Annotated in this window: 44 protein-coding genes and 4 tRNA genes (1 of these 48 running past the window's edge); 25 read left to right on the top strand and 23 right to left on the bottom strand. The window is 43.7% G+C overall.

Translation table 11 applies throughout. The annotated features are described in order from the left end of the window. Positions 1 to 160: 160 nt before the first annotated feature. The 7 genes from N480_RS05170 to murB all read right to left on the bottom strand — a co-directional run bounded on the left by N480_RS05170 (position 161) and on the right by murB (position 3,400). Positions 161 to 236, bottom strand: a tRNA-Thr gene (locus N480_RS05170). Between the two features lie 12 nt (positions 237 to 248). Next, positions 249 to 323, bottom strand: a tRNA-Gly gene (locus N480_RS05165). A 45-nt stretch (positions 324 to 368) separates the two neighbouring features. Further along, a tRNA-Tyr gene (locus tag N480_RS05160) sits at positions 369 to 453 on the bottom strand. A 42-nt stretch (positions 454 to 495) separates the two neighbouring features. Beyond that, positions 496 to 571: transfer RNA gene (locus N480_RS05155), tRNA-Thr, on the bottom strand. A 117-nt stretch (positions 572 to 688) separates the two neighbouring features. Then, positions 689 to 1,402 (bottom strand): type III pantothenate kinase, encoded by a 714-nt coding sequence (locus tag N480_RS05150; protein WP_063371473.1) that lies wholly within the window; start codon positions 1,400 to 1,402, stop codon positions 689 to 691. After that, on the bottom strand, positions 1,402 to 2,397 hold the full coding sequence (gene birA, locus N480_RS05145; protein ID WP_063371472.1) for a bifunctional biotin--[acetyl-CoA-carboxylase] ligase/biotin operon repressor BirA: 996 nt from the start codon (positions 2,395 to 2,397) through the stop codon (positions 1,402 to 1,404). The genes N480_RS05150 and birA overlap by 1 nt, the downstream gene beginning before the upstream one ends. Then, positions 2,390 to 3,400 carry a UDP-N-acetylmuramate dehydrogenase gene (murB, locus tag N480_RS05140; RefSeq protein WP_063371471.1) on the bottom strand — a complete coding sequence of 337 codons (1,011 nt, stop codon included), beginning with the start codon at positions 3,398 to 3,400 and terminating at the stop codon, positions 2,390 to 2,392. Before murB ends, birA begins: the two co-directional genes overlap by 8 nt. Before the next feature lie 131 nt (positions 3,401 to 3,531). Here murB and N480_RS05135 point away from each other — a divergent pair, with 131 nt between their 5' ends. Next, entirely contained in the window at positions 3,532 to 5,376 is a 1,845-nt protein-coding gene (locus N480_RS05135; RefSeq protein WP_063371470.1) for a M1 family metallopeptidase, read from the top strand. Positions 5,377 to 5,430: 54 nt separating this feature from the next. Here the strand turns inward: N480_RS05135 and N480_RS05130 are convergent, their stop codons facing one another. Continuing rightward, on the bottom strand, positions 5,431 to 6,024 hold the full coding sequence (locus tag N480_RS05130; RefSeq protein WP_063371469.1) for a DUF2057 domain-containing protein: 594 nt from the start codon (positions 6,022 to 6,024) through the stop codon (positions 5,431 to 5,433). A gap of 154 nt (positions 6,025 to 6,178) precedes the next feature. Between N480_RS05130 and N480_RS05125 the strand changes: the two genes are divergently transcribed. The 5 genes from N480_RS05125 (at position 6,179) to N480_RS05105 (ending at position 17,114) form a co-directional block, all read left to right on the top strand. Then, the gene (locus N480_RS05125) at positions 6,179 to 6,550 is read left to right on the top strand and encodes a histidine triad nucleotide-binding protein (RefSeq protein WP_063371468.1); all 372 of its coding nucleotides are present in this window, start codon (positions 6,179 to 6,181) and stop codon (positions 6,548 to 6,550) included. A gap of 227 nt (positions 6,551 to 6,777) precedes the next feature. Next, on the top strand, positions 6,778 to 7,434 hold the full coding sequence (locus N480_RS05120) for a helix-turn-helix transcriptional regulator (protein WP_039611367.1): 657 nt from the start codon (positions 6,778 to 6,780) through the stop codon (positions 7,432 to 7,434). A 177-nt stretch (positions 7,435 to 7,611) separates the two neighbouring features. Beyond that, positions 7,612 to 9,771 (top strand): ATP-binding protein, encoded by a 2,160-nt coding sequence (locus N480_RS05115; protein WP_063371467.1) that lies wholly within the window; start codon positions 7,612 to 7,614, stop codon positions 9,769 to 9,771. Between the two features lie 332 nt (positions 9,772 to 10,103). Continuing rightward, complete coding sequence (locus tag N480_RS05110; protein ID WP_063371466.1) at positions 10,104 to 13,427, top strand: amidohydrolase family protein; 3,324 nt, start codon at positions 10,104 to 10,106, stop codon at positions 13,425 to 13,427. Between the two features lie 372 nt (positions 13,428 to 13,799). Continuing rightward, entirely contained in the window at positions 13,800 to 17,114 is a 3,315-nt protein-coding gene (locus N480_RS05105; RefSeq protein WP_063371465.1) for a methyl-accepting chemotaxis protein, read from the top strand. A 41-nt stretch (positions 17,115 to 17,155) separates the two neighbouring features. Here N480_RS05105 and N480_RS05100 read toward each other — a convergent pair whose 3' ends face one another. Both N480_RS05100 and N480_RS05095 read right to left on the bottom strand, forming a co-directional pair. Then, positions 17,156 to 17,944 (bottom strand): nitrilase-related carbon-nitrogen hydrolase, encoded by a 789-nt coding sequence (locus N480_RS05100; protein WP_063371464.1) that lies wholly within the window; start codon positions 17,942 to 17,944, stop codon positions 17,156 to 17,158. Continuing rightward, positions 17,932 to 19,071 carry a methionine aminotransferase gene (locus N480_RS05095; protein WP_063371463.1) on the bottom strand — a complete coding sequence of 380 codons (1,140 nt, stop codon included), beginning with the start codon at positions 19,069 to 19,071 and terminating at the stop codon, positions 17,932 to 17,934. Before N480_RS05095 ends, N480_RS05100 begins: the two co-directional genes overlap by 13 nt. Positions 19,072 to 19,168: 97 nt before the next feature. Here N480_RS05095 and N480_RS05090 point away from each other — a divergent pair, with 97 nt between their 5' ends. From N480_RS05090 to N480_RS05080, 3 genes are read left to right on the top strand one after another with little or no spacing between them, the layout of a single operon-like run. Then, positions 19,169 to 19,786, top strand: coding sequence for a methylthioribulose 1-phosphate dehydratase (locus N480_RS05090; protein WP_063371462.1), 618 nt, complete (start codon positions 19,169 to 19,171; stop codon positions 19,784 to 19,786). Continuing rightward, positions 19,783 to 20,466, top strand: a complete 684-nt coding sequence (gene mtnC / locus N480_RS05085; RefSeq protein ID WP_063371461.1) for an acireductone synthase — start codon at positions 19,783 to 19,785, stop codon at positions 20,464 to 20,466. Before N480_RS05090 ends, mtnC begins: the two co-directional genes overlap by 4 nt. Beyond that, positions 20,467 to 21,009: a 1,2-dihydroxy-3-keto-5-methylthiopentene dioxygenase gene (locus N480_RS05080; RefSeq protein WP_063371460.1), complete on the top strand. Its 543-nt coding sequence runs from the start codon at positions 20,467 to 20,469 to the stop codon at positions 21,007 to 21,009. It begins immediately after the preceding gene. 70 nt (positions 21,010 to 21,079) lie between these two features. Here the strand turns inward: N480_RS05080 and N480_RS05075 are convergent, their stop codons facing one another. Together N480_RS05075 and mtnA are read right to left on the bottom strand one after the other, a co-directional pair. Continuing rightward, on the bottom strand, positions 21,080 to 23,050 hold the full coding sequence (locus N480_RS05075; protein WP_063371459.1) for an alpha/beta hydrolase family protein: 1,971 nt from the start codon (positions 23,048 to 23,050) through the stop codon (positions 21,080 to 21,082). A 128-nt stretch (positions 23,051 to 23,178) separates the two neighbouring features. Next, positions 23,179 to 24,186: an S-methyl-5-thioribose-1-phosphate isomerase gene (mtnA, locus tag N480_RS05070; RefSeq protein WP_063371458.1), complete on the bottom strand. Its 1,008-nt coding sequence runs from the start codon at positions 24,184 to 24,186 to the stop codon at positions 23,179 to 23,181. Positions 24,187 to 24,318: 132 nt separating this feature from the next. Between mtnA and mtnK the strand changes: the two genes are divergently transcribed. Continuing rightward, complete coding sequence (gene mtnK / locus N480_RS05065; RefSeq protein WP_063371480.1) at positions 24,319 to 25,521, top strand: S-methyl-5-thioribose kinase; 1,203 nt, start codon at positions 24,319 to 24,321, stop codon at positions 25,519 to 25,521. A gap of 81 nt (positions 25,522 to 25,602) precedes the next feature. Here mtnK and N480_RS05060 read toward each other — a convergent pair whose 3' ends face one another. After that, positions 25,603 to 27,387: a DUF885 domain-containing protein gene (locus N480_RS05060; RefSeq protein ID WP_063371457.1), complete on the bottom strand. Its 1,785-nt coding sequence runs from the start codon at positions 27,385 to 27,387 to the stop codon at positions 25,603 to 25,605. 293 nt (positions 27,388 to 27,680) lie between these two features. On the opposite strand from N480_RS05060, the gene N480_RS05055 reads away from it, so the two are divergent. The 11 genes from N480_RS05055 to hemB all read left to right on the top strand — a co-directional run bounded on the left by N480_RS05055 (position 27,681) and on the right by hemB (position 37,394). Beyond that, positions 27,681 to 28,691 (top strand): GGDEF domain-containing protein, encoded by a 1,011-nt coding sequence (locus N480_RS05055; RefSeq protein ID WP_063371456.1) that lies wholly within the window; start codon positions 27,681 to 27,683, stop codon positions 28,689 to 28,691. Positions 28,692 to 28,796: 105 nt separating this feature from the next. Next, positions 28,797 to 29,552: a bifunctional demethylmenaquinone methyltransferase/2-methoxy-6-polyprenyl-1,4-benzoquinol methylase UbiE gene (ubiE, locus tag N480_RS05050; RefSeq protein ID WP_063371455.1), complete on the top strand. Its 756-nt coding sequence runs from the start codon at positions 28,797 to 28,799 to the stop codon at positions 29,550 to 29,552. A gap of 16 nt (positions 29,553 to 29,568) precedes the next feature. Beyond that, positions 29,569 to 30,168: a ubiquinone biosynthesis accessory factor UbiJ gene (locus N480_RS05045; RefSeq protein WP_063371454.1), complete on the top strand. Its 600-nt coding sequence runs from the start codon at positions 29,569 to 29,571 to the stop codon at positions 30,166 to 30,168. Between the two features lie 17 nt (positions 30,169 to 30,185). Beyond that, positions 30,186 to 31,799: a ubiquinone biosynthesis regulatory protein kinase UbiB gene (gene ubiB, locus N480_RS05040; RefSeq protein ID WP_063371453.1), complete on the top strand. Its 1,614-nt coding sequence runs from the start codon at positions 30,186 to 30,188 to the stop codon at positions 31,797 to 31,799. 64 nt (positions 31,800 to 31,863) lie between these two features. Continuing rightward, positions 31,864 to 32,112 carry a Sec-independent protein translocase subunit TatA gene (tatA, locus tag N480_RS05035; RefSeq protein ID WP_063371452.1) on the top strand — a complete coding sequence of 83 codons (249 nt, stop codon included), beginning with the start codon at positions 31,864 to 31,866 and terminating at the stop codon, positions 32,110 to 32,112. Between the two features lie 4 nt (positions 32,113 to 32,116). Continuing rightward, entirely contained in the window at positions 32,117 to 32,431 is a 315-nt protein-coding gene (gene tatB, locus N480_RS05030; protein WP_063371451.1) for a Sec-independent protein translocase protein TatB, read from the top strand. 25 nt (positions 32,432 to 32,456) lie between these two features. After that, positions 32,457 to 33,203 carry a twin-arginine translocase subunit TatC gene (gene tatC, locus N480_RS05025; RefSeq protein ID WP_063371450.1) on the top strand — a complete coding sequence of 249 codons (747 nt, stop codon included), beginning with the start codon at positions 32,457 to 32,459 and terminating at the stop codon, positions 33,201 to 33,203. Next, complete coding sequence (locus N480_RS05020) at positions 33,196 to 33,708, top strand: hypothetical protein (protein ID WP_063371449.1); 513 nt, start codon at positions 33,196 to 33,198, stop codon at positions 33,706 to 33,708. The genes tatC and N480_RS05020 overlap by 8 nt, the downstream gene beginning before the upstream one ends. A gap of 11 nt (positions 33,709 to 33,719) precedes the next feature. Continuing rightward, entirely contained in the window at positions 33,720 to 34,505 is a 786-nt protein-coding gene (locus tag N480_RS05015) for a TatD family hydrolase (protein WP_063371448.1), read from the top strand. After that, a complete protein-coding gene (locus N480_RS05010; protein WP_063371447.1) occupies positions 34,502 to 36,382 on the top strand; it encodes a diguanylate cyclase in 1,881 nt (626 codons plus the stop codon). The genes N480_RS05015 and N480_RS05010 overlap by 4 nt, the downstream gene beginning before the upstream one ends. A 1-nt stretch (position 36,383) precedes the next feature. Continuing rightward, a complete protein-coding gene (gene hemB, locus N480_RS05005) occupies positions 36,384 to 37,394 on the top strand; it encodes a porphobilinogen synthase (RefSeq protein WP_063371446.1) in 1,011 nt (336 codons plus the stop codon). 336 nt (positions 37,395 to 37,730) lie between these two features. On the opposite strand, the gene N480_RS05000 is transcribed toward hemB, so the two are convergent. From N480_RS05000 to N480_RS04985, 4 genes are all read right to left on the bottom strand, one after another. Further along, complete coding sequence (locus tag N480_RS05000; RefSeq protein ID WP_063371445.1) at positions 37,731 to 38,156, bottom strand: hypothetical protein; 426 nt, start codon at positions 38,154 to 38,156, stop codon at positions 37,731 to 37,733. A gap of 555 nt (positions 38,157 to 38,711) precedes the next feature. Then, positions 38,712 to 40,799, bottom strand: a complete 2,088-nt coding sequence (gene fusA, locus N480_RS04995; RefSeq protein WP_063371444.1) for an elongation factor G — start codon at positions 40,797 to 40,799, stop codon at positions 38,712 to 38,714. Positions 40,800 to 40,962: 163 nt separating this feature from the next. Next, entirely contained in the window at positions 40,963 to 41,751 is a 789-nt protein-coding gene (locus tag N480_RS04990; protein WP_063371443.1) for a TIGR00266 family protein, read from the bottom strand. Positions 41,752 to 41,863: 112 nt separating this feature from the next. Beyond that, positions 41,864 to 43,165, bottom strand: coding sequence for a GntP family permease (locus N480_RS04985; RefSeq protein WP_063371442.1), 1,302 nt, complete (start codon positions 43,163 to 43,165; stop codon positions 41,864 to 41,866). Positions 43,166 to 44,456: 1,291 nt separating this feature from the next. On the opposite strand from N480_RS04985, the gene N480_RS04980 reads away from it, so the two are divergent. Continuing rightward, positions 44,457 to 45,878 (top strand): sensor domain-containing diguanylate cyclase, encoded by a 1,422-nt coding sequence (locus N480_RS04980; RefSeq protein ID WP_231102227.1) that lies wholly within the window; start codon positions 44,457 to 44,459, stop codon positions 45,876 to 45,878. Position 45,879: 1 nt separating this feature from the next. On the opposite strand, the gene ylqF is transcribed toward N480_RS04980, so the two are convergent. Continuing rightward, positions 45,880 to 46,824, bottom strand: a complete 945-nt coding sequence (gene ylqF, locus N480_RS04975; RefSeq protein WP_063371441.1) for a ribosome biogenesis GTPase YlqF — start codon at positions 46,822 to 46,824, stop codon at positions 45,880 to 45,882. Between the two features lie 104 nt (positions 46,825 to 46,928). Between ylqF and N480_RS04970 the strand changes: the two genes are divergently transcribed. Both N480_RS04970 and N480_RS04965 read left to right on the top strand, forming a co-directional pair. After that, on the top strand, positions 46,929 to 47,465 hold the full coding sequence (locus tag N480_RS04970) for a YaeQ family protein (protein WP_063371440.1): 537 nt from the start codon (positions 46,929 to 46,931) through the stop codon (positions 47,463 to 47,465). A gap of 8 nt (positions 47,466 to 47,473) precedes the next feature. Then, the gene (locus tag N480_RS04965) at positions 47,474 to 48,079 is read left to right on the top strand and encodes an alpha/beta hydrolase (RefSeq protein WP_063371439.1); all 606 of its coding nucleotides are present in this window, start codon (positions 47,474 to 47,476) and stop codon (positions 48,077 to 48,079) included. A 1-nt stretch (position 48,080) separates the two neighbouring features. Here the strand turns inward: N480_RS04965 and N480_RS04960 are convergent, their stop codons facing one another. Further along, on the bottom strand, positions 48,081 to 48,290 hold the full coding sequence (locus N480_RS04960; RefSeq protein WP_063371438.1) for a hypothetical protein: 210 nt from the start codon (positions 48,288 to 48,290) through the stop codon (positions 48,081 to 48,083). A gap of 369 nt (positions 48,291 to 48,659) precedes the next feature. Between N480_RS04960 and N480_RS04955 the strand changes: the two genes are divergently transcribed. Then, positions 48,660 to 49,127 carry a Dps family protein gene (locus N480_RS04955; RefSeq protein ID WP_063371437.1) on the top strand — a complete coding sequence of 156 codons (468 nt, stop codon included), beginning with the start codon at positions 48,660 to 48,662 and terminating at the stop codon, positions 49,125 to 49,127. Here the strand turns inward: N480_RS04955 and N480_RS24935 are convergent. From N480_RS24935 to N480_RS04935, 4 genes are all read right to left on the bottom strand, one after another. Next, complete coding sequence (locus N480_RS24935) at positions 49,124 to 49,528, bottom strand: hypothetical protein (protein WP_081225502.1); 405 nt, start codon at positions 49,526 to 49,528, stop codon at positions 49,124 to 49,126. The genes N480_RS04955 and N480_RS24935 overlap by 4 nt on opposite strands. 53 nt (positions 49,529 to 49,581) lie before the next feature. After that, entirely contained in the window at positions 49,582 to 51,651 is a 2,070-nt protein-coding gene (locus N480_RS04945; protein WP_063371436.1) for a S9 family peptidase, read from the bottom strand. 314 nt (positions 51,652 to 51,965) lie between these two features. After that, entirely contained in the window at positions 51,966 to 55,109 is a 3,144-nt protein-coding gene (locus N480_RS04940) for an efflux RND transporter permease subunit (protein WP_063371435.1), read from the bottom strand. Positions 55,110 to 55,124: 15 nt separating this feature from the next. Next, positions 55,125 to 55,573: the 3' end of an efflux RND transporter periplasmic adaptor subunit gene (locus N480_RS04935; RefSeq protein ID WP_063371434.1), read on the bottom strand. It continues 718 nt past the right edge of the window; the window shows 449 of its 1,167 coding nt (coding positions 719-1,167); its start codon lies beyond the right edge, outside the window; it ends in the stop codon at positions 55,125 to 55,127.

Genomic DNA, 55,573 nt, shown 5'->3' with positions numbered 1-55,573 from the left:
TTCAAACTTTTCTTTTGCCATGACGGAACCTATAAGTTTTTGTGTATCTAGATTACATATAAAAATAATCCACGCGCGCGCGCGGGGACTATGTTTATTCTTTACAATTATAAATGTTTTTGTGACAAATCAAAGGAAGTATTTGGGAAGATCCGGAGACTGGTGCTGATAGGCAGATTTGAACTGCCGACCTCACCCTTACCAAGGGTGCGCTCTACCAACTGAGCTATATCAGCACACCAGAAATCTGGAGCGGGCAGCGGGAATCGAACCCGCATCATCAGCTTGGAAGGCTGAGGTAATAGCCATTATACGATGCCCGCTTTAGGAACCTGTTCTTAACTACCTCAGAACCGTCAAGAATAAAGTGGTGGAGGGAGCTGGATTCGAACCAGCGAAGGCTGAGCCGTCAGATTTACAGTCTGATCCCTTTGGCCGCTCGGGAACCCCTCCACATAAAAATTCTTTTCTAAAGCGTGTTCTAAATCTTGAAAATGGTGCCGACTATCCGAGTCGAACGGATGACCTACTGATTACAAGTCAGTTGCTCTACCAACTGAGCTAAGTCGGCACTGCTTTAGTACGGGGCGAGATATTAGAGCAACCGCTGGCACTATGCAACAGTTATATTAAAAAAAATCACAATTTATTGTTTAAATGCTCATATTTACAGCAAAGCTTTCATTAATTAAGCGTTTTGTTGGCATTTACGCCAAAAAACCAACCCCTGCATCACTAAGTCATCAAAATAGATGCCCGAAGTATCAAGGTGTTGCTGAATGAGCTCGCCATAACCACCAGCAAAGATAACTTGTATAGGCAGCCCCTCTGTTGCTTCCTCCATTTCATTAATTGCCCGCTGTGCTAGTGCCACAGTCGCACTCAATGCCGCATTTTTTACCGCATTGGGGGTGTTTATGCCCAGCGCAGTATCAAATTTGGTGTCTTCATCACTGAATACCTTTTGCGTGTTTGAGACCAAACTGTCGATCATCATGTCTAAGCCAGGTAAAATCCACCCGCCCTGATGCTGACCTTGTCCATTGAGCACATCCACTTTGGTCGCAGTCCCCGAATCCACAATAATACATACTCTATTAGGAAATAAATGATGACTCGCAACAACAGTCAACCAACGATCAATGCCTAAGTTTTTAAACTCGGGATAAGCGCAGACTAAGTCGCCTAACGTTGCTGTTACGTTGGCAAAGAAGTAAGGTAGGTGATGCGCTTTGGCATGCGCCAATATTGGCTCTAGATCATCGTTTTTGCCGACTTGTGCTATCAGTACTTCCGAGATATTTTGCCAGGGAATAGTCGCTTCAGAAATCACGGATATTTGACCTTGGTGCTCCGTCGCGACTTTGACGGCAGTATTGCCTACATCAATTAGTAAACGCATTACCCGTCCTTACGTAGTGAAATCTCACCACCATAATATGATTTACATTCGCCATCTTGGCGCAGCACAATACCCCCTTGGGCATCAATACCTTCGCAAACGCCCCGCCATTGTCTCTGACCAGTACTCAAACTCACCACTTGGTTACGAAACGCATTGAGTTCATTCCATTGCGCCACCATGCCAGCCAACCCGTTTTTTTGATACATAGATAAGCGCTTTTGCAAACAAAGTGTCAGTACCACGGCCAATTGGTTCTTATCTATATTTGGCACATGCTGACTGAGATCTGTCCAAGCTTGATCTATGTGCTGCGCAGCACCAGCTGGCATCGCAATATTAAGGCCAATACCAATCACCAAATGACAAGGCCCCTCCATTTGCCCATCTAATTCAACAAGGACCCCTGCCAACTTTTGCTCATTAATATAGATATCGTTTGGCCACTTTAATTGTACATTTAAGTCATATAGCGCATGCAACGCGTCGTACACAGCCAAACCTACCGCGATGGAAACCCCCATCGCAGCCTGCATCCCCTCTTCGAACAACCAGTAATAACTGTAATATAGGTTGGCCCCAAAAGGAGACTGCCATTGACGGCCGCGTCTACCTCGCCCTGCTTGCTGCATTTCGGCGACCAATACATGCCCCGACCGCATATCACTGTCGGGCGCTTGAATACGACGCATCAGCTCGCTGTTTGTCGAGTCTATAATCGGTTGCACTTCGATGTTACATACACTTTCGCTCAGCGCTTGCCACACTGGCAAGATTTTACTCTGGTCCAATAAGGGCAAACTATGATTTAACCGATACCCTTTACCCGTCACTTTGAAGATATCAATGCCCATATCTTGCAGTGATTTAATATGTTTAGACACTGCCGCTCGGCTGATCCCCAAGGTTTCTCCTAATGCCTGCCCAGAGATAAAATGATCGCGACTCAACGCGCTTAGTATTGCAAGCTTATTGCCCGCAGGTGCCTTAACCATGCTCGACTCCTTTTGAAAACTCGCCACTGCAACCAATTAGTCGTACTTCCGGTATCAGCTCAACCATAAATTTGTCGAAAACCGTTTTTTGAATGTACGTGATCATCGCCAGTAACTCTTCGCCATCACCTTGCTCGTCATTGACCAATACTAAAGCTTGCTTGTCATAAACTCGAATACCGCCAATGCGATGCCCTTTCAACCCAGCTTGTTCAATCAACCAGCCAGCCGCTAATTTCACCTTTTCATCGTCGACAGGATAAGTCGGCATATTTTGATAGCGCTCACACAAGGTTTTCGCCACCTCGCGGCTCACTACGGGATTTTTAAAAAAGCTACCGGCATTAGCACATAACTCAGGATCCGGTAGCTTGCTGCGACGGATCTGCATTACCCGCTGTGCGACTTGTTTCGCATCGACCTCTGTATTCTGTAAGTCTCGCAGTGGTCCATACTCGAGTACAGGCTGCCACTGTTTTGGTAACTTGAGTACAACCTCAGTGATCACAAAACGGCCCTGCAAAGCCTGCTTAAAAACCGAGTCACGATAACCAAACTGACACGCGCTTTTATCCAAGGTTTCAAATGTCTGCTCATCTATGTTGAACCCCACTAAGTGGGAGAAGACATCTGCCAGCTCAACCCCATAAGCCCCAATATTTTGCACAGGAGCGGCACCTATTGTGCCTGGGATCAACGCCAAGTTTTCAAGTCCAGCTATGCCCATTTCAAGCAGTTTCATCACCAGCTGATGCCAGTTTTCCCCCGCAGCAACGTGAACTAAATAATAGTCATCCAGCTCTTTTACATCGATACCGCGATTTGCCATCTGTATTACTGTGCCCTCAAAATCATTTAGAAAAACACAGTTACTGCCTTCTCCAAGAATGAAAAAAGGTTGGCAAAAATCAACGGTATGTAATTGCTCAGACATTGTAATGCGCACCAATTTTTGACAATTAGCGGGAAGAGCAAAGGTATGTAATGACTGCAATGACTGCACAGGTAGCGCCTATCAAGAATACTGATTATTTGCGGTAGTTTACCTGATTGCGACCGCCAACGCATCTGAGTAGCTTTTGTACACGGAAGTGGTATAACAGAAGCCACTCTCAATCATGAGCAAGGATAAAAATGAAACTCTCAGCCTTAACTTTTGGCCTCGCTATTGCGGGCCTCTCTCACACAGTTATGGCGGCAAAGGCCGTCGACGAACATACTTATTCAAATCTTGAAGATGTAGTAAGTACACACTTGCACTTGGATTTAGATGTCGACTTTGAAGACAAACAACTCGAAGGGTTCGTCGAACATACCTTACAATGGCAAAACAAGCAGGCACGCACACTGGTGTTAGATACACGTGATCTTGAAATCGACCGTGTAATGTATCAAAACCATAAAGGTCAGTGGCAGCGCGCTGATTTTACCTTAGCACCCCGCAGTGGTGTAAAAGGTGCAAAGTTGACGATTAAGTTCAAGCAACAAGCCAAAAAAGCGCGAATTTATTACAACAGCTTGCCACAAGCGTCTGGCTTACAATGGCTTACACCTGTACAGACTGCAAGTAAAACACATCCATTTATGTACAGTCAGTCTCAAGCCATTCATGCCAGAAGCTGGATCCCAGTACAAGACACACCAGCTATGCGCACAACCTATACTGCGCGTATCCAAACCCCAAAAGATGTTCGTGCAGTTATGAGTGCAGACAATTCACAAGCTTTTGTTAAAGACGGTGACTATTGGTTTGATATGCCACAGGCGATCCCGCCCTATTTAATCGCAATTGGCGCAGGCAATTTAGAATATAAAGAAATGTCACATCAAACCGCGATTTTTGCTGAGCCACAAATCCTAGAAGCGTCGGTTGCAGAGTTTAATGACACTCAGGCAATGATCGACAAAACCAATGCCATGTATGGTGAGTATGCTTGGGGTCGATATGACTTACTAATGTTGCCACCTAGCTTCCCATTTGGCGGCATGGAAAACCCACGATTGTCGTTTATAACGCCAACTGTCGTAGCCGGTGACAAGAGCCTAGTTAACCTCATCGCGCACGAATTAGCACATTCATGGTCGGGTAATTTAGTCACCAACGCTACTTGGGAAGATCTCTGGCTGAATGAAGGATTCACGTCGTACGTTGAAAACCGCATTATGGAAGAAGTCTTTGGCCGCGATCGCGCCGTGATGGAACAAGCGCTTGATGCCGCTGGACTGCGCGCACAACTGACTAAGATCCCAGAACCCGATACACGCTTAAACTTGAAGCTCAACGGCCGTGACCCTGATGATGCCTTCAGCAAAGTACCTTACATCAAAGGCCAACTATTTTTGATTTACCTAGAAGAAAAATTTGGTCGTGAAAAGTTTGATATCTTTGTGAAAGGGTATTTTGATGCCTATGCATTTAAATCACTTACAACAGCTGAATTTGTAAAGTACTTAGACAAGCATTTACTACAAAAGCACCCAGGTATTGTGTCACTGGAAAAAGCTAAGGAATGGATCTACCAACCAGGCCTACCTGCTGATGCCCCAACGCCTACATCTGACGCATTTAATCAAGTTGACGCGCATACACAGGCTTGGTTGAGTGGCAGTAAGCAGTTAAGCACCCTACCAACACAGGACTGGACAGTACATGAGTGGCTGCATTTTCTAAACAACTTACCCAGAGATCTGTCGCTTGAAAATATGACTGCGCTAGACAATGCATTTAATCTGACCAACTCATCCAATGCGGAACTGGCATTTGCGTGGTACATGCTTGCAGTCGGCAATGGCTATAAAGAGATATATCCAGCACTTGATAAACATCTATCAGGCATTGGTCGTCGCAAGTTAATTGTACCATTGTACAAGGCACTAGTTGCACATGGTAAACGAGATTGGGCATACCGTATTTACCAAAACGCGCGTCCAGGCTACCACCCACTAGCACAAGGTACCGTTGACGCAATTTTCAACTAACGGTTGCGCATGATCTTGCTTGGGTTACTCATGACCCACGCAAGATCACCTTGCCTATGGCTTATCTTTATTTATGGTCGCCAAAAATGCGGCACGTTGCTCTGGGCTTGCTTGCTGCCACCAAAACTTCAGCATAGCAGCGGCATCTGGCCTGCCAGCTGCAGGAGCCGAACTTTGGCTAGTTGTTGATACCACAGACACAGAGTTTTGTGCTACCGCCACCTTTATTGGCGCAACGGGCTGTGACGATCGCTGAGTTACACTTTTAGCACTGACAGTCTCGCCCTGTTTAGCTTGTAGCCAAATACTTGGGGATTTAGCAAAGCGGCGAGCTTGTTCAACGTCTTCAATGGCCTCAAAACGTACTTGGTAGTCCCCTTCACCGAGCTCTACCTCAACCCAAAACGGTGCCGAGTCCACGACTTCATGTTCATCATAATCCAGCTCAAATAAGTCCGAATATTTCACCTTAATTCGGTGAACCCCTGCCGGTAATTCTAAAGTGCGAACTTTGTTAAAAAAAGAGTGCTCGATTTCAGTGTTGTTTACTTGCAAAGGAAGCAATTCTTCTGGGAAATTAACTTCCCCAGATACAGAAATACCACTAAAAAGTGCTACTAAAACTCCAAATATACTAATTTTCTTCATATTTCCTCTTTATTTGCTTGCTACCTTTGTCAATGCAGGTATTTGTGCCAAATTTAGTTACAATTATGATGAATGCTAATTGTAATTTCCCTTGTATCTTGTTAAGTCCACGCTATGCTGAACAGCTAAACTAACGTATATAAGGAAAAAAGTAATGAGCCAAGAGACGATTTTTACGAAAATAATTAATCGCGAAATACCTGCAGACATAGTGTACGAAGATGAGAAGGCACTTGCTTTTAAAGATATTAATCCACAAGCGCCTTTCCATGTGCTGGTTATTCCAAAACAGCCAATCGCGACAATAAACGATGTAAATGAAGAAAATGCGCACTTAGTTGGGCATTTACACTTGGTTGCAGCTAAACTTGCCAAAGAGCACGGATTTGCTGAAAACGGTTACCGCGTAGTTATGAATTGCAATAATGACGGCGGACAAACTGTGTACCACATTCATTTGCATGTTTTAGCTGGGCTTGAAATGGGCTGGCCTCCGTACCAAAGTAGGAAAAAAGTAGTATCTTAAATTATTCTTTGTTAAAAAATGTAATTGACTAAGCTATTACTCCATATAAATAAATTCTCCTACTAATCAACAAGTTGAGTTTTTCACAACTAGATGCTGTTTACAAATTGGTCAATCGTGCCACACTTTATACCGTAAACTTCATTTTATTGATGAAATTTCTAATACAAAAGGTCTGAATCACGTGTTAGCATTGCGTTATCAGACAGAATGAGAGTGTTTTTCAAATGAGCAGTACTGCATTTTTATTGCTAGATAAAGAGCCTATCAACACGATAGGAATAAACGTTTTACAGCCACTCCTGAAAACTCAGGGGTTAGACGTAATCACAGGAACTGATATCTCCGAAGTGCCGGAAGATACGCGGTTACTTTTTATTGAAACAGCAGTCAATGATGCATGGGGTAAACTCAAAGAGCAGTTGGTAAACCTAAAGGTCAGTTGTGATATTGTGCTGTTCAATTTAGATGAAAATCCTGAATTGGCTAATCGTGCTTTACTGAGCGGTATTCGTGGTGTGTTTTATACAACAGACAATGCCGACGTATTGATGAAAGGCATTCGCTTACTGATGGAAGATCAGTTGTGGTATCGCCGAGAAATTATGTGTAATGCGTTAAATCGTATGTTGCAGTTCAACAAAGACGCACTACACAAGCTAACAGAAGGTGACATCGAGCCAGTTAAACTCACTAAGCGTGAAAAAGCCATTATCTCGCTGATGAGTAAAGGGGCGAAAAACAAGGAGATTGCTGAAGACCTCAATATCAGCCCACACACGGTTAAAACGCATTTATACAGTGCATTTCGTAAGACCAAGTGTCGTAACCGTATTGAGCTACTATCATGGGCACAGCAAAATATCCCAGACGAAATTAGGTAGGTACTTCGCTGATAGTACACTTCGTAATTCTGTAAAAAAGCATGCTTAGCGCATGCTTTTTTGTTTTTTCTACGTTTAGCCTTTAAGCAACTCACATTATTTTCTAGTTACTCAGCTTTACTGAGGTATGCCTTCGCTCTATCCTAGGTACGTCGATTAATTGTTAACGTAGCCTTTATGTTAGACCACAAAACTCTGTATGTAGCCAGTGCAGCGATGACCGCGATGATGACGCTCATCAATTACTTAACCTGGCGAGCAAACAAAAATACGCCGGGCGTATTACTGTATATTTTTTACCCCCTTGTGTTATTTGCCGCTATCTCGATGTTTGCACTGCACAGCTTTCTCTCTCAGTGGCAGACAATTGGTATCGCTAATACACTCCTGTTCCTCGCATCAATTATTCATTGCTGGGCGATCAGTCAATTTTTAGGTCAGCGTGGGCTTGAATTTAGGCTCTACCTGTTCGCAACGCTCTTTTTACTCTCCGCGTTAATATATTACGCAGTGGTTGATGACAGCTTACGACAACGCATCCTAATCTCTGACTTGCAACATATTGTCGAAGCTATTTTGCTGAGCTACTACTTCATCCGATATGCGAGGCCACTTTATCCCAACGGCAGTATTGTCTATCTAATCGTACTCGGCTTTGTATTTACTGCCTTTATTGGCCGTACCGTTTTCATGGGACATGTAGACGCTGTGACTTTATTTGAAGACCCTTGGTTTTCTATTGCTATCTTTTTTAATGGCGTTTTGGCGCCGATTTTCTATGCAACGGGCATGGCCCTGCTGTGCAACGAACGCCGCGAGCTCAACTTAAACAATTTAACTGAAAAAGCACAAAAAGATTTGGAAATCCGAGGTTTGTTTTTATCCACCATCAGCCATGAAATCCGCACTCCCCTGAACGGGATTTTGGGCAGTGCGCAATTGGTATTAAACCGCAGCCATGATCAATCTAGTAAGGCGTATTGTGAAGCCATTATTAACTCCGCCGAATCGCTTAACTTGCTGATTGACAAAGTACTCGACTACGCAAGTTTAGATCAAAGTGATGAAGTCTTGTCTTCAGAAGACGTCGAGCTAAAGAGTTGGCTGGACAATTTGTGTTTGTTGATGAGCCCTCTCGCCGAACAGAAAAAGCTTACGTTCTCACTTGTTTACGACTTGCCGGACCAAGTTTGTTATTACTGTGACCAACAAAAGCTTCGCCAAATTTTGCTCAACCTCGTAGGCAATGCCATCAAGTTCACAGACAAAGGAGAGGTTAAGCTCTGTGTTGAATTGCTTGAAGAAGCCAATATGTCGCACATTGTGCGATTTAGCGTCATTGACTCAGGCCCGGGTATCGAAGAAGAAGACATCGACAAGTTGACCGAACCTTATGTACAAAGTAATGCCGGCAAAACCAAAGGAGGGACTGGACTTGGATTGGCAATTACCGCTCGCCTTCTGAGCAAGCTGGGCAGCCAATTAGAAATACTCAGTGAACTTGGTAAAGGCAGCTCCTTTAGCTTTGATGTTAGTCTGCCAGTTGGTGAACTCAGCTTAGTTGAGCAGCGCCATCATAACCCCGAGTACCCTACTGGACTCTCTGTACTTCTGGTAGAGGACCTTGATCTAAACCGTAAAATTGCCATTGAGTTTATGGCGGCGGACGAGCACAAGATTAAGCTCGCTTACGATGGAACCAGCGCCATTGAGCACCTCAAAGAGCATGTTTTTGATGTTGTACTGCTCGACATGAACCTGCCCGATTTTACGGGACAAGAAGTGCTTAGGCAGTTGCAAACCATTGAGCATAAGAATAAACGCACACCGTTTTTAGCCTTTACCGCCAGCTTGAGTCCTGAAGAAATTAAAGAGTATTTATCCTTGGGCATTAAGGATGTTGTCGGCAAACCCATTAAACAAGAGAAACTGAGACAAGCCATCAGTGACTCTCAAAAAGCACAAAAACCGGATATGCGCGTAGAGTTATGTGACACCCTCTACGATGATACTGCCGTGAATTCATTGAAAAGTGGCTTTAGCGAAGACGAAGTATCCTCAATTTACAACGAATTTGTTCTTTCAGCTCGAAATAAGCTCATCCATATTCAACAGCTGCTCACTGAAGATGAGCAACAATGTATTAAGTCATTACACCGCCAAGCCAGTACAGCACTGCAACTTGGCTTCAATCGTTATGGCCTCGCACTAAAGAAAATTGAACGTCGGTTATTAGATGGTAAACAATGCGATGATGACCTTACCCAAGCGATGGCATTGTGGCAAAAAAGTTTAGAAGCCTATCTGCAATTTGTGAGGCAACAAACACTCAGTTAGCCGCTCATGTAAATATCGCAGCATACCGATACCAGTATGCTGCGAGCGTATTGTCACCACTATGAACGCACGATACCTCCCGTTTCGGGCGCTATTTGTAACCAGCATAAATCAGACCTAGTTGCTCCCTTTTTAGCGTAATGAAGACCTATTGTACAAAAATAAGGCAAAACCACCGTGTTTGAAGGCCGTTTTGTCGTCATTTAGTCGACTTTGACGAAAAATTTCGCCATGCTACTCGAGTATAAAAGCGAATAAGCTCACAACAAGATAAGTAACCAAAGCACAGCATTAGACTGTCGCTAGGCTAAGACAACACATAGGAATACACCATGGCATTATTTAAATCACCTATCGCCATCGCGATTGGTGCGGCCTTGATCGGGCTAAGTACCCCTACTATTGCAGCGCCAGAAGGCGCCAAAAATGACACGGCGAATTGGGATGTACTCAACCCTCCTGGCGAAAAGCAAACCATCACAATTGACACCAATGAAACCACATGGAGTAACTTGGATGTTAGCCCTGATGGCGAACACGTTATTTTCGATATGCTAGGTGATCTTTATGTCATGCCTATTTCAGGTGGTAAGGCAAAGGCACTAACCAGCGATCGCGCTTGGAATTTCCAGCCGAAGTTTTCTCCTGATGGCAAGCACATCGCGTTTATCTCTGACCGTGCTGGTGCCGAGAATTTATGGGTGATGGATGCAAATGGCGAAAACCTACGTCAAGTTTCCGATGAGTCTCACAACTTAATCCACAACCCATCATGGTCACCTGATGGCCAATATATCGCTGTTAAACAAGGTCAAGTCACTGGTCGTACTATTCCTGGCGGCTCGATCCGCATGTACCACATCTCGGGTGGTCAAGGCGTATTAGTGCGTGAACGTCTACACGGTGCGAAGTCACAGAAAAACGTTGCTGAGCCAGCTTTTTCTAAAGATGGTAAGAAGATCTACTACTCTGTAGATGCAACAGCGGGTGTTCGTTGGCAATACAACAAAAACGCTTTAACCTCGGTATTTGAGATCCGCTCTTGGGACCTTGCAACAGGGGAAGAAGAGACGGTTATTCGTGGCGCAGGTGGCGCAATTCGTCCGACACCTAGTCCTGATGGTAAATCTTTAGCATTTGTGAAACGCGAAGACAATGGCGAAGCGATGATCAGCGCGCTGTATATTAAAGATTTAAAATCAGGTATCGAAACACAAATCTTTTCTGGTTTAGACCGAGATTTACAAGAAGCGAACGGCGCGCAGGGTAACACCCCAGCATTTGCGTATACACCTGACGGCAAAGCGCTCGTATTCTGGTCTGGTGGTGTATTCCACAAAGTAGATATTGAAAGCAAGCAAGCACAAGTGATCCCAACTCGCGTCGTCGCTGAAAAAGAGATCACGCCAGCGCTTAAATTTGCTGTCGATGTGGCACCAGATACTTTTAAGGTAAAATTAGCCCGCTGGTCACAGATCTCACCAAATGGTGAAACAGCTTTATTCCAAGCGCTTGGCCACTTGTATATCAAAGACATTGAGTCTGGTGAAATTCGACGTGTAACAAAGCAGAATGAACACTTTGAGTTCTATCCAAGCTATTCTCGCGATGGTAAGTCTATCGTTTATACAACTTGGGATGATCAAGAGCTAGGTAGCATCCGCGTTGTCTCTGCAAAAGGCGGTAAAGGCCGTGTTATCAGCCAAGAGCCTGGTCACTATATTTCTCCAAGCTTCTCTCCTGATGGCAAGCAGGTTGTTTATAAGAAAGTCACCGGTGGTTTCTTACTCAGTGGTGATTGGTCGATGCACCCAGGTATCTACCTTGTTGACGCCAAAGGTGGCGAAGCAAAACGTATCGCGAAAAGTGGTGACACACCTCATTTTGGTGCAGATCCAAAGCGTATTTATTTCTCTGTTGAAAGCAGTGAAACCAGCCGCGAGCTGAAAAGTGTTGATTTAAACGGCCATGAAGAGCGCAGCCACTTTAAAGGTGAATACATCTTTGATTACCGCGTATCTCCAGATGGTAACTATGTGGCATTCATTGAGCACTTCAACACCTTCGTCGCACCATTTACCAGCACGGGTAAAACACTGTCTATCAATAAAGGCGGTAAAGCATTCCCTGTTAAACAAGTTTCAAAATACTCTGGCGCATTCTTGAACTGGAAAGCGGATAGCAGCGCGCTAACTTGGGCATTTGGTCCAAACCTGTATCAACGTAAACTAACAGATACCTTCTCTTTTGTTGACAATGCATCAGACAACCTAGATGAATTAACCGCAGAAGGCATCGATTTGAGCTTTGAGCAGCCTGCTGATAAACCAAAAGGTTTACTTGCGCTGGTTGGTGGTAAAGTGGTCACTATGCGTGATGCAGACAATCAACAAGAGATCTTTGAAGATGGCGTGGTGCTGATTGAAGACAACCGCATAATTGCTGTTGGCGCACGCAGCGATGTGCAAATTCCAAGCTCAGCCAAAGTTATGGACATCACAGGTAAAACCGTGATCCCAGGTTTAGTCGATGCGCACGCACATGGCAGCTACGGTAGCCGCCAGCTTCAACCAGAGCAAAACTGGAACCAGTTCTCTAATGTGAGCTTTGGTGTTACAACGATTCATGATCCATCGAATGATTCAAACGAAGTCTTCTCAATGGCAGAATTACAACGTGCCGGCTTAACGGTTGCACCACGTATCTACTCTGTTGGTCGTATCCTTTACGCTGGTAACGCACCTGGTTATAAAACACCAATTAGCAATTTAGATGATGCCCAATTCCATGTTAAGCGTCTGAAAGATGCAGGGGCAATTTCTGTTAAGAGCTACAATCACCCACGCCGTGATACGCGCCAACAGGTGCTTGAAGCTGCAAAACAAATGGAAATCATGGTAGTACCGGAAGGTGGTTCTAAGTTCCAGCAAAACATGAATATGATCATCGACGGCCATACCGGGCTTGAGCACGCGCTACCAATCCCAAATATCTACTCGGACGTGACACAAATGTGGAGCCAAACAAACGCGGGCTTCACACCAACGTTTAACGTTGCCTATGGTGGTATTAAGGGTGAAGACTACTTCTACAACACCACCAATGTATGGGAAAACGAACGCCTGATGAGCTTCGTACCAGAATACGTTGTCAAGCCAATGTCTATTCGTCGTGAAAAGGCACCTGAACACCACTACAACCACATCAACGCAGCTAAATCAGCAAAACAACTGCGTGACAAAGGCGTTACGGTTCATATCGGTGCCCACGGTCAACGTGAAGGCCTTGGCGCGCATTGGGAGCTATGGTCAATGGCACAAGGTGGTTTCAGTGCATGGGAAGCGCTACGCAGTGGTACTATTGATGGTGCAAAATACCTCGCTCTAGACAATGATATTGGCACTATCGAGAAAGGCAAACTCGCTGACCTTGTGATCATTGACGGTGATGTACTAAACGATATTCGTGAATCAGAGAAAGTGGCTTACACTATCTTGAATGGCCGTGTTTACGACGCTGCGACGATGAACGAAATTGGTAACTACAACCGTAAGCGCCAATCTTTCTTCTTTGAAGGTGGCAACAAAACGCCAATGCATCCAGATACTGAGGCGTATATGGAAGAAAAAGCACACAGCTATCACTGGAAACACTAATAGTACGTAGTTTTTGCATTAATTAAGAAGCAGCGCTGGCTGCTTCTTTTTTGTGAATTTATCGTCCACTTCCCGCAAATCACCGCCCGCTAAGCAGATCTATCTAACCTGCCAATAAAACCCAAAAACACCATGTAATTCAAACGTTACAGGCTAGCTAATTCCCTTATTCTTTGTGCAGATAAATGAAACTCACAAGCTAGATCTTATTGAGATGTGTTCTAAACTTGACTGAGTTCTGTACACTTTTTCGCCCCGTTTACTCTACCGACTTTGGTCAACGGGCTTTAAGGTAGTACACGGTCAAAGCAATGTAGCAACACAAAACATCGTGCTTTTTTAACCAAGGAAAATAGGATAAGGGAGACCACTATGTCTAGTCTCAGCCAGTTCTTTAAATCTCTCGATTTAACCAAAAAACTCATGGCCGCTTTTTTATTGGTAGCCCTCATTCCAACCACCACCATCATCGCCTTTACACTGACACAGGCATCTAGCACCATCAGCGAGCAAGTATATGCGCAATTGGGCGCCGTCAGTAAAGTCAAAAAGCGAGCGGTTCAGAGGCACTTTAAAAGTGTTGAAGACAAGCTCAAGTCGCTGGCAATTAACCCCTATGTCCTCAACGCAAGCCAAGATTTTTTAGATGCTTATGATGAACTTGAAGTTACCGATACCGACTCGCAGCGCTTAGAGCGGTTTTACAGTCAACAATTCCAACCGCAGTTTGAACAACAAAGTAACAAGCCGGTCTCAGTGCCTGACTTACTGGCCCCACTGTCACTACAAAGTATTGAGCTACAGACACGTTATCTCGCAGACAACCCGAACCCACTAGGAGAAAAAGTCGCGTTAAAAAAAACGGGTCATTTAGATATGTACGACATTGTCCATCAGCGTCATCATGACTTTTTTAAAGAGATCGCCGAAGTCTACGAGCTATATGATATTTTTTTAGTCGATAACTACAGTGGAAACATTGTCTACTCTGTTTTTAAAGAAGTGGATTTTGCCACTTCTCTCACTGATGGTCCTTTTGCCAATAGTAATATCGCCAATGCATTTACCAGTGCGTTAATTGAACAAGATGAAGCCATTTTTGCTGATTATGAACCCTATCTTCCTTCCTATAATGCCCCTGCCAGTTTTATTGCTATTACTTTAGACTTTGATGGTGTATCGCAGGCCACTTTAATTTTTCAGCTCTCCATTGACGCACTTAATGAGATCATGACAGAACGCCATGGGCTGGGCCAAAGTGGCGAAACTTATTTAGTTGGCCCAGAAGGCCTTATGCGCTCAGATTCATTCCTTGACCCTGTTCATCATTCCGTTATCGCCTCGTTCTCTAACCCAGATAAAGGCACCATAAAAACGGAAGCGTTTCAACTTGCCATGCAAGGCAAGCAAGGTCAGAAGGTCGTGACCGACTATAATGGCAACCCGGTATTGTCTGCGTATAGTAATATGGAAGTCTTTGATGTGCGTTGGGCATTGCTAGCCGAAATAGACGAAGCTGAGGCATTTGCAACAGTCAGTGCGCTGCGACAAACCATGGCCATTGTTATGGTTGTCAGTGCCATCTTGATCATCTTAATTGCTATTTGGTTTTCACGTACCCTTACTCGCCCAGTACATAATTTGGTGAATACCATGCGTGAAGTACAAAGCAAAGGGGACTTTTCTCTGCGTGCAAAAGTCGATTCACAGGATGAAATAGGGCAAAGCGCACAGGCGTTTAATTCACTGCTAGATGCCCTACAGCTGTCGATTTCCGAAGCCAACAGAGTGCTCAATCAGATGGCCAAAGGTAAGTTTTGTGACCGTATTAGCGCCCCTTGTAAAGGCGAGCTCAATACGCTTAAAGAAGCCACCAACGAATGTTCAACTAGCCTGCAAACTGCATTGAAAGAAATTAACCTGGTTATTCAAACTATGGCTAAAGGTCAATTTAATCAACATATTACTGCAAACTTAAGCGGAGATTTAGATCTCTTAAAAAACAACATTAATCGCTCGGTTACGTCCATTGACGATACCATGAACGACATTATTAATGTCATGACCTATGTCGAACAGGGTGAATTTAAACAGCAGGTCACTGTCGACGCCAAGGGTAATTTGGCACGCTTAAAAGACAGCGTTAATAACTCCATTTTGAGCCTAAGTGGCGCTATCGACGAACTAAACCATACGATGGCTGCTATTCGCAGTGGCGACTTTTCAAAACGTATTGAGTTACCCCTTTCTGGTCAACTTGAACAATTGAAAGCCGATACGAATCGCAGTATGGACAACCTAGAGGCCATAATCAAAGCCATTGGCAGCACGATGACTGCTGTCAGTGAAGGCGACTTTAAACACCCAATCAATGTGCCAGCTAAGGGTCAATTAGCAGATCTAAAATCGAGTATCAATTTATCCGTGGACAGTCTGGATAAAGCAATGAGTGAGATCTCTTCAGTGATGATGGCAATTAGCCATGGGCGCTTTGACAGAACCATTAGCTCTCCCCTTCAAGGGCAGTTGGCAACACTCAAAAATGACATAAACAATACTGTGAACAACCTTAATCGAGTCATCGAAGAGCTTGCTAGCGTCATGGCAGCGATGAGTAGCGGTGATTTTTCGCAAAAAATTGACTCGCCACTGCAAGGCCAACTATTGCAACTCAAATCCGATGTGAATAGCTCCATTGATACCATATCAAATGCCATCCATGCGGTCACAGACAGCCTCAGTGCAATCGCCAAAGGAAACCTCTGTGAATCAATAGAAGGGCAATACGAAGGGGTCTTTGCAACCTTACAGCAAGACGTGAAGACCACAACCCGTAAACTCACAGAGGTCATTGAAGGCATCCAAAGCGCAGCAAATTTAGTGACGCACAGTGCAGGTGAAATTGCCGCCAGTAATACAGAAATCAGTCGCAGAACCGAAGAACAGGCATCCAACTTGGAGCAAGCCAGTGCCAGCACAGGCCACATGCTTGAAGAGCTTACTCTAGTGGCTGAACAATCAGAAACTGCGGTGAGCAAATCTGATAATGCCCAAGTTATCGCCAAAGAAGGTGGCGTGCTCTCAAAAGATACCGTTAACGCAATTAATGAAGTCAATACTGCGAGTAAAGACATTAACGAAATTGTTTCTGTCATCGATGAACTGGCATTTCAGACTAACTTACTGGCACTTAACGCGGCGGTTGAAGCAGCGCGAGCAGGTGAAAATGGCCGAGGGTTTGCGGTTGTTGCCAATGAAGTAAGAGAGCTTGCAGGTAGAAGTGCGGCTTCTGCAAAACAAATTAAAGAGATTATTGCGAACAGTAACGATAAGGTGCAGCAAGGGACCACACTGGCAAACAGCTCGGGACAAAAACTAGATCATATCGTACTGGCAGTAGCCGATGTGAACGAAAATATCGTCAGTATTAATCGTTCAACACTCACGCAGCAGCAAGCGATAAAAGAAGTGGATATCGTGGTTCAAAGGTTGACTGACCTTATTCAGGAAAACTCAGCCATTACTGAAGAAACCATGGCCGCCGCTAAGCGTATGGCAATGCAAGCCAGTGAAATGAAACAACTGCTGGGTTATTTCACGTTACCTGAACAAGATGACTGTGCGTACAATACATCACTGACAACAGGCAACCAAGAATTGCTTGTACATCAATATAACACGCCTTAGTTGAACATATTTGGGCCAGCCAGTGCTGGCCCAAATTCGGCTTACAATTCTAACTGAAAGTTATCTGCATCTAAGTGTGCTGGAAATTGTGACCTGAACTTTGCCAATGCATCTTTAGATAAAGTCGTTGTTATCACACCAACTTGATCATCAGGCACTTGTGACAATGACTGGCCAAGGTAATCTAGCGCAACCGTGCCACCATTGTGTGCAGTACCATATCCATCCTCACCAATACGGTTATTGGCCAGCACATAACATTGATTTTCTATTGCTCGTGCACGCAGTAACGTATCCCAAGCAAAGCGACGCGCTGCTGGCCAGTTGGCAACATTGACCATCACATCATAATCGTTCTTGTTACGCTGAAACACAGGGAATCTTAAGTCGTAGCAAACTTGCGGCAAAATTTTAAAGTCGCCGATTTCAAAGACCTTACGGTCATGGCCTGCAGACACATAATCCCCTTCATTGCCTAGGCAAAATAAATGGCGTTTATCGTAATATTCAACACGACCAGTTTCTTCGTTTAGCGCTGGCGGCCAGCACCAATAAAAGCGATTCGCTTTTTTGTCATCCTCTGAGACCAGTACGGAGCCAGCCACAACACAATTATGCTGCGCTGCTAATGCGCGCATAAATGTCAGTGCGGGGTCTGCAAACTCATCAGTATGTTCCTTCAATGCAAACCCTGTGGCAAAGGTTTCAGGTAAAAGCAATAAATCACAAGGCTCAAGCTGTGCCGTTAAACGCTCTATTTTTTTGAAATTATGTTCTGGACTTAACCATTCAATATCATATTGGACAAGGCTCACTGTTAGAGTCGACATAACTTCTCCGCCGCAGCGATGAGGGTCGCTGACTCCTTAGCAAAACACAGTCGTATCACGCGATCTTCACACGGTGAATCATAAAAAACACTGAGCGGAATTGCGGCAACCCCATGCTCTTCCACTAGCTGCTGACAAAACTCAACGTCATTTAAGGTAGAAATAGCGCTGTAATCTAATAATAAAAAGTACGTGCCCTCACTAGGGAGTATTTTTAATCGACTCGACTCTAGTGCTGCGACTAATTGGTCGCGCTTTTGTTGATAAAACGGCGCCAGCTCGTCCACATGATTCGGCTCATACTTGAGCATATCAGCAAGCGCCAATTGTGCTGGCGTGAAACTTGAGAAGTTGACAAACTGGTGGATCTTTCTGAATTCTTGCGCCAGTACAGGGGGCGCCACGCAGTAGCCCATCTTCCACCCTGTACAATGAAACGTTTTACCAAAACTGGATACCACAAAACTACGCTGTAACAACGCTGCATCACGCAAGACGCTTAGGTGAGGCTGCTCATCAAACGTAATATGCTCGTAAACTTCATCACTTATCACATATAAATCATGCTCTTCAACGAGTGCTTTTAACGCTTTAAAGTCAGCCTGCTTCAGCATTTTCGCACTGGGGTTATGAGGCGTATTGATAATGATAGCGCGTGTTTTTGCCGTCACCTTATCGCTAACATCTTGCCAGTTAATCTGGTAGTCCGGCGCGTATAGCGGAATGTGAATTGTTTTGCCTCCAGCAAGTTCCACCGCAGGTCGGTAAGAGTCATAAGCAGGATCAAACACGATGACTTCATCCCCTTCCCTGACCAGCGATTGAATAGCCACAAACAGGGCCTCTGTTGCACCAGCCGTAATGGTCACCTGTGCTTGAGCATCAATCACTTGGTCGTATTTACGCGCAATCAGAGCCGCGATCTCTTGCTGTAATGACGCCACACCTGGCGAAGGCGCATATTGGTTGTGGCCAGTCGCTGTGTAGTTGGCTAAAGCAGACTTCAATCGTTCAGGTGCATCAAATTCAGGGAATCCTTGTGATAAATTCAAGGCGTTGTGTGCATTAGCAAGGCCTGTCATTTTGCTAAATATACTGGTACCAACACTCGGTAATTTACTTTCCATCCTGTGTCTCTTTTTGATTATGGCGTAGGCGTTAAAGCGATGCTATCATTGCCTCAAATAGAAGTATAGCCGTCCAAACCTTTTAGGTAGATCGAATATGCAAACAAAGGCAGCAAAACAAGCGCTTATTGATGCTGGTCGCTGGGTAAGCCAACAAGGTTGGGTCCCCGCAACTGGCGGTAATTTCTCCATTAAAACAGATAATGGATTCGTGGTCACGGCCAGTGGGTTTGACAAGGGGCAATTAACACCAGAGCAATTTTTAGAGCTAGATCAATCAGGTAATATCATATCGGGAGATGGAAAGCCCTCAGCAGAGACCGCGCTCCATCTAAAACTCTATGAATTACAGCCCAATTCAGGGTGTATCTTGCATACACATTCGGTGGCAGCGACGGTGCTCTCTCGATTTATCAGTGGCGAACGATTTACCGTCACAGGTTATGAAATGCAAAAATCTCTCGCAGGCATTCATAGCCACCTAGACACGCTCTCCATTGCCATTTTTGACAATGACCAAGATATTTCAGCACTTGCCGAGCGGGTCGCTAAACATCATCAAGCTGACCCTATTCGTCATGGTGTTTTGATCCGTGGTCACGGTTTATACGCCTTAGGCAACAGTGTTTTCGAAACACGCCGTCATATTGAAGGGTTAGAATTCTTGTTTGCCTGTGAGCTAGAAAGAATAAAATTAGAGGGGTCGACTAAATGATCAAAGCTATTCTGACAGATATCGAAGGAACCATCACACGCATATCCTTCGTCAAGGATGTACTTTTTCCCTATGCTGCCGAACACTTACCAGCATTCGTGCGTCAAAATGACAGCGATGAGCTTGTAAAAGCCCAACTTGACGCCGTCAGGCATGAAATTGCCCAACCAACGGCAAATTTAAATATCGTCATCGATAACTTACTAAGCTGGATAAAAGAGGATTTAAAGGTAACACCGCTCAAGCAGTTACAGGGGTTAATCTGGCAAACGGGTTATCAACAAGGCCACTTTACGGGTCATATCTATCCAGATGCTTATCAATACTTACAACAACAGCATCAAGCAGGCACAAAGCTTTATGTGTACTCTTCGGGTTCTGTAAAGGCACAACAGTTATTGTTTGCCCATTCGGACTACGGCGATATTCGCCCACTATTTACCGACTATTTTGATACAAAAGTTGGCCACAAACAGTCTTCGTCGTCTTATCAGAACATCATTAACCAGATCCCGTTCGAATCTCATGAAGTTCTATTTCTCAGTGATGTCGTCGAAGAGCTGGATGCAGCTAAAAAAGCCGGATTGCAAACCTTACAACTCTGGCGAGATAACCAGTCACAAAGCCAAGAACACCCATTCATAGCCAGTTTTGAGCAGTTTGACAGTGAGAGAGTATAAATGAGCCAATTACATATCTACCATGATAAACACCCCACAGAACTGCTTTTTGAGAGCAGTGAACCTGCAGCCATTGCTGCTGAGTTAGAGGCTGTTGGTGTACATTTTGAGCAGTGGCAAGCAACAAAAGAGCTGGCCGCTAACGCTCTAGATTCGGAAATATTGCATGCGTATAACAACGACATCATCCGCCTGAAACAGCTTGGAGGATATCAAACGGTAGATGTCATTGCCTTGCGAAGAGGTAACCCAGATGCTGCGAGTTTAAGAGAAAAGTTTTTATTCGAGCACACCCACAGTGAAGATGAAGTGCGTTTTTTTGTTGCTGGACAAGGGCTATTTTGCCTTCATATAGGGAGTAAAGTGTATCAAGTACTTTGCCAGCAAGGCGATTTAATTTCAGTGCCAGAAAACACACCCCATTGGTTTGATATGGGCAGTGATCCCGAATTTACCGCCATTCGTTTATTCAATAACACAGAAGGTTGGGTGGCCAAGGAAACGGGCTCAAACATAGCGACGCTTTTCCCACTACTAGACTAAGTTTAGACGATGCGCTACCAATCCATCAGTAGCGCACTTCCATAGCTTTAGTCGCAAGAATGAAATGCGATTAAAGCGCCAGATGTTTATCTAAAAAGGCCAATACGGTTTGATAGTAAGCCAAGCGGTGCTGAGCTTTATAAAAACCATGTCCTTCGTTCTCTAGCAAATAATACTCGTAAGGCTTTTTAGCCTTTTTCAATGCATTAACCATTGCTTCTGCATGTTCTATCGGGGCTCGCTCATCATCGCCGCCATGCACAATTAATACAGGTGCATTTATCTTGTCTGCATTACGTGCTGGTGAAAATTGCACTAAAGTCTTTTCGTCTTCACCTAAAACAGTTTTCAAAAATTGAATGCCAGACCGGAGCCTTGACGTATCACCCTCTTCAAACATCATGGGTAAGTCGTAAATGCCAACGACGCCAATTGCACATTGAAACTTATCTGGAGCAATGATGGCGCTTTGCATCGCTGAATAGCCGCCAAAGCTGGAACCCATAATGCACATATTTTCTGGGTTTGCGTACCCCTCAGCGACAACAAAGTCGACGCCATCTAAGATATCATACTGAATTTTGCGGCCCCACTCTTGATGCCCCGCAAACTCGAAATTCATCCCATACCCACCAGAACCTCTAAAGTTCACTCTGAGTACCGCCATACCCCGACTCGCTAGTAGTTGAGATTCCGTATCATAATCCCAGTAATCTCTGGGACCATGGGGGCCACCATGCGGCATGACCACCAACGGTAAGTTTTTATGTGTTTTGTTATTTGGCAAGGTTAAGTAACCATGAATTTCCATGCCATCGCGACTCTTAAACTTAATCGGCTTGGTTTCTGCCATTCGGGCTGGATCTATCCAGATACGCGTAGAAAATAAATATTGCAGCTTTTTCTTTGTTTGATCATATAGATAATAGTCACCAGGATTACGGTCGTTAGTAGCCAGTACCAAATGCTTGTCACCACTACGAGTTGAACTGATAAGACGAAGCTGATGGCCTTCTATACTTTGCAAGAGCGATTTAATACTCGTACTTAATGGTACATTCTCATCAGTAAATGCGTAAGTTGGATAACCGGGGTCTAGCTCGATAGCGAATAACTTTTTACTTACCGGGTCAACCCATATTTTGCTCGGGGAAACGTCTTTATCTTGATAGATTAAGGACAGTTCTTGCGTCGACAGTGAAAGCTTATACAGACCATCAGGTTCGCCTTTTTCAGAGCCTGTGACATAAAGCCCGTCGCCGCTGCCATCCAGTGCATGTAACCGCATATTTTGCAAAGGCGTCTTTAACTCTAGGGTATGCCAGCCACTTTCCCCTTTGATTTTTTGATAAATTTCACCGGTAACAAAGTCATTTGTTGCGGTCGCAAAACGGACATTCCCTTCATGATCAGTTAGAAAATCTGCGTTCTTCTTTGGCGCTCGCGTTACAACAGTACGCTTCCCAGATTTAACATTGACCTTATACACTTTCGTCACGGGCTCTGCCGCTCCAGTCCAAGGGTAAGTCAGAATCAACATATGACGATCATCATTAATAAGTGGGTCCAATACATATGACGTGCCTTCCAATGCTGTACCTTTTTGTATCCGAGTACCCGTTTGACTTCCTCCTTGATAGCCAACTACATAGCGCCCTGACCTTCCATTTGCATTAATACTGAATAGTTCACCGTAATAATAAGGGACGTCCGTCCAGCCTTTGACGTATTCCTTTTCCATAACCAATCGTTCATCATTAACCCAATGGTAGTCACCGACCTGAGCATTGCTTTCAAATCGAATTGCAGACTCAATGTCGTAATCTTTGGTCCGCAAAATGCCCAGTACATTTTTACCTTCCATCTTTGTAATATAACTAATGTACTTGCCACTTGGAGACAGCTTTACGTTGGTGTACTCACTGCCTTTACTAAAGTGCTCTATGGGAATTAGTGTCGTTTCGACAGGAGGGGTTTGCTGTGTTGCAACAGCACTAAAAGTCGTGCCAATCAGTACCATGACACAGAGTAGTCGTAGCATAATCTAGGGTCCCTTACATAAGATTTGGATGCCCAATTTTACATATGGTTAGGGAAAAAAACTACCAATCAATCATTCAACAGAGAACGCAAAATCGTCTGCCTGTATCACTTTCTCTATGTTGCTTTTCAGACTGCGCTAAACTCGGGTTGGTAATAGATACCACTATCAAATACCCAAGCAGTCACAAGACTTGCAGGTGTAACATCAAATGCAGGATTAAAAACAGGCGCATTATCTGGTGCCCATTGGCACTCTCCAAAACTACCACTCACCCCAGTTACTTCAGATGTACAGCGTAACTCAATCTCAATATCTCCACCGTGTATACACTTAGCGTCAAATGTTGTCTTTGGTGCCACCACATAAAACGGGATGCCGTGGTACTGAGCCAATACTGCTAAATTATAGGTACCTACTTTATTTGCAAAGTCACCATTTGCCGCAATGCGATCTGCTCCGACAAATATTTTATCAACTTTGCCAGCGGCCATTAAAGATGCAGCCATGCTGTCGCATAGCAACGTGTAGGGAATTTGCCACCGTTTGAGTTCGTAAGCTGTTAAACGGCCACCTTGCAACAAAGGTCGGGTTTCATCAACCCACACATGAATATCACCAAACTTTTGCGCCGCGGTATAAATGACTCCTAACGCAGTACCGATCCCTGCTGTGGCCAAAGCCCCTGTATTGCAGTGAGTGAGAATATTATCTGCGGCTTCAACTAGAGACACGCCATGCTCACCGATACGCTGGCACAACGCAACATCTTCTTCAAAAAGCTGCTCTGCGAGTTGCACAATGGCGCCTGCGAAGTCATGTTGCTGCAGTGCTTGTCGTAAACAATCCATACAATGTTTTAAATTCACCGCCGTAGGACGGGTCGCTTCCAACGCATCAATTGCTTCGTTGAGCTCCTCGCGCGCAGCGCCCTGCTCAGCGAGATAGGCTACCAATAAGGTGGCGGCTAGCCCGATTAATGGCGCACCACGAACTTGTAACTTATTGATAAGGTTTTGCATACTCACCACATCTTGGCAATGATGCCAAACTTCCTGATGAGGTAATAGATATTGGTCTAAGACCTGAACCTTGCCTGCTTGATATTTAAGACTCGCACCGATGAGCTCTTTCATATTTTTCACTTTCGCCTTGCTAACTAACCATGCGTTACATGCATTCTACATAAAGATCTAAAGATGTATAGACATCTAAACGCTTATAAATATAGAATGCCAAGACTAACGGTAATTTTTTGGTAAATGACAGTGAGTAAATACGCCGCCTTCAATAATGAAACAGCACTCAATTACATCAAGTCACTTGGGATGTTCTTTTCAGCAGACGCTGAATTAACCTGCTACGAATTTGGAGATGGCAACCTGAATCTCGTATTTAGGATTTTAGACACAGACAACAATAGCGTGATATTGAAGCAAGCACTGCCCTATGCTAGATGCGTAGGTGAGAGCTGGCCACTGACTTTAGACAGAGCCCGTATTGAAGCTCAGGTATTGCAAAAACATGGTGAGGTTTGCCCTGCACACACTGCAAAAGTATTGCATCATGACAGTGATAAAGCGGCTACTGTATTAGAAGATTTAGGCGCTATGAACATATTACGTGGCGAACTCATAGCGGGTCGAACTTTTGAAAATTTAGGGCTGCATGTCGCACAATACTTTGCCACAACCAGCTTTTATTATTCTGACTTCTATCTCAATCCACAGGATAAAAAGGCACAAATTCAAAATTTTACTAATCCAGAACTGTGCGCCATCACCGAAGACCTATTTTTTGATGACCCCTACCGAGAGTGCGAGCGCAATAACTACCCAATTGCACTAGCAGAACAAGTCAATCAGCTGCGAAAAAATCCCACATTGCTTTGTACTGTCGCTCGGCTGAAATCAAAATTTTTCTCATCACCACAAACACTCCTTCATGGAGACGTACACACTGGAAGTATTTTTGTCAATGCTGAACAAACGAAGTTAATCGACCCTGAGTTCGGATTTTTTGGACCAATAGGCTTTGACTTAGGCTCATTTATCGGCAACTTACTGCTGAATTATTGCGCGCAAAATGGCCGTATCAAGGAGCCACCAAAACGCCGTGATTTGCACTCCTATTTACTCAATACTATTTCAACCTGTTTACAACAGTTCGAACAAAGCTGGCTGACTCTGGCCCAACAGCATACTCGTGATTTAGCCCTGCAAGCGCCGGGTTATTTAGAGCTGTTTTTACAAGAAGTCTTGCAAGATACAATGGGGTACTGTGGTACTGAGTTAATCCGCCGCACAATTGGCCTTGCACATGTTGCTGATATCGCAGAGATTGCAGATGAATCGCAGCGCCTACTTGCCCAAAAACAAGCTTTACAGCTTGGTGAGCAACTGCTCTTAAATGCCAAGAGTTGCCGCTCAACCGATGATTTTTATCAGCTAGTTATTAGCTTTGTTCACTAGTTGAATTGAATACAGCAATCCTTAAAAACTCTCTCTTGCCCCAAAGAAAAAAGCCGCTTAAAGCGGCTTTCATATTTTACTCTATTGCGATTGCAACGTTTGTGCGATGTATTTGTCTATTTGGGCTTCAAGCACAAATAGTGGCACCGAACCATGCTTAAGTACCTGATGGTGGAACTCTCTCACATCAAATGCCTCACCCAATTCTGCCTCGGCCTTGGCTCTTAAACGCTTGATAGTTAATTCTCCCACCTTGTAAGAAAGTGCTTGCCCAGGCCATGAGATATAGCGATCAGTCTCAGTTTTTACGTTATGTAACGACAGCGCCGTGTTGTCCTGCATAAATTGCATCACCTGCTCGCGTGTCCAGCCAAACATATGCACCCCAGTATCCACCACTAAACGCGCGGCACGCCACATTTCATAAGTCAATCGCCCAAAATCACTGTAAGGGTCTTGATAAAAACCGGCTTCAATACCTAGGTATTCGGCATATAAGCCCCAGCCCTCACCAAATGCAGAGATATACTCGCTTTGTCTATAGGCTGGCAAATGTGTCAACTCAGCATTCAAAGAGATCTGCAAATGATGTCCAGGTACACCTTCATGTAGTGTCAGCGCTTCTAAAACATAGAGCGGTCTTTTATCCAAGGCATACGTATTCACCCAATAATAGCCAGCATCCGTTTCTTTACTTGGTCCCAAGTAGCGTCCGGTCGTAAATTTTGGTGCAATACTGTCGGGCACAGGAGCGACACCATAGGGTAAACGAGGCAATGTATGGAATAATTGAGGCAGCTTTGCATCCATTTTCTTGGCGATAAACGAAGCTTCTTTCAATAGTTCTATTGGCGTTTTTGCATAAAATTGGGGGTCAGTTCGCAAAAAGTGGATAAACTCTGCGAAGCTGCCTTCAAATCCCACTTGTTCTATGATGCGGTTCATTTCACTGCGAATGCGCGCCACTTCACGTAGCCCGAGTTCATGAATTTCTTTAGGGGTCATTTGTGTTGTTGTAAAGTGCTTGGCACGATTTACATAGAATGCCTTGCCATCAGGCACGCTTGACCAAGCAATGTTCTCTCTTGCGTTAGGTCTGTATTCATTTACAAAGAAGTCATTGTACTTCAGGTAGGCAGGGTTAACATACGCTTCTATCACTCGCTTTGCTTCACGCTGTAGCGCGAGAAACTCTTGTTCTGGTAAGTTCGCTTGGTTGTTTAAAAACGGGGCAAAGAAAGGTGACTTTTCAACATCATCGCCTTGTGCAACAAACGCCATAATGCTGTCTTCAAAACCCTTGAGCACGACTTTTGGCTGAGTCAATCCTATGCTGAGCCCTTGCTTCATCCAGTATATATTTTGGTCGAAAAATCTCGGCAGCTGCTTCATTCGCATAATAAACAGCTGATACCCCAATTTAGTGCTGTAATCCTGACTTTGGATCATAAATTGTAGTTCACTGTGAAACCCATATTCCGAAGACAAAGGGACGTAGTGATCTTTAAAGCGGAATAAATCAACTTCGTTTTGAATTTGAGCCCGTAATATTGCAAAGTTTATCTTATTCTCTTCACTCAATTGGGATTGACCAATATTGTCAAGCTGCGCCAAAAAGCGCACTCTTTGTTGATTAACAGCTGCTAAATGTTCAGGAGTTAAGTTAGATAATAAGTACTCAGCATTGATATTTGTCAGACTTTCTTCATCCTGCTGAGCTCGAAAATCCATAACTTGTTCAGCCAGTTGTGAGAAATTCTCATTAGAATCGTTAGACGTGCTCTGGCACGCTGACAAAGTAAGTGCTAACACAATTGTACTGAGAGGTTTTCGAAGTGAATGTAACACTGCAGGGTTCCTTAACATTTGCTGGAGCTTGCACCTTAACTAAGCCTATTGTAAAGATGCAAATATAATCGACCAAGCATCGTGGTTATGCGACTAGATAGTGTGCAAAGCAAAGAGCTTAAGATAAAGTTGTCGATAAATTAAACTAACAAGATTAAATGTATATATTTTCCACTCGAAAAGCGCAAATTTTACTTTTAAATTGTCGCAATTACGATTAATGTAGCCACTCTTCAACTAGGATGAAATCATGACCCACGCCAAAGGATATTAGCGCTCCTATATAAACTGTAATTTGTGGTAAAAAGTACATGACGTTTCATGACCCAATGGCGCTAGCGCAAGAAAAAATGACGAAAGTCTGCCATTTTTTGGAACTTCATCAGCTTCCTCCAACTCCACTCAATTATCAGGTCACTTATACCTATATAAGCCGTAGTAATACAGATTTAGCAGAGCGTTTAGATAGAGATCTACGCAATGGTGTTGCCATAGACAATGTGTATATCGAGCAGCTGTACTTCGAATTTGTTTATGCCGAACATCAAGCTGAACTTGCCGTTTTAAAAGAAGTAGACAATGTCATTGATGAATTGACTGTTTCAACTGCGCGTTCGCAACAAAGTATCACCCAATTTAGACGACATATCCAAAATTGCAGCCACGCGCTGAGTAATCAAGACCCAGCTAAAAACAAACAGCTATTGGCCGAGTTTGCACTACATACCGAACGCTTGCTGGAACAACAACAAAAATTTAAAGCTGGTTTACTGAAAGCTAAAAAAACACAAATAGAGCAGCACAAAGCTTTGAGCAACATTCGCAAGCAGCGTCTTATTGACCCACACACAGGGTTATATAAACGTCACTATTTAAGTCAAAGGGCTGATATGTGGCTTGATCAGAACAAAATGCTTTGTGCTATTTCAATACAAGTTGATAACTTAGAAGAGTTTACTGCGAAGTATGGGGATGTCATTGGCGAAGCCGTACTGCAACGAATTGCGCAAAAAATTAAAAAGTACGTCGTAGAAAGCGGTGTACCTGGTCGAACAGGCAAACAAGAATTTACAATTCTGTTGGCAGATATTGAACCGGAAACCGCGCAGATTATTGCCGCCAAAATACGCCAAGGCATACGAAAACTAAAGTTCATTAGTAACCGTGGCAACATTCAATTCCCTGAATTACAACTGGCAGTTGGTATTGCCAAAAGACAAACCGAATCAGATTTCAACGAGCTGGCCAGCAAAGCTGCGTTTGCAGCCCAAAAAGCGCAAGCACTTGGCCGAGACTGTTATATTTCGGGTGCCAATTTATAGCATCTAAATCAATAAATATTTGCCTAATTACTGTCACTATAAATTGCGCCAGTGCATCCCTATCAAGTACACTATGCGCACCTAAACTGTGTCAGCAAGGCCAACATGAAAGAAGAAAATCACGATACCACACACTTTGGTTATAAAACTATCGAGTCCAATCAAAAAGAGTCACTGGTTGCAGATGTTTTTCACTCCGTCGCAGCCAAATACGACATCATGAATGACTTCATGTCTTTTGGTATTCACCGCCTTTGGAAACGCCAGACCATTGCGTGTTCAGGTGTACGCAAAGGCCATAGAGTTCTCGACCTTGCAGGTGGCACAGGTGATTTAACTGCAAAATTCAGCCAATTGGTTGGTGATACAGGTCAAGTCATCCTTGGCGACATCAATGACTCTATGCTTAAAGTCGGCCGAGAAAAGCTGCGTGATTTAGGCTTAGTCAGCAATATTGAATATGTGCAGATGAATGCACAAGCTCTGCCTTTTCCAGACAATAGCATTGATGTAATTACCATTGCATTTGGTCTGCGAAATGTCACAGATAAAGATGAAGCGCTGCGTTCAATGTACCGAGTGCTTAAACCAGGTGGTCGTCTGCTCGTGTTAGAATTCTCAAAAACAGATAACGAAGCGCTATCAAAATTATACGACTTCTATTCGTTTAACATTCTACCTACAATGGGTAAGCTGGTTGCCAATGACAGTGAATCATACCGTTATTTGGCAGAGTCTATTCGCATGCACCCTGACCAAGAAACACTAAAAAGTATGATGGAAGATGCGGGTTTTGAGCAAACAAGCTACCAAAACTTTACAGGCGGCATAGTTGCGCTTCATAGAGGGTTTAAGTACTAGTACAAAGGATCAAGTTATGTGGATATCTGTACTGACGGCAATAGCAGAGCAAGTAGTTAATCGTTTACTTGCTTTAGAGCCTACGTTAAAAGATGACCTGCAAAATGCAGAGCACCGAGTTTTGGCTTTGACCTTAACGGATCTTAACGTGTCTTGTGCATTTCATTACAATGGTGACCACTGCTTTGTGTATGGCAATTATCACGACAAAGCAGATTGCCACATAACCACCTCTTTAGCGACTGTCCCCGAACTTAAAGACCCAAGCCAATTGACCCGTTTAATTCGTGCAAATAAATTGGACCTAGAGGGGGACATTCATCTTGCTCAAGCCTATAGTAAAGCCTTTTCAAACCTACAAATAGACTGGGCTGAACACCTCTCAGGATACTTGGGCGATGCAGGCGCACAACAGTTAGTTACGAGCCTCAGTGGTAGCAAGGCGCAAGCTCAAAAGCACTGCGACACTTTTCAGCACGTTTTCGCGCAACTTTGCCAAGATGAGCTTAATGTCTCAATTCATCCGCTAGAACTTCAGCAGTATAAATCGCAGACAAGAGCACTTTCACAGCAATTGGCAGCGCTCGAGCAACGTATCAACGCACTAATCGACTAATTATTAAGGAGCTGGAATTGTCCATCGCTCGCCTCTACCAAATTGGTAAAACCTTTCTCAACTATGGGCTAGATGAATTACTCCCGCAGCAACTGCAACCTTGGTACGCCAAGCTGCTGCGCAAATTACTGTTTTGGCTACCCAATAAGCATACAGAAAAGTCTGAAGGCGCCAGACTGCGACTTGCCCTGCAAACGCTGGGGCCAGTGTGGATAAAGTTTGGGCAAATGCTCTCGACTAGGCGTGATCTGCTCCCACCTGACATGGCAACAGAGCTGGCGGAGTTGCAGGATAATGTGCAACCTTTCTGTGGCACAGATGCACAAAAACTGATTGAAGCAGCACTTGAAATAGACAGTATTAGCGAGCTATTCGAGCAATTTGATCAACAACCTTTAGCATCGGCTTCCATTGCGCAGGTACATAGCGCCAAACTCAGCACCGAGCAGGGTGTAAAAGACGTCGTAATAAAGGTGATCCGCCCAGATATAGAAAAACAAATTCTAGCCGACTTATCGCTGATGGAGCAGTTTGCCAAACTGTTGGCAGGCCTTGTCAGTGAAGGCCGACGGCTCCGACCGGTAGAGGTGGTTAGGGAGTATCGAAAAACCTTGCTTGACGAGTTGGATCTGATGCGCGAAGGTGCCAATGCAATCCAACTTAGACGTAATTTTGAAGGCTCAGAAGCCCTCTATATTCCTGAAGTTTACAGTGAATACTCTCGTCAAAACGTCTTGGTCATGGAGCGTATTTACGGCATCCCTGTATCTGATACGGATACATTGATTGAGCAAGGCACGGATATGAAGCTTCTTGCTGAGCGTGGTGTAGAAGTCTTTTTTACTCAGGTGTTTCGCGACAGTTTCTTTCATGCAGATATGCATCCGGGCAATATTTTTGTCTCCTACGAGACGCCACATAACCCTAAATATATAGGGATTGATTGTGGCATTGTGGGTACGCTTAACCGAGAAGACAAGCGTTACTTGGCCGAAAACTTTATTGCATTTTTTAATCGCGATTATCGCCAAGTTGCCCAGCTCCATGTAGACTCGGGCTGGGTTCCTGCAGATACCTGCGTTGAAGAATTTGAATTTGCCATACGTACTGTTTGCGAGCCAATTTTCAACAAGCCGCTGGCAGAAATTTCATTTGGTCATGTGCTGGTTAATTTATTTAATACGGCGAGACGCTTCAATATGGAAGTACAGCCGCAGCTGGTTTTATTGCAAAAAACCCTGCTGTATGTAGAAGGCCTTGGGCGTCAACTTTACCCTCAGCTCGATCTATGGAAAACAGCAAAACCCTTTTTAGAGCACTGGGTAAAAGAACAAGTGGGCCCACTGGCTGTTGCTAAAAAAATGTATCAAAACCTGCCATTTTGGGCTGAGAAAATGCCTGAGTTACCGGATTTGATTTACCAGAATTTAAAGCGTCAACATCATCGACCACAGGCTATACCGAGCACTCCAAGTAAACAATCCCTGCAGAGTATTTTATTGGGTATGGCTGCATCAACCTTTGCCATTATTGCAGGGCTCTGTTTTATTGCAGGGCTACATGGGGCCAGTATTTCCAGTGCAATCGTTGCACTATTGATCTTTGTCTGTGCATGGCGTAAAACAGGGTGATATTTTATGCGCTCGGCGTATAATCAAATTAAACCTAACACGTAACATCGAAAATGGAGTAACTATGGGATTCGGCGGTATTAGTATTTGGCAATTGTTAATTGTATTAGCAATCATCGTATTACTTTTTGGCACAAAGAAACTACGCGGCTTAGGTGGTGACTTAGGCAATGCTGTGAAAGGTTTTAAAAACGCGATGTCTGATGAAGAAGGTAGCAACAAAGAATCTGACAAACCGAAAGAAGCGCTTCAAAGCCAAGCCCAACAAAGTAGTAAAGCATCAAATACTGAAACAGATAAAGACAAGGTGTGATTAGATGGGCATGTGGGAGCTAGTTGTTGTCCTGATTGTCGGCCTAATCGTATTGGGACCGGAGAGATTGCCTGTTGCAATACGTACAGTAAGCGGCTGGATAAGAACGCTCAAGTCAATCGCGAACTCAGTCAAAGCAGAAGTGAACGAGGAACTCAGAGTTCATGAATTGCACTCAAATCTAAAAAAAGCTGAACAACAAGATATGAGCAATTTGTCCCCTGAGTTACAAGAGTCAGTTGATGAGCTTAAAAAAGCCGCGCAATCTGTTCGACACAGCTACCAAGATAACTCGGCTTCAACCCCAAAAAAAGACTAAACACTGAGAAGTAACAGGAATTTCCATGTCCGACACGGCAACTAGTGGCTTTATAGGCCATCTAATTGAACTTAGAGACCGACTCATTAGAGCATTGGCTAGTATCTTAGTTATATTTCTTGCTCTGGTATATTTTGCCAATGATATCTATGCTTTTGTGGCAAACCCACTGGTGCAGAGTTTACCGGAAAATAGCACCATGATCGCAACCGATGTTACGGCGCCGTTTTTTGCCCCCTTTAAGCTGACGCTGTTTATTTCTTTGTTCTTGGCGATTCCTTTCATCTTGCATCAAGTGTGGGGGTTTTTAGCTCCTGGTCTCTACAAACATGAGAAGCGTATGCTGATGCCCATCTTGCTATCGAGCATTGTGCTTTTCTATGCAGGCATCGCGTTTTGTTACTATGTAGTTATGCCTATCATCCTTGGCTTTTTAACTGCTGCGGGGCCGTCAATGATGACTTTGTCTCCGGACATTAGTAGTTACTTAGCATTTATCTTAAAATTATTCTTCGCTTTCGGTGTGGCCTTCGAAATACCGGTTGCCATCATGCTACTCTGTTGGAGTGGCGTTGCAACGACACAAGGTCTCAAAGAAAAGCGTCCATATATTGTCGTTGGGGCTTTTGTCGTGGCAATGTTCCTAACTCCCCCAGACGTATTATCTCAAACTCTGTTGGCTCTACCCATGCTGTTGTTGTTCGAAATAGGAATAATTTTAGCGGGCGTATATAGTAAGAAGTCACAACAACAGGAAATTAATAATGAATAAAGTTTTTGCCGTTCTTGCCCTTGGTTTATCTGTATCAGCCAGTGCTAAATCCGTAGATATTGCCACTTTAGAATCTTGTACAACAATTCAAAACGCGCTAAAGCGTCTGGTTTGTTTTGATGACGCTATGGCCGGTAATCACACAGCCCAAGCCGATACAGATGTTCTGCAAACAAACAGTACAACTACCACCGTGCAACAGGTTGCGCCAGTAGCTGCGGTACCCGCGCAAACGGCAGAGCAAAAGTTTGGACTAGAGAACAAAGTTAAAGAAAAGCTTGCGGACTTGGATGACCTCACTTTAGAAGTCGTCAAATTAAAAGTATCTTCACGTGGTGTACGCACATTTACGCTCGAAAATGATCACGTTTGGAAACAAATAGGCAGTGATTCATTCTATGCTAAAGTGGGTGATAAAATTACCATTAAGCGTGCATCTTTTAACTCATATTTGATGAATAAAGCGGGCTCGAATCGTTCTATCAGGGTGAAAAGATTACAGTAAGTGCACACAAAATGATTGACGCAGGGGTTAATTTAACCAGCTCTCAGTTTGATAAAGACAGAGGGCAAGTGCTCGATAGGGCAAGAGAAGCAGGCATTACCAATATGCTGCTTATCGGCTGTGATTTGCAATCCAGCATTGCGAGCCTTGCAATGGCAAAATCGTATGACTTTTGTAGCACAGCAGGCGTACACCCTCACGATGCCAAAGATGCCCCTGATGATTTGAGCACACAACTGCGTGAATTAGCTGAGGCTCGCGAGGTTGTCGCGATTGGAGAGTGTGGTTTAGATTTTAACCGGGACTTTTCACCCCGCCCAGTTCAGGAACGTGTATGCGCTGAGCAATTACATCTAGCACAGCAGCTATCAATGCCAGTGTATTTGCATGAAAGAGATGCGCATACGCGTCTGCAAGCGCTATTGTCAGAAGTACAGATAAATGGTGTCTTACACTGCTTTACTGGTGATAAACAAGCGCTTAAATTCTATCTGGATTACGGTTTAATGATTGGCGTCACCGGCTGGGTATGTGATGAGCGACGAGGTCAACAACTAAGGGAGCTCATTCAGTATATTCCTAATGATAGACTTTTAATTGAAACGGATGCGCCCTATTTGTTGCCACGCACACTAAGGCCTAAGCCTAAATCTCGACGCAATGAACCTGCGCATTTACATGCTATTGCAGAGCAGATTGCTGTGCTAAAAGGTACAGAGCAAAGTACCATAGCAAATTGTAGCTCGAATAACTTTATGGCTTTGTTTAACTTACCAGTCCAAGGCTCAAGTCTATGAGAGTTCTGCTGCTGTTACTGCTGCTAGTTGGCTTCAACGCTTGGTCTAATCTCACAGATCTGCCCAGCACCGCCCAAAGTGCTTATCCATTGGATACCCATTTTCGTCATGAGGCAACTATTCCATTTAGCTATACCGTTACACCACATAACGACATTGATGATTTACTTGCCAGCGATCCCCTTTGGCACCAGCACGCCGCAGGCGCTTTAAACCTTGGTGAAGTTGAGAATCAAGTTTGGCTAAAAGTCGTGTTGAGAAATGACAGCCTTACTGAAATCCCGCTACTTTTGAGTGTAAACAATAACTTATTAGATAGTATTACGGCATATATAATGCAGGCGGATCATGCCATCTTGACCGTGGATTTAGGCGACAGTAGACCGCTAATGCAGCGGCCAATTAAGCATGAAGCACAGTTAATACCTCTGGAGATCCCAGGGAAAAACCAAACTATTATCTATTTAAAGGTGCACCACCATGGTGCCTTAAACATCCCATTGAGCTTATGGCACCCAGTAGAATATTTAAAGTACAAAAGTAAATTTAATCTTATATACGGGATTTTGGCGGGATTTATTCTTGCAATGATAGCCACCAATTTCATGATGTACAGCTTTACGCGGCGCAAGTACTTTTTGCATGGTACGTTGTTGCTCACCAGTGTCTGGCTCCTATTGGTGCATTTATATGGGTTTGGATATCGATACCTTTACACCGATTGGCAATGGATGCAGCAATATGGCCAAAGTATTTTGGTGTTATTGTCTACACTCTTATTGATCCCGATTCAACGCAGTGACATTTTGCCTGTCACCCCGTCTTCAAACGTTGATAACAAGCTAAAATACTTATTACTGACTGGTGGCGTAATCACCCTAACATGTACACTGCTACCTATCTCTCTTGCCATGAAACTAGCCTACATATTCGCCATAGCTATGGTTGTCTACTTTTGTGTTATCACAGTATTCGCGAAAGCCGATAAACTGAGTCATAAGCTAGTTGTTGTCAGCGTTTACACCTTGCTTCTTATCTCTTTGAGCTATCAATTTGGTTTTGAATTAGGGTTACTTTCAGGTGCACTGCTAGAACGCCCAGTAACCTATTTATGTTCTCTTTTTCTGTGCATGTATGTGAGTTATATCTTGGCCAAGCAATATATTGCAGAGCGTGAAGCGCACATAAAACAGCAAGAACATAAGCTGGCAAAAACGCGTGCCGAAGATGCATTATTAAAAGAAAAGCTGATTATTCAAGAGCAAGCAAGAGAGGATCTTGAAAGCAGCATCGACGAGCGAACCTTTGAATTGCAAGTGACTTTGCGCGAATTAGAAGAGAAAAACCGCGAACTCGAAAAGCTCAATATGGAAGATCCACTTACCAAAGTAAAAAATCGACGCTATTTTGATAAACGCCTGATGATGGAAGTACGACGTTCTCGTCGAGAGCAGACCATGTTAAGTGTTATCATGCTTGATATCGACCACTTTAAGCGTGTTAATGACGTTTATGGTCATTTGGCAGGTGATCATACTATTTGTGCTTTTGCACAGAGTATTCAACAACATTTAAAACGACCGCATGATGAAGTGTTTCGTTATGGCGGAGAAGAGTTTGTGATTTTACTGCCCAATACAGATCAACAAGGTGCACAAGAAATCGCAGAGCAAGTCCGTCAAACTGCTGCGCAATGTGCTGTAAATATCGCAGATGCCACCATCCGTTTTACGACTAGCGCTGGCGTTTATAGCGCGATAGCAGCCGATACTCAAAATCCAACTATTTTTACCGATTTCGCTGATAAGGCCCTCTATGAAGCCAAACAAAAGGGGCGAAATTGCGTTTGTACATATCAACACAAGCAGGAGACTTAATGTGGCTCAATCAGGACTAGATCTTTTTCCTTACACGCGCATGCGCCGCATGCGTCGTGATGACTTCTCGCGACGATTAATGTGTGAAAACACGCTTACAGTTGCTGATCTAATTTATCCTGTCTTCGTTCTAGAAGGGAAAAACCGTCGTGAAGCGGTGCCATCTATGCCCGGAGTAGACCGTCTTTCTATTGACTTACTGATTGAAGAGGCCAAGCAGCTACAAGCGCTGGGCGTACCTGCAATCGCTATTTTCCCTGTGACACCTGCGGACAAAAAGTCGCTCATGGCTGAAGAAGCTTATAGCCCTGAAGGGCTTGCTCAGCGCACCGTGAGAGCACTTAAAGAAGCGTGCCCTGAGCTTGGGGTGATCACAGATGTCGCCTTGGACCCTTTCACAGTGCATGGTCAGGATGGCATTATCGATGATAATGGATACGTTATTAATGACGTGACCACTGAGGTTTTGATCAAACAAGCGCTATCTCATGCAGATGCCGGCGCAGATGTCGTTGCACCGTCAGATATGATGGATGGCAGGATCGGGGCGATTCGCGATGCATTAGAAGAGGCTGGACACATTCATACACGGATTATGGCGTACTCAGCGAAGTATGCGTCAAGCTATTACGGGCCTTTTAGAGACGCTGTTGGCTCGGCCGGTAATCTAAAAGGGGCTGATAAAAAAACATATCAAATGGATCCAGCCAATTCAGATGAAGCACTGCGCGAAGTAGCACTCGACTTGCAAGAAGGCGCTGATATGGTCATGGTAAAACCAGGTATGCCTTATCTAGACATCGTCCGTAGAGTTAAAGACGAGTTTGGTGTACCTACATTCGCTTACCAAGTCAGTGGCGAGTACGCCATGCACAAAGCAGCAATTGACAATGGTTGGTTAGCAGAAAAAGCGACCGTCATGGAATCGCTATTGGCCTTTAAACGTGCAGGAGCAGATGGCATATTAACGTATTTTGCCAAACAAGTTGCTGTCTGGTTGAATGAGAAATAGCTGATAGTCATTAATGGAGCAGCCACGCCACGCTACGCTGCTCTTTCCTGTTTCCTACTGCCATAAAGCTCCTTTGAGCTCACTCTCAGGTATATTATTTTTTATGTATAAGCACTCGGTTTCACATTGCTCCGTTGCTGTAACGTCCCTTTGACTTTCTCTATTATCACCACCCTCACTTTGTCTAAATAAATGTATAGACAACAACATGAAGCCAATACCCGTTATGAGCTTGCAGCTCTAACCATCGAAACACACAACCTTATTGGGTGCACGTAGAGCGCTATCAGAAGGCTTTTAAGCAGAGTAAGAAAAAAGCGCCTTAAAGGCGCTTTTTTAGACGTTCACTTGTGAAGGTAATTCACCCAATAATTCACAATCAAATAGTTTGGCAGCTTTTTGTAGTTCATCGACATCAACTGTCCAAAATAGAAACCAGACTTGTTTTTTCGATTTCAGCTCAACTGCAACTGTGTTAGACCCAAGTATCTTAACCACTTTTAGCGCGGCTATTTCATCACTGTGCAAGTAGTGTATTTTTGATAGGTACTTGTAACTAAAGCCCACTTTATCGATATGTACATATCTTTTTTTCAATTGGATCGGCAGCAGTGAGGCCACTATAAAAAGTGTACTTGCGCCAAGGATTAAAAAGGCGACGTGTGAAATCCCAAAACTTGAAAACAGTATATAAAGTAAAGCTGTTAGTAGTATTTGAACAGAATATACATGCCAATTTATTTGCAAATTGATTGTTTTCATGAGTACCTCCAAATTTTACTCAATTCATCAATGTAATACTAAGAGTTGAGTATGATAAATTCGCGCTGTCCCTAAATCAAGCATGAAAGTCTATTTTTATTCAATAATACTTCAAATATAAAGATTCCATTTATTTTTATGAATTCCTGCATAAAGTTGGAAACAAAATTAAAAGTTCTTTTAAATTAAACAATTAAGTAAAGAATTGTAAAAACAAAAATTAACTTTTTATCAAAAACACTTTTTTTAAGCCCTTTGATAATTTCAATTATTAAAACAAAGTTAATTAATTCATGAAGTTATAAAATGTATAAAATATTAAGTTATAATTTGCTTAGTTCAAAAACATAAAACCACAAACACCAGCCTTTAATACTAATATTCATTATATAAAACAAACTTTTTAACTATATAAATTACAAAGAGAGATTATAAGTTAGAATTTAGTGAGGTAATTAGTGCGTACAAATTAATCATCAGAATATGCAATAATCATTTTTAAGACAAAAAAACCGCCTTTCGGCGGTTTTTTAAAAAGTCAGCTTAAGTAACAAATTACTTAGCAGCTTTCTTTTCTTTCTCAGCTGCGATTACCGCGTCAGCAACGTTTTGCGGACATGGTGCATAGTGAGCGAATTCCATTGAGAACTGACCACGACCAGACGTGATAGTACGTAGGTGACCAATGTATCCGAACATTTCAGATAGAGGTACTTCACCCTTGATACGAACGCCCATTGCGCCAGCTTCTTGGTCTTTGATCATACCACGACGACGGTTAAGGTCACCGATTACGTCACCTACGTTGTCATCTGGCGTGAATACGTCAACTTTCATGATAGGCTCAAGAAGTTGTGCACCCGCTTTAGGGATAGACTGACGGAAAGCGCCTTTTGCAGCGATTTCGAATGCGATTGCTGATGAGTCAACTGCGTGGAAACCACCGTCGAATAGCTCAACTTCAACGTCTAGTACAGGGAAGCCAGCTAGAACACCTTCTTCCATCATTGACGCAAAGCCTTTCTCAACTGCAGGCCAGAATTCTTTAGGTACGTTACCACCAACAACTGAAGATGAGAACGTGAAACCAGAACCAACTTCACCAGGCTTGATACGGTAGTCGATCTTACCGAACTGACCAGAACCACCAGACTGCTTCTTGTGCGTGTAGCTGTCTTCAACTTCTTGCGTGATAGTTTCACGGTAAGCAACCTGAGGCTGACCAACAACTAGCTCAACGCCGTAAGTACGCTTAAGGATGTCTACCTTGATGTCTAGGTGAAGCTCACCCATACCTTTAAGGATAGTTTCACCTGAATCTTCGTCAGTCTCAACCTGGAATGACGGATCTTCTGCAACCATCTTACCGATAGCGATACCCATCTTCTCGTTACCACCTTTATCTTTAGGTGCAACAGCGATAGAGATTACCGGATCAGGGAAGATCATCGCTTCTAGAGTACATTCGTGCTTAGGATCACATAGAGTGTGACCAGTTTGAACGTTCTTCATACCTACAACTGCGATGATGTCACCAGCTTGTGCTTCAGTAAGTTCGTTACGCTCGTCTGCTTGCATCTCAACCATACGGCCGATACGCTCAGTTTTACCAGTTGCAGAGTTAAGGATTGTGTCACCCTTCTTCATGCGACCAGCGTAGATACGGATGAACGTAAGTGCACCGAAACGGTCGTCCATGATTTTGAACGCAAGCGCTTTAAGTGGCTCATCAGCGTCAACTGTCGCAACGTCACCAGTAGGCTCACCAGTTTCAGGATCAGTTAGAGGCTGAGGATCAACTTCTGTTGGAGACGGTAGGTAATCAACAACTGCGTCTAGTACTAGCTGCATACCTTTGTTCTTGAATGCAGAACCACAGAAAGTTGGGAAGAAAGCAAGGTCACGTGTACCTTTACGGATACAAGCTTTGATTTGCTCTAGTGAAGGAGTTTCACCTTCCATGTATGCTTCCATTAGGTCGTCGTCTTGCTCAACAGCAGACTCAACTAGCATCTCATGGTACTCTTCAACTTTCTCAACCATGTCAGCTGGAACGTCAGTGATTTCGTAGTTTTCTGGAAGGCCAGTCTCGTCCCAGATGTATGCTTTCTTTTCTAGTACGTCAACAACACCTGTGAACTGATCTTCGATACCGATAGGAAGAGTCATAACTAGTGGGTTAGCGCCAAGTACTTTTTCTACTTGACCTACTACGCGGTAGAAGTCTGCACCCATACGGTCTAGTTTGTTTACGAAGATACAACGTGCAACTTCTGATTCGTTCGCATAACGCCAGTTAGTTTCTGACTGTGGCTCAACACCACCAGAACCACAGAATACACCGATACCGCCGTCTAGTACTTTAAGTGAACGGTAAACTTCAACTGTGAAGTCAACGTGTCCAGGAGTATCGATAACGTTTAAACGGTGGCCTTTCCACTCACAAGTAACAGCTGCTGACTGGATAGTAATACCACGCTCTGCTTCCTGTTCCATGAAGTCAGTAGTTGACTCACCGTCGTGTACCTCACCAGTTTTGTGAATTTTACCAGTAAGCTTTAGAATACGCTCAGTGGTGGTAGTTTTACCCGCATCAACGTGCGCGAAAATACCAATGTTTCTGTATTTCGATAAATCTGCCATTGTTTTACTCTATTTAAAGTAGAAAAATTATTCGGCGGGAGTATATCACCTCTTTGGGCGAACATCATCCTTGAAGTCGATTAAAATGCAGGCAATTTGCAATTAAAACGCATTCATTGCCGTATTGCATTGTTGAACTGAGCAAAATAAGCCATATAAAGGCCTAATCGCCGTCAATGATGTCACCGACTTGACCAAGTACCGAGCCTTCGCCTTGTCGGCTGCCGCCTTGCTTAGGCGCACATTCAAGCACTCTATCCGCTAGTCTAGAGAAAGGTAAGCTCTGGATCCAAACGGTGCCGTGGCCACGTAAAGTTGCCAAAAATAACCCTTCACCACCAAAGAACATACTCTTAAGGCCTTTAACACGCTCGATATCAAATTCAATGCCTTCGCTGAAACCAACAACACAACCGGTGTCGACTTTGAGCGTCTCGCCATTAAGCTGTTTTTCTACAATCGTCCCGCCAGCGTGCGCAAATGCCATACCATCACCTTGAAGATGCTCTAAGATAAACCCTTCTCCACCAAAGAACCCCGCCCCCAGTTTGCGCTGAAATGCAATATCGACTTTTGTACCAAGTGCCGCGCACAAGAATGAATCTTTTTGTAGATACACAGATTCACCTAGCGTAGACATATCAAGCGCTAAAATTGAGCCAGGAAAAGGTGCGGCAAAAGCCACTCGCTTCTTACCACTTCCCTGATTGGTAAAGTGCGTCATAAACAGTGACTCACCACTGATCAAACGTTTGCCTGCACTAAATAGCTTGCTCATAAATCCTTGGTCAACGTCTGCACCATCGCCCATTTTAGCTTCGAAACTAATACCGTCTTGCATGTAATTCATAGCACCCGCTTCTGCTATCACGGTTTCATTTGGGTCCAGTTCAACTTCTACCATTTGCATAGATTCGCCAATGATTTCGTAATCAATTTCATGGCAACGCATAACACTCTCCTTTTTATTTATTTGCTTTGTAACCGATCTTTCTGCTTTCAAAGATAGTTCAGTTCACAGAACTTTATATGACATCAAATCGGCACTTAAGTTTGAAAACTGGTTATAACCAGATAAATAACCCGAGGATAACCGCCACACCTAACAGTGGTACACACACAGTTAAAACAGCCAATGGCCAATATGCATCTTGATGTTTTTCTCCGCATATTGCTCTCACCGTCGTTACCACGTAGCCATTGTGCGGTAATGTATCAAGTGCCCCAGAGCTGATAGCGACTACCCGATGTAATTGATTGGCATCCACGCCAAGGTCTAAATAATGTGGCGCAACGAGAGGTAAAGCAATTGCTTGGCCTCCCGATGCTGACCCTGTTAAAGCCGCAATCACACTCACAGCAATCGCCGCGCCTAATAGTTCATTACCTGGGATCGAAGTCATTAAGGCGACGGCTTCTTGAAAAGCGGGAGTGCCTTTGGCAACGGCACCAAATCCCACTACCGCAGCCGTATTGCCAATGGCAACCAAAGCCCCAGTAGTACCTAAATTAATCGCTTGCGATAAATTCTTAAAATGTCTGAAGTTGACCACAAAGATAGCAAGCACACCACCTAACAGCGCGACAATCAGGGCGCTTTGCTGTAATTGCTCGTGTAAGAAAAACGATAACAAGAGCACGACAACAAGGGGGATCAATCCTGTTACGGGGTGAGGCAAACGGCGCTTATCTTCGATTGGATCTCCGTCTCTCGCCATAAAGTGCTCACCGTTACGCACCGCTTTTTGAATCATTTTTACCAGTAAAAAGTACCCAAGGATTGCCATAAATAAAGCCACAATTAAACTCTCTTGCCACGCTGCGTAAGGCGATGTGCCCAAGTATTTAATTGGTATCCAGTTTTGGATCTCTGGTGACCCCGCAGATGTCATCGTAAATGTCACTGATCCAAATGCCAGTACCGCAGGAATAAAACGTCGAGGTAAATTCGCGTCTTTAAATAAACTTAACGCCATTGGGTAAACAGAAAATGCCACAATAAAGACGCTGACTCCGCCATAAGTCAGCAAAGCACACGCCAACACAATCGCAAAAACAGCATGCTTCATACCTATTTTGTCGGTGATATAACGTGCAATCGCATCTGCAGCGCCGGTATCTTCCATAAACTTGCCAAACAAGGAGCCCAACAAAAACATAAAAAACCACGCTTGAATAAAACCACTAAAGCCTGACATATACAAAGAGACAAAGTCTTGCCCAGATACGTCATTGAATAGTGTAAATCCACTGCTCAAAGCAACTATAAGCGCACACAATGGCGCAGAGATAAACAAACTCATACCGCGTAAAGTGAGCCAAATAAGCCCGGCCAGTGCGACGACTAACCCCAATGTACTGAGCATTAAACCACCTCTTTTGTTATTTTTATGTAACTGTTATACGCCGAATTAAATGCGAAATAAAGTTTACGGCTATTGGATGACAAACAAAGATGCGGGTGAGTTACGAATTTATTTTGGGCTTTGTCACCGACAACAATAAACTGCGTAGCATTAAAAATTAAATGAGAATTATTTTCAAAAACATATTGACACCAAAGCAAATGTTATTGATAATCAATCTCAACAAAGTAAGTGACGGTTTATTTTGTTGAAGTACTCTAATTTTGTTTCTCGACCCTGAAACACGTTGAGCGAACGTTACACGCTAGGTTAAAGCAGGTTATTTTACGCCCCTAAAATAACATGTAATTACCGACTATTTTACTTGCTACATTGCTCATATCAGTGACGGTAGATATGAACACTAAAAGCCCGCTTGACCCGCGGGCTTTTCTATTTTAAAACCTCGTTAATCCACACAGCCATCACGACTCTCATACGCATTTTAACTGACGACGTTTATGCTCCTGTAGATGATCTTACTTACGCTGCCAGCCTTATTTAATTAAACTAATTACAAATGAGAATTATTTTCAAAAAAATATTGACATAGATCAAAATACAATTGATAATCAATCTCAACAAAGTGAGTTTGACGGCTTGTTTTGTTAAGTACGCTAAATTGTTTCAAGACCCTGAAACACGTGGTGCACACGTAAAATGCAAGGTTGCAGGTGCTTTGCTCTAACGCCCCTTAAAGTAAGGCATACTCAACCCACTTACTATTTTACTTGCTACATTGCTCATATCGGTGACGGTAGATATGATCATGAAAAGCCCGCTTATGCGGGCTTTTTTATTACCGGTGCTTAAACTAAGTGGTAAAGCGCGAGTAATTTTAATCCATGTTCTGCCCTCATCGACATAAATCAAACAACCAATGTTAATGAGAATTATTTTCAAATAAGTATTGACAGTCACCTTAATCTAATTGATAATCAATCTCAACAAAGCGGAATTGCACTCACTTTGTTGACGTACTCAAATTTGTTTCTCGACCCCGAAACACGTGTTGCGCACGTAAACAGCTTTAGGTTGTCAGTGAAGATCCTTAACGCCCCTTAACGTGATTCACTAACAACCGACTTACTATTTTACTTGCTACATTGCTCATATCGGTGACGGTAGATATGAACCTAAAAGGCCCTAACAGGGCCTTTTTTATTGCCAGTTATTTGTACCTGTAACCGAGTGTAATGGTTTCGTATTTGTCCCCTTGTTAGAGTTGCGTCTCTTTGATTACTAGCCTGCAATGATGACCAAAACACGCTATCGATATAATTTGATTTTGACGATACTGCTACTCGCTGGATTCATATTTACGAGTTGGTTTAGCTTGATCATTGCTAAACAGTCGTTATTTCAGGGCATTGAAAATGACGCGCTACCACTCACTAGCCACTTGATTCACACCGATCTACAAAAACAACTGCAAGCCCCCATTATTATTTCGTCACAAATGGCAAACAATACGTTTTTACATGCTTGGCTCAAAGAAAAGGGCGAAAATAAACAAGTGCTTTTTGAATACCTGAGACAAACTCGCAGCGATTATGATGCCGTAACCAGCTTTTTAGTCACCGATGATGATAACACCTATTATCGTTACGATGGCCAAGTGACACAGCTCGACACAAGCGCTCAGCAAGATAACTGGTATCAAGAAGCTTTAGACAATACACATGCATATACACTCAATGTTGATCTAGACCCGAGGGATGACCATCAAGCTATTGTTTTTGTGAACCATAAAATACAACTTCAGGGGCAGATCTTAGGCATCACAGGTGTTGGCGTGAAGCTTGATCATTTGAAGCGTCTTATCGACAAATATCAGCACATATATAATCGAAAAGTTTACTTCATTGATCATAAAGGCCGCCTGCTCTTTTACGCTGATTCAACCTTCACTGACGATACCATTGCTGATAAGTTTGGCCACCACAGTACTAAGCTCTTAACTCAAAAAAACTATAAGCTGCGTCTAGAACAAGATGAACAGACCGTTTTTATCAACTCTCGCTATTTAGCGCAATTTGGCTGGTATTTAGTCGTTGAACAAACACTCACTCAAGATAATTCGTTTTCCGACACCCTGTACATCAACTTACTCATGGGGGTGATAATTACCACCGTGATCCTGTTTAGCGCCCAACTCACGTTTAATCACTACCAAAAACGCTTAGAAAAAATGGCAACATACGACAAGCTTACAAGTACTTATAATCGCCAAGCATTTGAACCTTTACTACAGGCACAGCTTCATAAAGCGCGCAACCAATTTACTCCTTTGGTAATGCTGATGTTAGATGTTGATCACTTTAAACAAGTCAACGACCGTCATGGACACCTCGTGGGTGACAAAGTGCTCGCACATGTGGCACAGATTTGTAAAACCGCAGTCGGTACACAAGGTTTTACCTGTCGTTGGGGTGGTGAGGAGTTTGTTATCTTATTGCCTAAAACGACTTTGAGCAAAGGGCATGAAATTGCAAATCACATTCACGAGACTTTAGCGCAAAGCCAATGTGAGGTTACCGTAACAGCCAGCATTGGCATTGCCCAGTATCATATTGATGAATCAGAAGATGGGCTGCTCAAACGTGCTGACGCGGCATTATACAAAGCAAAAAGCACTGGCAGGAATCGCTCAGTGCTCGCTGAAGCAGCTTAGTTTATCGGCGATTTTTTCTGGCGCGAGCGCGACGCTGACGCTTTTCTTCTTCACGAGCTGCTTTTTTTGCTTCTGCTGCAGCGCGAATTTCTGCCACCATTTGCTCTTCATCTTCACGCATTTGTGGCGTTTCCATGGTCACACGCCCAAGGATAGCATCACGTAATTCATTGATGAGGATCTCAGACATTTTATGCGTGTCTACTTGGTTACCACCGCGAATACACCCGCGCTTACGACCCGCCATTTCAATAAAGGTCCAGTCACACTCTGGTAGCTCGTCAATTTTGTAGCGACTTTGCAATAACTCCGGATAAGCTTTTAATAAATACTCTGCGGTATAGCTCGCCACTTCTTCATAATTAATGGCCGTGTCACGAATGGCGCCTGTTGCAGCCAATCGATAACCAGAGTTTTCGTTTTCTACCTTTGGCCAAAGCATGCCTGGCGTATCGTACAACATAATGCCATCATCTAAGCGGATGCGCTGCTGTGCTTTGGTGACCGCAGGCTCATTACCCGTTTTCGCCACAATGCGGCCCGCTAAAATATTAATTAACGTCGACTTGCCAACATTGGGGATCCCCATAATCATAGCTTTGAGCTGTTTATCTTGACCTACTTTGTGTGGCGCAAGCTTTTTACACAACGTATTAATACGGTGTACTTCTGCCGCTTTGTCATGGCCGAAGGCAAGCGTTTTTACGCCGTCTTCTTGCTCAAAATATTCCATCCAAGCTTTGGTCATATCTGGGTCGGCAAGATCTGCTTTATTCAAGATTTTGATGACCGGCTTGTCACCGCGCAGCTGCGTTACCATTGGGTTTTCACTGCTGTATGGGATACGTGCATCAAGCACTTCAATAATGACATCCATCTGCGGCATGATCTCTTTGATCTCATTACGCGCTTTGTTCATATGCCCAGGAAACCATTGGATGGCCATAAAAAATCTCTCCAAAACTAAAATCTGTGGCTATTTTAACGTAAAACGCACCAGATAGATAAATCTTGATATACTGATGCTTTAAAAACTCTCTGCGCACTATCATGGCACTAAAATCGACAATCTTAAAAGCACATTTAAATATCAGCGACATGGACAGGCACGTTTATACCGACAAGTCGTTAACGATCGCACAGCACCCATCAGAAAATGAACAGCGTTTAATGGTCCGTCTACTGGCTTATATTCTGCAATATAATGAAGAGCTGTCGTTTACCAAGGGTCTGTGTGTAGACGACGAGCCTGCGGCCTGGCAAAAAAATCTCACAGACGATATCGAACTTTGGATCGACATCGGCTTACCGGATGAAAAACGACTTAAAAAAGCAGCGGTAAAAGCGAAGCAGGTGGTGCTGTATACTTATGGCGAAAACACCCAAGAGATCTGGTGGAAGAAAAATCAGTCTGCGGTAAATCAGTACAATAATTTGACTGTTTTCAGCTTACCTTTTAGTGCCACATCACAGATGACCGAACTTTTCGCTCGCTCGATGGATTTGACAGCAACCATTCAAGATGGCGAAATATGGCTAAGCAATGCAGAACATAGCGTGCAAATTACGCCGCAACGTTTAAAGTAGGGGAAGCAATGAGAGTAACGCGGATTGTTGTATTACACGGTTTGTATATGTCAGGTTTTGTGATGCAACCGCTTTGCAAGCGCTTGGAAAAAACCGGCTGCGATATTCTCAACTTGACTTACAACACACTCGACCCAGATAAACAGGCTATATTTCGAAAGATAGACGAGTTTGTCGGTACGCAACCGACCGCTTTGGTATGCCACTCAATGGGTGGATTGGTCGCCAGAGATTACTTAACGAACGCCTCAGAGCAGAGCCAACACGTCAAAAAAGTTATTACTTTAGGCACACCTCACAAAGGCAGTGCGATTGCCAAACATATGCATGACAAGGGGTTTGATAGGTTGTTAAAAAACAGCGTTGAATACCTGTTAAGTGAAACTAACACTTGGCCTTTTAGTGCACGTCTTTATAGCATTGCAGGCGATCTTCCAATAGGCTTGATGCCACTATTGCAAAAGGGCAGTCGCTCCGATGGTACGGTTTTATTAGATGAAACGAAACTAAAAGGCATGGCTGAACACAAAGTATTTCATCTCAGCCACACCACATTAATTTACTCGCGCGGTGTGATGGATTACATCATTGAAATTTTGCACCGCGATGAATAACTCATTTATCTGCTTTTTGTGCCACTTTATATGCCACCAAAGCGATGATGCCCATTATAAGTGGCACTGGCGCTGCTAAGTAGCCAAATGAGTCTGAGTTAGCGTAACTTGCGCCTGCGAGATGGCCCACTAAACCAACGACAAAAGCAACTAACGCAATGACAACTACGGTAAGTTCGCCTCTATGCTGTGACTTTGTTTTACCTTTCATAGTGCTCTCCTTGATTAACCTAACGCCCTAGTAGGTAATGGTTAACAACGAATAGGACGTTTTGCCATCTCATTATGGCCCCACAAGAAGTATAAAAATTGACCTGAATCAAGCGTAATATGTACAAATAATCCCCTCTCACGACTCATTGCGATGGATCAAGCAAGTAAAGAATAGCAAGACAAACTGGCAAACTTTAAGCTTGTACAAACGCCTTTTTCGATGATGCCAATCGCTTTTCCTCGTTGGCCAAGTAACTGAACTTAAGCCAAACTAGGTGTCATAGCGTTAGTACGAGCACAGCCTCTCAACGCACATACACAACTTCTACGGCACGCGCCGTAAACTTAACCTAGGGTGGAAAAAGATATGAGTAATAGCATTGGATTAGACGCACAAAAAAGTCAGCAATTGGTAGAGTCATTAAATACTTTATTAAGTAGCTACCAAATTCAATATATGAATGCCCGCAGCTTTCACTGGAATATCAAAGGTAGAGAGTTTTTCGAGTTACACGTTAAGTTTGAAGAGATTTACAACCAATTACTGCTAAAAGTAGATGAGTTAGCAGAACGTATACTCACTATTGAAGGTACACCGCTTCACGCATTTAGTGACTACCTAGCCATTAGTGAGATCAGCGAGGCAAAAGGCGTGCAAAATGGGCCGGAGGCAGTTGCCATCCTGCTAGATGGGTTTACACAACTTATCAAGACCCAGCGTCGTATTTTGGCACAAGCGTCGGATGCAGAAGACGAAGGGACAGCATCACTGATGAGTGACTATATTACTGAGCAAGAAAAGCTGGTATGGATGCTTAAAGCATATCTAGGCTAATCACTTAACCATTTAGCAGCACCACGGTGATTTGGATGCTGACTAAGATAACTAGCGACATCAAGATATAGCTGAACTTTGATGTCGCTCTGCGACCACAATTCGCTGATAATTTTTCTAGACAGGGCGTCAATACCGATATAATCAATGCGTCGATACCCGCGCTGCTCCATATCGGAAAAGTAGTCCTTAAGTGCGTCAATGCTATCCATTGTCGTCATCTCAAATTCACTCAAATTAATGACTGCGCAATAGATCTGCCCTCGTTCATAATCGAGCCACTTGCGGCGCGCTTCTCGTTCTAGCGCTTTCATTCCTTCGCAATTAAAAGCCCCGACTAAATTAACAAAAACATTGGGGGGAGTGATATCGATTTGCCATTGGCCGTGTACCGTAAACATGCCACCCTCTCTAATACTTTTGCTGCGGTGCAAAAAAGCACCGCAGTCATTGATTAGTCAGCCTGTCGCTCAGGAAGCAAAGAAATGAAAAAGGCCATTTCAAGCGCTTTTTCATGTAAGCTTTTGAATCTACCTGACGCGCCACCATGACCCGAGTCCATATCCGTTTTAAATACTAACAGGTTGTTATCTGTTTTTAACTCTCTCAGTTTAGCTACCCACTTCATTGGTTCCCAATACTGTACTTGAGAATCATGTAATCCCGTAGTAACCAGAGTATTAGGATAGCTCTTCGCTGTCAGGTTGTCATAAGGAGAGTAAGATAAAATCACATCGTAATACTGCTTATCATTGGGGTTACCCCACTCGTCGTATTCATTCGTCGTAAGCGGTATTGTCTCGTCTAGCATCGTCGTCAGCACATCCAAAAATGGAACATGGCACCCAATGCCTTGATACAGCTCAGGGGCTTGATTCATAACAGCCCCCATCAATAGGCCACCGGCACTGCCACCAGAGGCAAAAATCTTGTCTGAAGCGCCATATTGCTGCTTTACCAGCGCGCGAGTGACATCAACAAAGTCGTTAAAACTGTTTTCTTTGTACGCTTTTTTGCCGTGCTCATACCATTGACGCCCCAGCATTTCTGACCCTCGAATATGCGCAATCACATATACAAATCCCCTGTCTAACAAGCTCAGGATTGAGCTTGAGAATATGGGGTCAATGGTATATCCATATGCACCATAGCCATACTGTAGTAATGGATTGGTTCCATCTTTGTTGAATAATGATTTTTTATACACTATCGACACAGGTACCTTTTTGCCATCACGGGCTGTAATATGCAATCGCTCTGACGCATAATCCGCTGGGCTAAAATCACCGAGTACCTGTACTTGTTTCTTCAGCGTTTTTTGACCGGTGGCCAAATCACAATCGTAAACACTGCTTGGTGTTGTTAAGCTTGAATAGGAAATGCGTACCCTTGTAGCACTTGGCTCCGGGTTATAAGCAACACCAGCATAATAACACTCGTCTTCAAATCCTAACTGATAACTTGAACCTTGATAGTCATGAATGACAAATCTGATTTGTCCTCGCTCACGTTCTGTGATCACAAAGTGGCTGTCAAACAACTCTAAACCTTCAAGGAGCACCTGCTCTCGATGGGCAATCACTTCTTCCCACTTAGTAGGGTCATTGATGTCTTCAGCAGTTGCTCGGACCATACGAAAGTTCTTCGCATCACTATTCGTGAGCAAGTAGTAATAGTCGCCAAATTTTTCTAGGCCATACTCATGCCCTTCTTGACGCGTAAGTAGAGGCTTGAACTCGCCACATGGGTTATTCGCATCCAAGAAAAGAATGTCGCTGGTTTCAGTTGAAGATAGGTAGATAAAAATTTGGCTTTCGTCGCGGCTCTTGCCCAGCCCCATGTAGAACTGTCGGTCAAGCTCTTCATAAACGAGTACATCGTCGCTTTGAGGCGTGCCAAGTATGTGTCGATAAACCTGAAAGCCAAGTAGGGTCTGAAGATCCTTTTTGACATAAAAAACAGACTTATTGTCATTGCCCCACACAATTTGACCTTCTGTTTCGATAAGCACATCCTCCAACAATGTATTGTTGGCAATATCCTTAAATCGAGTGGTATAAATACGACGTCCATCAGTATCTTCACAATATGCTAGCAACTGATCATCAGGGCTAACCATGAGCTCAGCAAGGTCATAAAACTCGTGATCTTTAGCTAACTCATTGACATCAAGCAACAGCTCTTTGCTGTCCATCGCTTCATTTAAACCGCGATAATGACGTCCATACTCCTCTTCGCCGCTTACCTCATTGGTATACCAGTAACGCCCGTCTTTCACCGGTACAGATGAATCATCTTTAACGATTCGTCCTTTCATCTCTGTAAAAAGCGTGTCCTGCAATGCTGAATAAGGCTTCATCACAGCCTCACAATAGCTATTTTCCGCTTTTAAATGACTCAGAACTTCTTCATTTTGACGCTTATCATCACGCATCCAGTAATAGTTGTCTGTCCTTTGATGCCCGTGAATTTCCATATTGTGAGGTACTTTTTTTGCCACCGGCGGGGTAAGCGCTTTGGTCATGTATCTGTTCCTGATTTCTTATTATGTATCCAGTCTATCACAGCCAAGAACTTGACACAGCTGTGGGTTTTTACACTGAGTATGTTCAAATAAAAAGACTGCAATCGCGAAGTCATGCCGCGCAATAGCACAAGTGCATAGATTAATGTCTGTCATATTATCAGACGCTTTTAATAGACAATACTTTATAACATCACATAGCAAATTAATTAACTTAGGCACAAAACAACACTTCACTGATCTCTTAATTAGTCCAGAAAACAAAAAACCCAGCATCAGTGCTGGGTTTTTAAAAGGTTAAAGACAATGATTATTTAGTAATCACTGACTTTAGCTGCCCCCTTGTAGGAGCCCTTAAACTTCTGCTTTAACTTGCTGAAGGCGCTTTTCACATCGACTAGAATAATGTACAAACAAGGCACCAATATCAATGTAATCAAGGTTGCAAACAGCACCGCAAAGCCCAAGGAAATCGCCATAGGTATTACAAATTTCGCCTGCAAACTTGTTTCAAAAATAATCGGTGTAACACCGGCAAATGTCGTGATTGACGTTAATGTGATCGCTCTAAATCGAGCACACCCAGCTTCAATCACTGCATCTTTCAATCTCACCCCTTCCTTGCGCACTTGGTTCACATAATCTGTCATCACTAATGAGTCGTTGATGACGACCCCCGCAGCGGCAATTAGACCAAACGTCGACATCATGCTCATATCAAGCCCATTTAACCAGTGCCCCCAAACGGCGCCAATTAAGCTAAATGGAATCACCGACATAATAATCAATGGCTGAGAATAACTCTTAAGCGGTACGGCCAATAGAATATATACAATCAGCATACCCGCCACGAAGAACATAACTTGCTCATCAGCTTGTGCTTGAGTCTCTTCTACAGAACCACCTAATTCTGATTTAACACCAGGATACTGCTCATACAACTGAGGTAGAAGGTTGTCTTTAATATTTTCTACAACAGCAGATGGTTCAATGGCCTGTTCGTCAATGCTGCCATAAATATATACCGTGCGATAACCGCCTTCACGACGAATGTAACTTACACCCGGCTTTTCAGTAAATTCAACCACATCACCCAGCACAACTTCACGTCCCATCGGCGTTTTCACCAATGCATATTTCAAAGATGCAACGGCTTCGCGATCAAGTTCTGGATAGCGCACCATAACACGGATTTCTTCACCATCGCGGATCACGCGTTGCGCTTCACCACCATAGAAACTATCGCCAATTTGGTTCGCAATATCTGACAGTGTTAGCCCTAGCTCATAGGCAACTGGCTTTAATGACAGCTGAACTTCTTTACTTGGCGGATCAATAGTCGAACTGATATCAAACAGCCCTTTTTCCTGCTGTAGCATAGAGATAAACTGTCTACCCGCAGCATTCAACGTATCGATATCAGGACCATATAATAGGTAACCAAATTCGCCCTCTCCATTGCCCTGATCGTTGACATCATCAATTACGAGAAGAGATTTAACGCCTGCGATAGTCGGCATATTTTCACGCCATCTTCGAGATAATTCAAACGCATCAAATGGGCGCAAATCTTCATCGACTAGCACGGCAAGCACAGACCCTTCAGTTCGGCCTTCATTCCAGACAAGAATGTCCTTCAGCATTTTTTGCCCATGTGCTTGCTCTATTTCTCTGTCCACATCCAGCATCATTTTCTCAACCTGGGTCACCGCAGCTAGCGTCTGCTCATCCGATACATTGTCATTGAGCAAAATCTTCACCATCGGATAATCATGCGGTACCTTAGGCAGCGGAATAAACCGAACTTGGCTAGAGGTAATCAACGACATGCTAATTAGGAATATAGCAATAAAGCCAGAGAAAACAGCCCAGCGCCACTCCACGCACTTTTGAACAGTATTACGATATGGGCCATTTACAAATTCAAAAAAGCGCTTGTTGAATCTTGCACGCCAGCTGCCCTCACGCATTGGTTTAAATTTAGTGTGTGCTAAGTGCGCAGGCAAAATCCACTTGGATTCAATTAAACTAAACACCAAACACAAGATGACAACGATGGATATTGATTTAAAGAAGGCACCTTGCGGGCCGCTGGACATCACCATAGGTGCAAACACTGCCATAGTGGTCAATACACCAAAGGTGGCTGGCGTGGCAACACGTTTAGCACCCCTAACAACACTATCGACACTTGGGCCGCTGCGCTCAATTTCGGTATAGGAGGCTTCCCCAATGACAATGGCATCGTCGACCACTATGCCCAGTACCATAATAAATGCAAATAATGAGACGATATTAATACTGATACCAAACGCGGGCATCAGCATTATCGCGCCCAAGAAACAAACTGGCAGACCAATCATTACCCATAGCGCCAGCTTAAAACGTAAGAATATAGACAACATAATGGCAACCAACAGGGCACCTTGCAGCATATTCTTTTTCATCATTTCTAGACGCGCATCTAGGTAGTAGGTCATATCTACAATCGGTGACAATGAAACGCCAGCTGGCAGCGTTTTATTCTTTTCTTCGATATACGCATGTACTGTCTTAGCCACAGGTACCATGTTTTGTTCTTTGGTCGCTTTAACCGAGAGAAAAGCTGCGTTAATGCCGTTTTGTTTGAAATAGAATTCACCTTCAACAAATTCATCTTTGATCACAGCAACGTCTTGCAAATACACCTTCGCGCCATTATCACCGACTTTGACAGGAATGCGTTTGAACTCATTGCCGCGGTATTTCTGGTTTTCAACACGTACAGAAATGATGCCAGCATCAGTGCGAATTTGACCTGCAGACATGTTTGCTGAATAGCGGCGAATCGAGTTACTCACATCATTGATAGTAAGACCGTAACGGCGCAATGTATCGGGATCAATTTCAATTGCAATCTCGTAAGCTGGCGTGCTGCGCTCGACTAAAGATACATTGCCCAACTGCAATAAGTCGTCTTCAATTTCTTTGGCCAAAGGCTTTAACTCTGCGAGCGGTATGTCTGCGGCAAGTGCCATCTGAATAACGTCTTGGCGAAACTCTACTTGCTGAACACGGACAGGCTCCATCGCGGCTGGAAATGTGGCAATCCCATCAACACGGGTGCGGACTTTATCAACCACGTCACTTAACTCAGCATCCGTGTCTATCTCAAGCTGCACACTGCCGCTGCCGCGACGAGCTCGATAAACACCTTTGTCAATTTCAGTCACATCTTTGAGTGCTTCTTCAATTTTGATCAGAATGCTCTCTTCAATTTCCTGTGGAGACGCCCCCGGGTAATTTGCATTAATACTGACAAAATTCAGCTCAATACTCGGAAACATCTGCCTTTGAATGGTCATGTAACTGACAATCCCCATAATGAGAATAAATACCATCATCAGGTTTGCGGCAACAGGATTATGCGCAAAATACGCAATCAACCCCTTTTGGGAAGTTTTGATTTGATCAGTCATAGTCATTCCCTGCCGTTACAGCTTTCCCACATTATCAGACTCTCCTTTACCCTGCTCACTACCAGCAACTTTAACGGCCATGCCGCGTTGCGGGTATTCAGGTAAAGTCACAACAACAGTGTCGCTATTAGAAAGACCTTCACCCACTAGGTAATATGCACCTTCTTCACGTATAACTTGTACTGCACGTGGTTCTAACTCAGCGTCAGAGTTTAGTAACCACACCGTTTGATTGTTTACTAACTCCTGAGGAAGGCGGTAGATTTGTCTTAACGTCTTGCCAGCAAATTGAACTTGTACATAGGTGCCAAATTTAATTGCCGGAGCATTGTTGGTAAGCCCATATGGGTCATCAATACGAACGACTAGGTTATTCATACGAGTCTGTTGATCGACTACACCTAAGTCGCGATGAATGTATGCTTGGCGCGTAAATCCGTTGAGACCTTTTTGAGACAATGTCG

This window comes from Pseudoalteromonas luteoviolacea S2607, from assembly GCF_001625575.1.
Lineage (GTDB): Bacteria > Pseudomonadota > Gammaproteobacteria > Enterobacterales > Alteromonadaceae > Pseudoalteromonas > Pseudoalteromonas luteoviolacea_E.
Note: the sequence above shows the minus strand (reverse complement) of the source record. Positions and strands in the feature narration are given on the sequence as shown.

What these genes read in the sequence shown, in the direction of transcription:
- N480_RS05150 (WP_063371473.1), bottom strand. Translation starts at nt 1,402, where the DNA reads ATGCGTTTACTAATTGATGTAGGCAATACTGCCGTCAAAGTCGCGACG.
- birA (WP_063371472.1), bottom strand. Translation starts at nt 2,397, where the DNA reads ATGGTTAAGGCACCTGCGGGCAATAAGCTTGCAATACTAAGCGCGTTG.
- N480_RS05135 (WP_063371470.1), top strand. Translation starts at nt 3,532, where the DNA reads ATGAAACTCTCAGCCTTAACTTTTGGCCTCGCTATTGCGGGCCTCTCT.
- N480_RS05130 (WP_063371469.1), bottom strand. Translation starts at nt 6,024, where the DNA reads ATGAAGAAAATTAGTATATTTGGAGTTTTAGTAGCACTTTTTAGTGGT.
- N480_RS05125 (WP_063371468.1), top strand. Translation starts at nt 6,179, where the DNA reads ATGAGCCAAGAGACGATTTTTACGAAAATAATTAATCGCGAAATACCT.
- N480_RS05120 (WP_039611367.1), top strand. Translation starts at nt 6,778, where the DNA reads ATGAGCAGTACTGCATTTTTATTGCTAGATAAAGAGCCTATCAACACG.
- N480_RS05115 (WP_063371467.1), top strand. Translation starts at nt 7,612, where the DNA reads ATGTTAGACCACAAAACTCTGTATGTAGCCAGTGCAGCGATGACCGCG.
- N480_RS05110 (WP_063371466.1), top strand. Translation starts at nt 10,104, where the DNA reads ATGGCATTATTTAAATCACCTATCGCCATCGCGATTGGTGCGGCCTTG.
- N480_RS05105 (WP_063371465.1), top strand. Translation starts at nt 13,800, where the DNA reads ATGTCTAGTCTCAGCCAGTTCTTTAAATCTCTCGATTTAACCAAAAAA.
- N480_RS05100 (WP_063371464.1), bottom strand. Translation starts at nt 17,944, where the DNA reads ATGTCGACTCTAACAGTGAGCCTTGTCCAATATGATATTGAATGGTTA.
- N480_RS05095 (WP_063371463.1), bottom strand. Translation starts at nt 19,071, where the DNA reads ATGGAAAGTAAATTACCGAGTGTTGGTACCAGTATATTTAGCAAAATG.
- N480_RS05090 (WP_063371462.1), top strand. Translation starts at nt 19,169, where the DNA reads ATGCAAACAAAGGCAGCAAAACAAGCGCTTATTGATGCTGGTCGCTGG.
- mtnC (WP_063371461.1), top strand. Translation starts at nt 19,783, where the DNA reads ATGATCAAAGCTATTCTGACAGATATCGAAGGAACCATCACACGCATA.
- N480_RS05080 (WP_063371460.1), top strand. Translation starts at nt 20,467, where the DNA reads ATGAGCCAATTACATATCTACCATGATAAACACCCCACAGAACTGCTT.
- N480_RS05075 (WP_063371459.1), bottom strand. Translation starts at nt 23,050, where the DNA reads ATGCTACGACTACTCTGTGTCATGGTACTGATTGGCACGACTTTTAGT.
- mtnA (WP_063371458.1), bottom strand. Translation starts at nt 24,186, where the DNA reads ATGAAAGAGCTCATCGGTGCGAGTCTTAAATATCAAGCAGGCAAGGTT.
- N480_RS05060 (WP_063371457.1), bottom strand. Translation starts at nt 27,387, where the DNA reads ATGTTAAGGAACCCTGCAGTGTTACATTCACTTCGAAAACCTCTCAGT.
- N480_RS05055 (WP_063371456.1), top strand. Translation starts at nt 27,681, where the DNA reads ATGACGTTTCATGACCCAATGGCGCTAGCGCAAGAAAAAATGACGAAA.
- ubiE (WP_063371455.1), top strand. Translation starts at nt 28,797, where the DNA reads ATGAAAGAAGAAAATCACGATACCACACACTTTGGTTATAAAACTATC.
- N480_RS05045 (WP_063371454.1), top strand. Translation starts at nt 29,569, where the DNA reads ATGTGGATATCTGTACTGACGGCAATAGCAGAGCAAGTAGTTAATCGT.
- tatA (WP_063371452.1), top strand. Translation starts at nt 31,864, where the DNA reads ATGGGATTCGGCGGTATTAGTATTTGGCAATTGTTAATTGTATTAGCA.
- tatB (WP_063371451.1), top strand. Translation starts at nt 32,117, where the DNA reads ATGGGCATGTGGGAGCTAGTTGTTGTCCTGATTGTCGGCCTAATCGTA.
- tatC (WP_063371450.1), top strand. Translation starts at nt 32,457, where the DNA reads ATGTCCGACACGGCAACTAGTGGCTTTATAGGCCATCTAATTGAACTT.
- N480_RS05020 (WP_063371449.1), top strand. Translation starts at nt 33,196, where the DNA reads ATGAATAAAGTTTTTGCCGTTCTTGCCCTTGGTTTATCTGTATCAGCC.
- N480_RS05015 (WP_063371448.1), top strand. Translation starts at nt 33,720, where the DNA reads ATGATTGACGCAGGGGTTAATTTAACCAGCTCTCAGTTTGATAAAGAC.
- N480_RS05010 (WP_063371447.1), top strand. Translation starts at nt 34,502, where the DNA reads ATGAGAGTTCTGCTGCTGTTACTGCTGCTAGTTGGCTTCAACGCTTGG.
- N480_RS05000 (WP_063371445.1), bottom strand. Translation starts at nt 38,156, where the DNA reads ATGAAAACAATCAATTTGCAAATAAATTGGCATGTATATTCTGTTCAA.
- fusA (WP_063371444.1), bottom strand. Translation starts at nt 40,799, where the DNA reads ATGGCAGATTTATCGAAATACAGAAACATTGGTATTTTCGCGCACGTT.
- N480_RS04990 (WP_063371443.1), bottom strand. Translation starts at nt 41,751, where the DNA reads ATGCGTTGCCATGAAATTGATTACGAAATCATTGGCGAATCTATGCAA.
- N480_RS04985 (WP_063371442.1), bottom strand. Translation starts at nt 43,165, where the DNA reads ATGCTCAGTACATTGGGGTTAGTCGTCGCACTGGCCGGGCTTATTTGG.
- N480_RS04980 (WP_231102227.1), top strand. Translation starts at nt 44,457, where the DNA reads ATGATGACCAAAACACGCTATCGATATAATTTGATTTTGACGATACTG.
- ylqF (WP_063371441.1), bottom strand. Translation starts at nt 46,824, where the DNA reads ATGGCCATCCAATGGTTTCCTGGGCATATGAACAAAGCGCGTAATGAG.
- N480_RS04970 (WP_063371440.1), top strand. Translation starts at nt 46,929, where the DNA reads ATGGCACTAAAATCGACAATCTTAAAAGCACATTTAAATATCAGCGAC.
- N480_RS04965 (WP_063371439.1), top strand. Translation starts at nt 47,474, where the DNA reads ATGAGAGTAACGCGGATTGTTGTATTACACGGTTTGTATATGTCAGGT.
- N480_RS04960 (WP_063371438.1), bottom strand. Translation starts at nt 48,290, where the DNA reads ATGAAAGGTAAAACAAAGTCACAGCATAGAGGCGAACTTACCGTAGTT.
- N480_RS04955 (WP_063371437.1), top strand. Translation starts at nt 48,660, where the DNA reads ATGAGTAATAGCATTGGATTAGACGCACAAAAAAGTCAGCAATTGGTA.
- N480_RS24935 (WP_081225502.1), bottom strand. Translation starts at nt 49,528, where the DNA reads ATGTTTACGGTACACGGCCAATGGCAAATCGATATCACTCCCCCCAAT.
- N480_RS04945 (WP_063371436.1), bottom strand. Translation starts at nt 51,651, where the DNA reads ATGACCAAAGCGCTTACCCCGCCGGTGGCAAAAAAAGTACCTCACAAT.
- N480_RS04940 (WP_063371435.1), bottom strand. Translation starts at nt 55,109, where the DNA reads ATGACTGATCAAATCAAAACTTCCCAAAAGGGGTTGATTGCGTATTTT.